This is a genomic window from Allobosea sp. P1_B10 (assembly GCF_056406735.1).
In genome coordinates this window covers 57672-113648 of the sequence record NZ_JBFTZP010000006.1, presented here as the reverse complement: position 1 = coordinate 113648, position 55977 = coordinate 57672, and the positions used below count along the sequence as shown (strand labels likewise).

Below are 55977 nucleotides of genomic sequence, written 5' to 3'. Positions count from 1 at the left end.
GCTGCCGATCTCGGCGAAGTCGCTGAGCCCGGCGGGCAGCAGCGCGTCGCGGATCGCGCTCTGGTCGACCTCGCCGGAGGCGGCGACGAGCAGCGAGAGATGCGATCCATCTGCGGCGCTGGCTGAGACCTCTGCGAGATGCTGGCCGAGCGAAGCGCCAAGCGCCTGCGACCAACGCTCGACGCGGGCGGCATAGAGCACGATCTCGCGCACCGCAGCATCGGCCAACGGCTTCGCCACACAATAGACCGGCGTGCCGGCGGGATGGTTCGGGCGCTCGATGAAGGGCAGGCGCGCGATGATCTTGGGGCTGTCGGGGCCGATCAGGTCGCGCCACCAGATCCCGGCGCTGGCGCCCTGGTCCATGCGGAAGATGCCGAGGTCGCCAGCCGACTCCGCCACAGCCGCGATCACGGCGCGCGCATCCTCATGCGTGACGAAGGGCACCGTGAAGCCGAAGTGGAAGCGGGCGGAATCGCGCATCGCCGCATCGCCGCCGGAAACGTCGGCATGGACCGCGTAATTTGCCTGCACATACGTGAAGGTCGCGATGATGATGCGCCAGATGCCCTCGATCGTATCGAGCGGCAGCAGGCCTTTGTGACGCAGCGCGAGGCGCTTCATCATGTCGGCCTCGCGGCCTGGCCGGAAAGCGGAGCCGGAAGCCTGCGTTTTCTTGACTGAGATCAGGGTCTCGATGATCGAGGAGCGCTCCATCAGGAGCGCGTGCATCTCCGAGTCGATACGATCGATCTCGCTGCGAAGGTCGGCAAGGGTCGTCGGAGCGGCTTCGGTCATGGCCTGATCTTACTGGTTGCGCGCGTGTCTTAGCTCTCAATACGAGGCTTGGCAAAGCCACTCCATTGCATCGATGCGTTGACAGCCAAGCGTATGCGCGCCATCGATCTGGTTCGATCTTCCGAACAAGCCGACCGACACGACAAATCTGACTGCCAAAGCGGACGACTATGGCGAATGAGTTTCAAAACCTGGCGGACCCGCTGAAGGAGGCCAACGAGCCTTCGAGCCCCGTGGCGCGCTTTGGACCAGACGCGCCGCTGCGCATGGACAGTGGCGTCCTGCTCGAAAACTGGCAGATCGGCTACCAGACCTATGGCGCGCTCAATGCAGCCAGGTCGAACGCGATCCTGGTCTGCCATGCCCTGACCGGCGACCAGCATGTCGCGAGCCGCAACCCGATCACCGGCAAGGGCGGCTGGTGGACGGCGATGATCGGGCCCGGCAAGCCGATCGACACCGACCGCTTCTTCGTGATCTGTGCCAATGTTCTGGCCGGCTGTACCGGCACGACAGGGCCCGCCTCGACCAACCCTGAGACCGGCAAGCCCTGGGGCCTGTCGTTCCCGATGGTGACAATCCGCGACATGGTGCGGGCTCAGGCCGCGCTGGTCGATTCACTGGGGATCGAGACACTGTTCTGCGTTGCGGGCGGCTCGATGGGCGGGATGCAGGTGCTGGAATGGGCAGCGAGCTATCCCGACCGTGTCTTCTCCGCCCTGCCGCTTGCGACCGCCGCCAAGCATTCGGCCCAGAACATCGCCTTCCACGAGGTCGGCAGGCAGGCCGTGATGGCCGATCCCGACTGGCGCGGCGGGCGCTATCTCGAAGAGGGCACGCGCCCGGCCAAGGGCCTGTCCGTGGCGCGCATGGGCGCGCACATCACCTATCTCTCGGAGCCCGCCCTGCACCGCAAGTTCGGCCGCAGGCTGCAGGATCGCGAGGCGCCGACCTTCTCCTTCGACGCCGATTTCCAGGTCGAGAGCTATCTGCGCCATCAGGGTATCTCGTTCGTCGAGCGCTTCGACGCCAATTCCTATCTCTATGTCACCCGCGCCATGGATTATTTCGACCTCGCGGCCGACCATGACGGCGTGCTGGCAAAGGCCTTCGCCGGCACCAAGACGCGCTTCTGCGTCGCCTCCTTCACCACGGACTGGCTGTTCCCGACCGCGGATTCGCGCGCCATCGTGCACGCGCTGAATGCGGCCGGCGCCTCGGTCTCCTTCGTCGAGCTCGAGAGCGACAAGGGCCACGACGCCTTCCTGCTCGAGGAGCCGAACCTGTTTGCGACGACGCGCGGCTTCATCGGCGCGGCCGCACGGGCCAGGGGAATTTGACGATGGCCCTGACCGACAACCAGACAAACCGTATCGACCTCAAGCTTGTCGCCGAGATGGTGGCGCCGGGCTCGCGCGTGCTCGATGTCGGCTGCGGCGACGGCGCGCTGCTCTCGATGCTCGCGGACACTCGCAATGTCGATGCGCGCGGGATCGAATTGTCGCGCGAGGGCGTGGCCGGCTGCGTCGCGCGCGGCCTCTCGGTAATCCAGGGCGATGCCGACACCGACCTCGCCGAATACCCGGACGACAGCTTCGACTATGTGATCCTGTCTCAGACGATCCAGGCGACGCGCAATCCGCGCCTCGTGCTGGAGCACATGCTGCGGATCGGCCGGCGCGCCATCGTCTCCTTCCCGAATTTCGGGCATTGGCGGATGCGCAGCCAGGTCTTCTTCATGGGCAGGATGCCGGTGACGGAGGCCCTGCCCTATTCCTGGTGGGACACACCCAACATCCATTTCTGCACGATCCGCGATTTCAAGACGCTGTGCGAAACTGTCGGCGCCGAAAAGGAACTCGCCGTCGCGCTGGATGCTGCCGGCGGACGTGTCGGCGTCAGCGCGCCCTGGTGGTTCTGGAACCTGTTTGGCGCGCAGGCCGTGTTTCTGCTGAAGCGGGGCTGACCGCCAGCGCCGACATGGTCGGGCTTGTAACGGCCGTCTTTTGAGTTCCGGCACACCGGAAGCACGCCGTCATCCCGGACTTCGCGAAGCGGAGATCTGGGATCCATTTCGGAGCGCTTGCCGGCGAGGCTCGGGAACCCGGGTCTCCCTGCGGTCGCCCGGGATGACTGCACGTCGCGCGATTTCGATCGAGTTCCGATGACGCGAACCTCGGGGCACCGCCATGCGGCGTCCCGAGGTTGATGCAAGCCGCCTCAGTTCAGGGGCACGCCGGCGGGGCGCTTTTCCTTCACGGCAGCGATATCGCCGAGCATCAGGCTGCCCGGCCCGACCGTGACCGGCACCACCTCGCCGTCGCTGACCTTGCCGGCGAGCAGGAGTTCGGCCAGCGGGTCCTGCACCGACTTCTGGATCGCGCGCTTGAGCGGGCGCGCGCCATAGGCGGGGTCGTAGCCCTTGTCTGCCAGCCACTGACGGGCATCGTCGGACAGCTGCAGCACGATCTTGCGGTCGGTCAACAGCTTGGCGAGCCGGGCCATCTGGATGTCGACGATGGCGCCCATATCCTCCCGCCTCAGGCGGTGGAACAGGATGATGTCGTCGATCCGGTTCAGGAATTCCGGCCTGAACGCGTGCCTGACGACGCCCATGACCTCGTCGCGCACAGCCTCGCTATCCTCGCCCTCGGGCTGGTTCACCAGATACTCCGAACCGAGGTTCGAGGTCATGATGATCAGCACGTTGCGGAAATCGACGGTGCGGCCCTGGCCATCGGTGAGACGGCCATCGTCGAGCACCTGCAGCAGGACGTTGAACACGTCTGGATGCGCCTTCTCGACCTCGTCGAACAGCACCACCTGGTAGGGCCGGCGTCGCACGGCCTCAGTCAGGGCACCGCCCTCCTCATAGCCGACATAGCCGGGAGGCGCGCCGATCAGCCGCGAGACCGAGTGCTTCTCCATGTATTCGGACATGTCGAGCCGCACCATCGCGGTGTCGTCATCGAACAGGAACGACGCCAGCGCCTTGGTCAGCTCGGTCTTGCCGACGCCGGTCGGGCCCAGGAACATGAAGGAGCCGATCGGCCGGTTGGGATCCTGCAGGCCCGCGCGTGCGCGGCGAACGGCGGTGGAGACCGCCTCGACCGCCTCGCGCTGGCCCACGACCCGGGCCGACAGCACATCCTCCATGCGCAGCAGCTTTTCCTTCTCGCCCTGGAGCATGCGATCGACCGGAACACCGGTCCAGCGACTGACGATCTGCGCGACATGGTCAGCCGTGACGGCCTCCTCGACCATGCCCGAGGTGTCGCCGATCGCCTCGATCTCGGCCAGCGCCTTTTCGAGTTGTGGGATCTCCCCATAGGCAAGCTCGCCGGCGCGCTGGTACTCGCCCTTGCGCTGGGCCTGCGCCAGTTCGTTGCGGGCGTTGTCGAGCCGGGTCTTGATCTCGGCGGCGGCGCCGAGCTTGTCCTTCTCAGCCTTCCAGCGAGCGGTGATGGTGGCCGAGCGCGTCTCGAGTTCGGCAAGCTCCGACTCCAGGCGGCCCAGGCGCTCCTGCGAGCCCTTGTCGCTCTCCTTCTTCAACGCCTCCTGCTCGATGCGCAGCCGCACGATCTCGCGGTCGATGGAATCGAGCTCCTCGGGCTTGGAATCGACCTGCATGCGCAGCCGCGCGGAAGCCTCGTCCATCAGGTCGATGGCCTTGTCGGGCAGGAAGCGGTCGGTGATGTAGCGGTTCGACAGCGTCGCGGCCGACACCAGCGCCGAATCCGTTATGCGGACGCGGTGATGCTGCTCGTACTTCTCCTTCAGGCCGCGCAGGATCGAGATCGTGTCCTCGACCGAGGGCTCATCGACGAAGACCGGCTGGAAGCGACGGGCGAGCGCCGCGTCCTTCTCGACATATTTGCGGTACTCGTCGAGCGTGGTCGCACCGACACAGTGCAGGTCGCCCCGCGCCAGAGCCGGCTTCAGCAGGTTTGACGCATCCATCGCGCCGTCGGATTTGCCTGCGCCGACGAGGGTGTGCATTTCGTCGATGAACAGGATCACGCCGCCCTCGGCCGCCGAGACCTCGTTGAGCACGGCCTTCAGCCGCTCCTCGAACTCGCCGCGATATTTCGCGCCGGCGATGAGCGAACCCATGTCGAGCGCGAGCAGTTCCTTGTCCTTGAGGCTCTCGGGCACGTCGCCATTGACGATCCGCAGCGCCAGCCCCTCGGCGATTGCGGTCTTGCCGACACCGGGCTCGCCGATCAGGACAGGATTGTTCTTGGTCCGGCGCGACAGCACCTGGATGGTGCGGCGGATCTCCTCGTCGCGGCCGATGACCGGGTCGAGCTTGCCCTCGCGCGCCGCTGCCGTGAGGTCGCGGGCGTATTTCTTAAGCGCGTCATAGCTCTGTTCGGCCGACGCGGAATCCGCCGTGCGGCCCTTGCGCAGCCCCTCGATGGCCGTGTTGAGGCCCTGCGGCGTCACGCCGGCCTTGGCAAGCGCCTTGCCGGCCTCGGTGTCCTTCTCGACCGCCAGCGCCAGCAGCAGGCGCTCGACCGTGACGAAGGAATCGCCGGCCTTTTCGGCGGCCTTCTCGGCGGTGTCGAAGACGCGAGCCAGGCCAGGCGTCAGGTTGATGCCGCCTGCGCCACCACCGCTGACCTTGGGCAGCTTGGCAAGGCTGGCATCGGTCAGCTGCAAAGCCAGCTTTGCCTGCCCGCCCGCACGCGTGATCAGGCCGGCGGCCATGCCTTCATTGTCGTCGAGCAGCGCCTTGAGCAGATGCTCAGGCGTAAACTGCTGGTGGCCCTCGCGCAGCGCAATCGTCTGCGCGGCCTGCAGGAAACCCTTGGCCCTGTCGGTGTACTTATCGATGTTCATTCGCAATCACTCCGCCCGCCGGCACGCCCCGAAGCGACGTGGGTCCGGCTGCCTTTCAAAAAGATGGAGCGCCCTGACGAGCCGCCCCTCGCCGCATGAGATAGGTGTGACATCGGCGCAACGGAAGGGGTCCGCAGCGACGATAGTTGACGCCGGCCGCCGGGGCGGCGAGCCTGTCGCCATGGCCGGGACCAAACGCCAACAGGCAATTCGAAAAGCACTGCGCGCGTTGGCGCCCGGCATCCCGCTCGCGGATGCCGAGGCCGTGCTGACGCTCGCCGAACGACGGCACATGAAGGACCTGCCGCCCTCCACAGCGCTCTGGCTGTCGCTGGGGAGCCATGTCCGGCACGTCCATACCGACTACGAGCAGCTGCTTGCCGATGGCTATGATCGCGAGGCCGCGCGGTTCTTCATCGCCGACGACACCGATGCCGTGCTAGCGGGCTGGGGCTGCCAGCGCTCCGTGATCGAGCTGGAGGCGTCCGAGGAAGAGGCGATCAAGGTCAAGGTCACCCGGCGCTGATCGGATCATCCACGTAAATTGACTATCGCGCGCTCGAGATGCCGCTACCTTGCCTTCCACCTGCCTGACCCGGACCAGTTCCATGCGCATCGCCTCGCTTTATCGCTACCCCGTCAAGGGCCTCTCGCCCGAGCGCCTGGCCACAGCAGAACTGGCGGCAGGACACTACTTTCCCGGCGACAGGCTCTTCGCCATCGAGAACGGGCCGTCGGGCTTCGATCCAGCCGAACCCGTTCACCAGCCCAAGATCAAATACTTGATGCTGATGCGCAACGAGGCGCTGGCCCGGCTGAACACGCGCTATGACGATGACAGCGGCGCGCTCGTCATCGGCCTCAAGGGCCAGGAAGTGCTGCGCGCGGACACCGCGACGCCCGAGGGGCGCGGGCAGATCACCGCCTTCTTCGAAGATTTCATGCCCAGCGAGTTGCGCGGAAAGCCGCAGTTGCTGAGCGCACCACCCAGCTATCGGTTCACCGATTCGCGCTCGGGTTTCGTCTCGATCATCAATCTCGCCAGCGTGGCGGATCTCGCGGAGCGGATCGGCGCGCCCGTCGATCCCCTGCGCTTCCGCGGCAACATCATGGTCGAGGGGCTGGAGCCGTGGGCGGAACTCGACCTCGCCGGCCGGGAGCTGACCACGGCATCGGGCGTCCGACTGCGTGGGATCAAGCGCATCGAGCGCTGCGCCGCGACCAATGTCGACCCGGTCACAGCCGCCCGCGACCTGCAGATTCCGAAGGCCTTGATGAAGGCTTACGGACATGTCGACTGCGGGCTCTATTGCGAGATACTCGGCGCAGGCACGCTCTCGGAGGGTCTCCAGATCCGCATCGACGAGACAGCCCAAGGACCGCTCGGCCTCGCCTGAGACCAACGGAAAAGGGCCCCTTGCGGGGCCCCTTGATGATGTGTCTCGCGTGGCGGCCGGAGCCGCATCGGCTTATTCGGTGACGTTGTCGAGGTCGGAACCCGAGCCGAGCGCGTCCATGACCTCGCGCGGCGAACGCCGGCGGCCACGCGGCCGCTTGGGAGCAGCATCTGCCGCCTGAGCATCCGGTGCATCCGTCACGGGCTGCGCCGCGACGGGAGCCGCCACAGGTGCAGGCGCGACTGCGGGCGCCGGTACCGGAATGGGGACAGGCTCCTCGGCGACTGCAATCGGGACCCGGACAGGCGTGGTGAGGAAGGACGGCAATGCCGCCGCAACGTCATCACCGGCTTCATGCTCGGGCTCGCGCTCACGGCGCGGACGACGTTCCGGGCGCGGACCGCGTTCGGGACGATCACCACGCTCGAACCGACGCTCGCCCTGAATCGGAGCCGGAGCCGGGATCGCGTCGGGCTGCTCGCCCATGCCGACAGGAATGTCGGAACGCGGCGCGTCGGGGCGCGGTGTGTAACCGCCTTGGACCGGCTGCCCGCCTTCGGCACGATCGAACCGGCGCTCGCCGCGATCGTTGCGATCGCCGCGATCGAATCGGCGCGGGCCGTTGCGATCGCCGTTCTGGCGGTCATTGTTCTGGCGGTCAGGACGCTCGAAGCGCTGGCCACCCTGCTGGCGGTTGTCGTTGCCTTCGCCGTCCTGGCGAGGGGCACCGTTGCCGTTCATGCCGCCCTGGCGCTGCTCGCCATTGCGCTGATCGGAAGGCTGCGGTGCGCCGGGCTGGAAAGCCTGCACCTCATCGTCGCCCTCCTCCTCGCCTTCCTCGCCATCATCGTTGAAGGCGCGATTGGGCGGGAAGCTGTGGCCGAACTGCTGGGCCATCTGCTCCTGAGCCGCCAGCAAGATCCGATAATAATGCTCGGCGTGCTGGAAATAATTCTCGGCAGCGACAGGATCGCCAGACGACTGCGCATCGCGGGCAAGCTGCAAATACTTCTCGGCAACGTGCTGAGCCGTGCCGCGAACCTTTACGTCCGGACCGTTCGACTCGTAGCTGCGCTGCAACGGATTTGGGGACTTGCGATTGCCATTGTTGTTGCTGCCGCTGTTATTGTTGTTGTTACGGCCGCGCATGCGCCGGTTCTGACCTGGTCTCATTCGCGTATGTCTCGCGCTCTATGCTCAAAGCAACCGTGACGGCATCATGCGCGTACCAATGCACAGCGGGTTGCGACGCTGCATCGGCTGAGTGTGACCTGACGGGGTGATACGCCGTTCTTGGCCTTCACGCGCTCTTTTCCACCAAGGGCTTCCCGCCCTGTGAGCCGATCGGCGCCTCCGCGCCTCCGGATGTCAAATCTGGGTTGTCAGTTCCGTCAATCCACGGACATCGCCCAAGGCAAGCCTTACCATTGAGGGGACTGCTCGAGGCTCGGCGCTGACACACACCAGCTTCGGCTGACTGTGTACATAGCCGTTTTCCTGCACGGCTCCAAGCAAAATCGCATTAAAGCCTGTTGATATCACGCAATCGCGAAGATCAGGGCGCGGATATGATCTCCGAGATCGCGGCGCGAGCCGCGATGAACGAAGCCCGATGCCTCCATGATGGCGACGACGTCGGGCTCCTGCCCGGCCCCGATCTCGAATACAACGGAGCCCCCGGGAGCGAGCCGTGCCGGGAGGCCTGCCGCAAGAAACCGGTAGGCATCGAGCCCGTCGCTACCGCCATCGAGCGCGCGCATCGGGTCGTGCTCGCGTACGCCTACGCTCAACCCGGGGATCTCGCCGGCCGGGATATAGGGCGGATTCGAGACGATCAAATCGAAGCGGCCGACCAAACCGTCGACCCAGTTGCCGGGCTGGAAGCTGCAGCGATCACCGACACCGTTGAGCTCGGCATTTCCGCGCGCGGTCGCGCAGGCTTCCTCCGAGATATCGACGCCGAGGCCGCGCGCCTGCCCGCATTCACTGAGCAGGGATATGAGCAGGCAGCCTGTCCCGGTGCCGAGATCGAGGATCGACATCGGCTCCTGGCGACGCGGGCCGAGTTCGGCAAGCGCGGCCTCGACAATCGTCTCGCTGTCAGGTCGCGGCTCGAGCGTCGCGGGCGAAAGCTTGAAGGTGAGGCTCCAGAATTCTCGCTCGCCCAGGATGCGCCAGATCGGCTCGCCAGCGATATGACGGGATGCGTACGCGTCGAGCAGCACGATCGTGGCCGCATCGAGCGGCGCGAGCGGGTCGAGCGTGGAGGATGCGTCACCCAGCGCGCCTTCGACAAGATAGCGCGCATCCTGCGCTGCCGTGTCGCTGCCGGCATCGCGAAAACGCGCGGCGATATAACGCCGCGCGTCGAGGATGGTGGCAATGCCTATCGGGGTCACGCGCTCTGCCGTGACCTCGATACCTGGCCGAGGCGCAAGCCTCAGATGCCTTCCATGTTCCTGCGCATGCAGATCGCCACCTTCTGGCGGATCGCCGAGCGGCTCTCGCGAGCGCCCCGCATCTGCTGCTCGCAGAGACGGCGAGCCTGTGCCTGCGTCATCGACTTCTGAAGGGGCGCCGCCTCGCCCCGCGTGATCGACCGCAGCGCCCGCTCCTGGGCCTGTGCCTGGCCCGCAACGGAAAAGACCATCATCCCCGTGATCGCCAAGCCCGATATCATCCTGAACATTGTGTCCTCCAGCCGATTCTTGTTTCGGTGAAGTCTCAACGCCTGACTGCGAAAAGAGTTTCACGGGGGTCGTCACGACGAACTCTGCGAAGCGAGCAGCGCGGCCTGGTGTTCGGCGGTCAACGCATCGATAATGTCATCGAGCACCAGGCCCTGCATCATCTCGTCGAGCTTGTAGAGGGTCAGGTTGATGCGGTGATCGGTGACGCGACCTTGCGGGAAGTTGTAGGTTCGTATGCGCTCGGAGCGATCGCCGGAACCGATCTGCGAGCGTCGGTCGGCAGCGCGATCAGCGTCGGCTCGGGTGCGCTCGATGTCGTAGAGTTTCGCGCGCAACAACTCATAGGCGCGCGCCTTGTTCTTGTGCTGGGACCTTTCATCCTGAACGACGACAGCAATCCCGCTCGGGATATGGGTCAGTCGCACCGCTGATTCGGTCTTGTTGACGTGCTGGCCGCCAGCACCGCCCGCGCGCATCGTGTCGATGCGGATGTCGGTGTCGTTCAGGACGACGTCGACATCGCCGGCCAGCGGCAGTGTCGCGACCGTGGCTGCGGAGGTGTGGATGCGCCCACTCGTCTCGGTATCGGGCACGCGCTGGACCCGGTGAACGCCCGATTCGAACTTGAGCCGGGCATAGACGCCCTTGCCTGAGATCTCGGCGATGACCTCCTTGTAGCCGCCCACGGTCCCCTCGCTCTCGGAGAGGATATCCACGCTCCAGCCCTTCTGGGCCGCATGGCGCTGGTACATCCGCAGCAGGTCTCCGGCAAAGAGCGAGGCCTCGTCGCCGCCAGTGCCGGCGCGGATTTCGAGGATGACGCCGCGCTCGTCGGCAGCATCTTTCGGCAACAAGGCGATCAGGATCTCGCGGGCGCGGGCCTCGATCTCGATGCGCGCCGCATCACGCTCCTCGTAAGCGAGGTCGCGGAACTCGGAATCGGTGGCGGGATCGTCGATCAGCCCCTCGGCCTCGCTCAAAGTCGCCAGCGCCTGGCGCCAGGCGGAAATGGCGGAGACGACGGGATCGAGCTCCGACAACTCCTTGGCAAGCTCGACGGTGCGCACGGCATCGGCCGAGCGGTTGATCTCGTCGGTCGCGGCGGCATGGCGCGCGATGATGCCGTCAAGGCGATCCTGGGGAAGCTGAAGCGACATCGTGAACTCGGCTACGGACTATGTGGGGTGGGCAGGCAGCGGCGGCAAACGGCGTCGCTAGACCGGCACTTTCAGCTCATTGGCGAGCGCAGCCAATTGCGGTCGCAGGCTCGTGACGCCCTCGGGAGAGGCCAGCATCCAATCGATCCGCTCGCGCAGCTTGCCGACATCTAGCGCGCGCAGCATCGCCTTGACCGGCCCGATAGCCGAGGAGGCCATCGAGAAGCCGCGATAGCCCAGCCCGATCAGGGCCATGGTCTCCAATGGCTTGCCGCCCATCTCGCCGCAGACGGTGACCGGACAGTCCGCCTCGCCCGCAGCCTCGACGATGCTGCGCAGGGCCCGCAGCGCGCTGACGCCGAGCGGGTCGAAGCGATCGGCTACGCGCTTGTTCTCGCGATCGGCCGCAAACAGGAATTGCATGAGATCATTGGTGCCGATCGAGAGGAAATCGGCCTCGCGGGCGATCTCGGCCAGTTCGAACAGCAGAGACGGCACCTCGACCATGACCCCGAGCTGCATCGTCGCCGGCGGGCTGTGCCCTTGCTTGGCCAGCATCGCCTGCTCCCGGGTGACGATCGTGCGGGCCCGGCGAAATTCGTCGACCGTGGCGATCATCGGCAGCATGATCTTCATGTCGCGGCCGGCGCCCGCTCGCAGCAGGGCGCGCAACTGCGCCCGCAGGAGGCGCGGCTTGTCGAGGCCGATGCGGATCGCACGCCAGCCCAGCGCGGGGTTCTCCTCCTCGACGCGCTCCATATAGGGCAGCACCTTGTCGCCGCCGATATCCAGCGTGCGGAAGGTCACAGGCTTGCCCTGGGCTCCGGCGAGGACGGCGCTGTAGAGCGATTGCTGCTCGCTGGTCGTCGGCATGTGCTGCGCGACCATGAACTGGAGCTCGGTCCGGAAAAGGCCGATGCCGGACGCGGCGGTCGCCTCCAGGTTCGGCATGTCGACGAGCAGCCCGGCATTGATCTGCAGCGAGATCTCGACGCCGTCCTTGGTGACCGACGGCAGCGCCTTGAGCTTGCGGTACTGCTCCTGCTTGCGCGCCCGCAGCCGCGCCTTGTCCTTGTAGGCGTTCTCGACATCGGGCTGCGGCCGGATCTGGATCTCGCCGGCCTGGCCGTCGACGATGACGGCATCGCCAGACTGGATCAGCGCCGTCGCATTGATGACCTCGCCGACGGCGGGAATGCCCAGGGCGCGCGCGACGATGGCGATATGACTGGTCGGACCGCCCTCCTCCAGCACCAGCCCACGCAGATGGGCGCGCTCATAGTCCAGCAGCGCGGCCGGCCCCATCGAACGGGCGATCAGGATGGCGTTTTCGGGCAGCTCCTCGCGGGCGACGCCGTTGGCCTTGCCCATCAGTGTGCGCAGCAGGCGGTTGGCGAGGTCGTCGAGATCGTGCAGGCGCTCGCGAAGATAGGGGTCGGTCTGGCGCAGCATCTTTGCGCGCGTATCGGATTGCACCCGCTCGACGGCCGCCTCGGCCGTCAGGCCCGTCAGCACGACGTCGCGCATGCGCCTGAGCCAGCCCTGGTCATGAGCGAACATGCGGAAGGTCTCGAGCACGTCGCGATGCTCGCCGGTGTGGGCGACATCGCCGCGCTCGACCAGTTCGTCGATCGAGGCGCGCATCTCGCCGATCGCGGCCTCGAGTCGCTTGACCTCGCCGGCTGGATTCTCCGCGATCAGATTGGTGATCGCGACACGCGGCTCATGCAGCACGGCATGGCCGAGCCCGACGCCGTCGGCGAGCGAGACGCCGATGCCGTGGATCGGCCGGTCGAGCCCGATCGAGGCACCGGGCGCGGCGAGCGACTTCAGCCCGCCAGCCGCGATCATCTCCGCCATGATCATGGCGGTGGTCTGCAGCGACTCGATTTCCTCGTCGCTGTAGAGGCGCGTTGCGCGGTTCTGGATGACGAGCACGCCCATCACCGCGCCGCCGCGCAGGATCGGCACGCCGAGGAAGGAGCGATAGATCTCTTCGCCGGTCTCGGGACGATAGGAGAAGGAGGGGTGGTTCTGGGCGTCCGACAGCGCAAGCGGTTCCGCCTCGCGCGCGATCAGGCCGACGAGGCCCTCGCCTGCGCGCATGGTGGTGAGGTGGACCGCTTCCCGGTTCAGGCCCTCGGTCGCGTAGAGTTCTAGCGAGCCGTCCTCGCGCAGGACATAGACCGAGCAGACCTCGGCAACCAGATTGCCCGCGATCAGGACGACAAGCCGATCCAGCCGCTCCTGCGGGCTGATCGAGGCTGCCATCACCTCACGGAGGCGGCGCAGCAGAACGCCTGGTCCTCCGAGAGTACCTCGCATCAATCTGAGCCCTCCGCCCGCCTCCTCAGCCATTACAGCCGATACCTGGGGGACCTCGGACAGCGCCTTGCCGAGTCGCAAGCGCTCCCGAGGTCTTGCCGCTTTCTAGCGATGCGGAGGCGGTTTCGGCAAGGGCTGCGAATGCGACACGCGGAAATCAGGCTCCAGCGCAGTCAATGTGACGTCGGACGAGGCGATGTGCGCTGCGGCCGCGCCTCTCCATTCGGCGGGGCCTTCGCGGCGCGCCCCCTGCCCTTCACGGTCGCGGCATCCTTCGGCGACGAGGCGACATAGTCGCTGGCCTTCACCTCGTCCTGCTGCGTCCGGGTCCGGACCAGTTCCAGCCTGGCACCCCTGGCACGCGGCGTCCGCTTCGGCGCGGGCTCGACAGGTGGGGTCTCGCGCGCACCGGCGCCCGAGCCGATCAGGGCCGCCAGATAGCGTTCGGTCCACCACGCGATATCGGTTTCAGCGATCGCATCGTAAAGAAGCCTGAAGCGGCGGATGCGCTCGGATTTCGGCATGGCGAGCGCGGTCCGGATGGCGTCGGCGACCTCATGGGTATCGTAGGGATTGACGATGAGCGCCTCGCCCATCTGCTGCGCGGCCCCCGCAAAGCGCGACAGCACGAGGACGCCGGGATCGAGCGGATCCTGCGCGGCGATGTACTCCTTCGCCACCAGGTTCATGCCGTCACGCATCGGCGTCACCAAGCCGACCTGCGCGCGCCGGTAGAAGCCTGCGAGCGCGGTGCGCGAATAGGCCTTCTTCACGACCCTGATCGGGGTCCAGTCGAACTCGCCCAGCGCCGCGTTCAGGCGGCCCGCGGTCTCATCGGACTGGCGGTCGAGCTCGGCATATTCGGGCACGTCGCTGCGCGAGGGCGGCGCGATCTGCAGGAGACCGACGCGGCCGCGATGCTCGGGATGACTGCGCAGGAACTGCCCAAACGCTTCGAGCCGCTGAACGATGCCCTTGGAATAATCGAGCCTGTCGACACCGATGACGAGCTTGCGCTCTCCGAGCGACTGCTTAGTCGTCCTGATCGGGCCCGGCGCGGTGCGGACCGAAGCCGCCGCCAGCTTCCTGAAAGCCTCGACGTCGATGCCGATCGGGAATGGCTGGATCAGCGTCTCGCGCCGCCCCATACGGACGCGGCCGCCATCGGCCACTGCGCCGCACAGCGAAACGAGCCCGTTTGTGATGTTTGCGACATCCACGGCTGTCTGCATGCCGATCAGATCATAGGCGCCGACCATGCTGATCAGCGTCGAACTGAAGGGCAGCGCGCCGAACACCTCGGCCGGCGGCCACGGAATGTGATGGAAATAGCCGATGCGGTTCTTGACGCCGCGCCTGCGCAACTCGGCCGCGAGCGGGATCAGGTGATAGTCATGGATCCAGAGCACATCGGTGGGCTCGAGCAGGCCCACGAGCGCCTTCGCAAAACGACGGTTCACGGCGAGATAGCCGGCATAGTCCGTCCGCGAGAACTCGGTCAGACCGAGGCGGTAATGCATGTTTGGCCACAGGGCCCGGTTCGAGAAGCCGAGATAGTAGCTTTGGCGCTCGGCCTCGCTGAGATCGGTGACGGCATAGGTCACCTTGCCGCGCTCGATGCTGCGCACGGCCGAGCTGTCGGATTGCTGGCCGCTCCAGCCGAACCAAAGGCCGCCCTGTGTCTCGAGGGCCTCGCGCAACGCCACCGCCAGTCCGCCCGCCGCCGCCTTCTCATGGCGATCGGGGATCGTGACGCGGTTGGAAACGATGACAAGGCGCATGTTGGGAACTCTCCTGCTCGGCCGATCAATTGAAATTCGACACTGGCCGCAGGAACAGAACGCGCTCGCAGGCGTAATGTTTCAGGGATCGTTGGTCAGCGACGGCGAAGCTGTGTCGGCATGACGTTGAAAGCATGGCAGCCAGCACAGTTTCGAAGCGCAATGCGGCAATTCTGCGAGCAGGCTCCAGGCAGCTCGGAAGCCGATCATTCAACCGCGGATAATTCAACCGAAGGACTTCAGGGCACGCAGGCCGCATTTTCGCCGGTCTCATGGCTCAGACAGACTGTGATGACGAACCTGATCGAAAAACAATTGCCGGGAGATATTCAGGGCCTCGCTGTCCCTGAGCCCGAGATCGCGCTTTTTCTTGATTTCGACGGGACGCTGGTCGAGATCGCGCCTGCGCCCGACGAGGTCCATCTCGACCRCCGCGTCGGGCCGGCGCTCGATGCCCTGCGCTCGAGCCTTGGCGGCGCGCTGGCGCTCGTCTCCGGGCGCCCGATCACCTTCCTCGACACCGTTCTGGCGCCTTACCGCTTCGATACCGCCGGTCTCCATGGTGCCCAGATTCGAACCGACGGCGAAATCCGCTCGCAGTCCGAAGTGCCGGACTCGATGCGCGAGGCCACGCGCGACCTCGTCCGCTTCGCCAACAGCAATGTCGGCGTGATCATTGAGGACAAGCGCATCTCGATTGCGCTGCACTGGCGCCTCGCGCCGCAGCTGAAGGACGAGGCGCTCGAGCTCATGCGCAAGATCGCGACGCGGATGGGCCCCGGGATCCGGCTCCAGGAAGGCAAGGCAGTCGCCGAGTTGGTCCCCGCAGGCGCGAGCAAGGGCAACGCCATCGCCTGGATGATGAGCCAGCCGCTCTATGCCGGGCGCCGGCCCGTCTTCATCGGCGACGACATCACCGACGAGGCCGGTTTCGAGGCGGTCAACGCGCTTGGCGGACTCTCGATCCGCATCGGCGACGGCGAGACCTGTGCGACACGCCGGCTGGCCTCGCCGACACAACTTCGCTCCCTCCTCCTGGCCGCCGCCGAAAGTGGCGTCCTGACTGTTTCCAGCTTTTCTCAGGAATGACGATGATAGTTTCGACGACGACAGTTGGCCCTCTCAGCGCGGGCCAGCACTCGGCATCGCTCGATCTCGGCGTGATCGGCAACTGCTCGATAGCCGCCCTGATCGACCGTCGGGCCCGGATCGTCTGGGGCTGTTTCCCCAGGTTCGACCGTGACCCCGTGTTCTGCGCGCTGATCAACAACCAGCCCGATGACGGCGACGCGATGCCGGAGAAGGGCGTCTTCGCGATCGAACTGATCGGCATGACGCATTGCGAGCAAAGCTATCTCGACAACACGGCGATCCTCTCGTCTGTGCTTTCGGACGATAGCGGCAACGCCATCGAGATCCTGGATTTCGCGCCGCGCTTCGTGCGCTACGAGCGCTTCTTCCGGCCGCCGCAGCTGGTGCGGCGCGTCAGGCGGATTTCCGGGCGCCCGCGCATCCGCGTGGTGGTGAAGCCAGCCCTTGGCCTCGGCGAAGAGCCCGACGAGCTGACGCGGGGCTCAAACCATGTCCGCTTCGTCGGCGCCGACCAGACCATCCGGCTGACCACCGACGCGCCGATCTCCTATGTCGTGGGCGGGGTGCCCTTCGCCGTCGACCGCCCGTTCTCGTTCTTCATCGGCTCTGACGAGGCGCTGCGCGCCGAGATCGAGACGACCTCCCGCGAGTTCCTCGACAAGACAACCGACTACTGGCGCGACTGGGTGCGCTCGCTCTCGATCCCCTTCGACTGGCAGAAAGAAGTCATCCGGGCTGCGATCACGCTGAAGCTCTGCTCCTTCGAGGAGAGCGGCGCGATCGTCGCGGCGCTCACGACCTCGATCCCGGAGGCGCCCGGCACCCAGCGAAACTGGGACTATCGCTTCTGCTGGCTGCGGGACGCCTATTTCGTCGTCCATGCCCTGAACCGCCTGGGCACGACGCGAACGATGGAGGACTATCTCGGCTTCATCACCAATGTCGTCGACAGCTTCACCGAAAGCGGCGCCAAGCACCTGCCGCCACTCTATCCGATCACGCGCGGCGGCGCCCTCGACGAATTCGAGGCGCCCAACCTCTCTGGCTATCGCGGCCATCAGCCCGTGCGCTTCGGCAATGGAGCGGCCACGCAGATCCAGAACGACGGCTACGGCGCCGTCGTGCTTGCGGCGACGCACTCCTTCTTCGATCAGCGCTTGATCCAGCCGGGCAAGGAGGCCCTGTTCGGACAGCTCGAACGCATGGGCGAACTGGCGATCGAGAGCTTCGACAAGCCCGATGCGGGTCCCTGGGAATTGCGCGAAAAGGAAGCCGTGCACTCCTTCTCCAGCGTGATGTGCTGGGCCGCCTGCGACCGGCTCGCCCGGATCGCCGGCACGCTCGGCCGCGCCGACCGCAAGGAGTATTGGCGCTCGGAGGCGAAACGGCTGAAGCAGGCCATCGCCGACCGGATCTGGAACGACGAGAAGGGCCATTTCGTCTCGACATTCGATGGCGAGGACCTGGACGCCACGCTGCTGCTCTTCGCCGAGCTTGGCTTCGTCAAGGCCGAGGACCCTCGCTTCATCGCAACCGTCGAAGCCATCGGGCGCGATCTGACGCGCGGCGACCTCATCCTGCGCTACGCGACACAGGATGATTTCGGCTTCATGCACACCGGATTCCTGATCTGCGCCTTCTGGTATGTCGATGCGCTGCACGCGATCGGGCGGCGCGAGGAGGCGATCGAGCGCTTCAACCGCATCCTGAAACAGCGCAACAGCTTCGGTCTGCTCTCGGAGGACGCAGACCTCACGACGGGCGAGCTCTGGGGCAATTTCCCCCAGACCTACTCCATGGTCGGCCTGATCAATTCGGCGATGCGCCTCAGCCGCGACTGGGAAGAGGCGTTCTAGGGATCGATCGTCATGGTCGGGCCTGACCCGACCATGACGCTGTCAGTGGGCTTCTCCGCCTAAGATGCTCGGGTCTGCGCTTCGCTTCGCCCCAGCATGACGGAGGCTTTCACTCCATCGCAGACGCCGTGCGCATGATCGCCAGCGCGAGCACCTGCGCGGCCGGCACGATGCTGTCGACCTCAAGGAACTCCTCGGGCGTATGCGCCATGCCGCCGATGGGCCCGATGCTGCAGAGCGTCGGGCAGCCCTGGGCCGCGGTGAAGCCGGAATCGGCGCAACCACCGGTGAACTCGGCCTTGACGCTGATGCCGTAGCCGGCTGCAGCGTCGCGATAGGCCTCGAACATCGCAACCGATTCCGGCGAGCTTTCCAGTGGCACGAACTCGCCCTTGATGATGAAGGTGCCGGTGGTGCCGGCGACCTCCGGGGTCTCGATGATCGCGCGGATCTTGCCGACCAGTTCGTCGCGCTGAGTAGCGGTGACATAGCGCAGGTCGATCTCGCACCAGGCATGCGGCGCGATCGTGTTGACGGTCTGGCCGCCGCCGATCAGCCCGACATTGACGGTGATGCCGCGCTCGAGATCCGTCAGGCCCTGCAGCCTTGGGATCTTGTGGCCGAGATCGACGATGGCCGAGGCGCCCTTCTCGTAGTTCGCGCCGGAATGCGCGGCCTTGCCGGTGAACTCGGCGCGGATGAAGACGCCGCCCTTGCGGCCGGAGGTGACCGACTGCTTGCGGTCCCGGGCGAACTCCGTGCCGACGGGCAGGCGGCTCGGCTCGGCGTTGAACACGCAACGGGCTTCGCGCGCAGCCGCCTCGATGATCGGCCGCGATGACGGCGAGGCGATCTCCTCGTCGCTCGTCGTCAGCATCAGCAGGGGGGCCGAGAGGCCCTCGCATTCGGCAAAGGCGGCAGCCACGAACGCCTCGATGACGAGGCCTGCCTTCATGTCGGCGACGCCGGGGCCATAGGCACGGCCACCCTTGATGGTGAAGGGCCGGCGCGTCGGCTCGCCGACCGGGAACACCGTATCGCGATGGCCGAGCAGAAGGACCGGCCGCTGGTCGTTGGCGGTGGGGTTGGGCAGCCGCGCCTTGACCGCGTCGCCATATGTCGCGTCGGGTACGATCTCGACCTCGAGGCCGTTGCGCTCATGGAAACGGGCGAGCACCTGGCCGGCGCGATCGACGCCCGCCTTGTCATAGGAGCCGGAATCGGTGTCGACCATTTCGCGCAGCAGCGCGATCATCGCCTCTTCGCGGGCGGCGAGCCAAGCCGTTACTTTGGTTTCCTCGGGCGTCAACGCAGTCATCTCTTCCAGCCTTCATCGTTCCAAACGGGACGAACCCCAGCTTAAACGTCGGGCGGTGTCGGCGATAGCGCACCGCGTTGATTTCGGGGCCTGCCGCGGCCACAAGAAGAGTGACGGAGCGAGAGGCTATTCACAGATGAAAGCGCTACTTCGAGTGCTCCGCGCGCGGGCCGAAAGATCTCGCAACGTAATATGATCTGGCACGAGAGGGGCTCGGGCGCGCATAGGCGTGAGGTCAAGGCCGAGACGGCGGGGGTGGTAAACCCCGAGTATATCTACTCCAGATTGCGTCAGACGGATTCTCCGATCCAGAACGTCATTCCGGTTGCATCATTGGCCCGGTTTCTGGCAATCGCATAACGTCTTTGCTAACCACACGCAGCGAGACAAGGTTAAAGCGTGGATAACGCGAACAAATACTCTGAGTTTCAACATATTCTTAAATCTACGCCGCTATGGTCTGAGCAGCGACAAACATAGATCGCACACAACAGGCGTCGGCAGGGATATCTTGGCTATGACCGTGTACAATGAAGTTCCCGCGGATGCGTTGGCGGGCAGCATGCGTGACTTCCGCGTTCCCGCAGGCGCTGATCTGGAACGGCGTGTCGGAAACTTCTTCAAGTGGCAGAATTTGCGCCGCCAGAACGGCCTCTGGCCCTTCTCGCGTGCCACCGATTTCGGTCCGCGCACCGAGGTTTCGGCCTCCGACGATCGCGGCATCAACATGCAGGGCGTCAACTTCGCCTCGCAGGACTATCTCAGCATGTCGTCCAACCCCGAGATCAAGCAGACGGCGCTGGACGCCATCGAGCGCTACGGCGTCCATAGCGCCGGATCGGCGGCGCTTGTCGGCAACACCACCCATTCGGTGGCGCTCGAGCGCAAGATCGCCGAATTCCTCGGCATGGAAGACGCCTTGCTCTACCCGACCGGCTGGGGCGCAGGCTACGGCGTGATACGCGGCCTGGTGCGCTCGTCGGACCACATCGTGATGGACACTCTGAGCCACACCTGCCTGCAGGAAGGCGCCAACGCCGCCACCCGCAACATCTATCAGTACCGCCATCTCGACATGGCCCATTGCCGCCGCTGGCTGGAGAAGATCCGCTCCACCGACACCGAGAACGGCATCATGGTGGTGACGGAAGGCCTGTTCTCGATGGACTCCGACGTGCCCGATCTCGCGGCGATGCAGGAACTCTGCAACGAGTTCAACGCCACGCTGATGGTCGACGTCGCCCACGATCTCGGCGCGCTTGGACCGGGCGGACGCGGCACCATCGGCAGCCAGAACATGCTGGGCAAGATCGACATCGTGATGGGCTCGTTCTCGAAGACCTTTGCCTCGAATGGCGGCTTCGTCGCCGTCAAGGAGCGCCCGATCAAGGAATATCTGCGCTTCTACAGCCCCAGCACGACCTTCTCCAACGCGATGTCGCCGGTGAATGCCGCGATCGTGCTCAAGGCCTTCGAGATCATCGACACGGCGGAAGGCGAGACCCTGCGCGGCGAGTTGATGAGCAACGTGCTCGAACTGCGCAGCCAACTCACCGCCGCCGGCCTCGAATACTATGGCGAGCCCTCGGCTATCGTCGCGGTCAAGATGGGCACCGAGGGCCTGGCCCGCCTGGTCAGCCGCCGCCTGCCGGAACTCGGATTGCTCTGCAATCTCGTCGAGTACCCAGCGGTCCGAAAGGGCGCTGCCCGCTTCCGGATGCAGGTCATGGCCAAGCACAGCATGCAGAACATCAGCGACGCGGTCTCGCGCATCAAGGCTGCCCGGCTGGAAGCCGGCATCGAGCTTGCCGCGATGGGCGGCGACGCACCGGCGAGTCGCGCGGTCGCCTGATCCGACACGAAGCCAGAAGCCCGCCGGCGCAGCGACGCGCGGGCGGGCCTCCGCATGCAGACATCGCCCGTTTTGGTGCGATTAAACCAAAATTCAGACAGTCCTGCTCTGATCCGGCTCCATGGCGGGCGGTTTTGCCCCGTCGCACGCAGCCTGGCGCCCCGCCACGTTCGAGTACCGGCCCATGACTGCGATCGCGCTTGCGACACCGACCGAAAGCCAGCCGACCGGCTTCGCCAACTGGGCAACCGCCCTCCTCTGGGTGGTGGCTCCGTCCGGGACCGCAATCTCGCTCTGGCTGAATGACGGCCGCGACATCGCTTTGTTCATGGTTGTGCTCGGAATCTCCGCCATCGCAACGCTGTGCGTCCATTTCCGCAGACGAGCCGTGTCCAGCCAGATCGCAATGGCCCTGGCGACGACCTGCGCCGTCCTGCTCCTGACCCAGACCGCCTTTGCCACAGGCTGGTCGGGCGCCGTCCAGATCGGCATGATCCTGGCGCTCACCGCCACCGCAGGTTGGCGCCGCTGGGAGCCATTGGCGGCAGTGGCCGCGCTGATCATCACAATCGCAGCGACGCTCGGCGCACCGGCAGAGACTGGCATCCCCTCGCTGGCTCAGGCGTTCTACATCGTAGCCGTCATGCTCCAGACCGGCGCGCTGATCCGGCTGACGAGCGCGCAGCCGCGAGCCGCATCGGAGCCGCTGGCGACGGCGGCCGCCCAACTGGCACAGCTCGAAGCCGAGACGCAGGCCTCCGCAGAGGAGTCGGCCCGGCGCGAGGCGCTGCGCCGCGAGAACCTGAAGGAGGTCATGACTTCGTTCGATGGCGAATTTCTCGATATGCTCGACGCGATGGTCAAGAACATCCGCGGCCTCAAGCAGACGGCCGGCGATCTTGCCCAGATCGCGGATTCCACCAATGACGAGGTCATTGCAGTCGCGTCGACCTCCGAGGAATCGTCGCGCAACGTCGCCGATGTCGCGACCGCGACCCAACAGCTGTCATCGGCGATCGGCGCCATCGACGAACAACTGGCGACGACACAGACGCTGGTCGCCACCATGAACGAGAGCGCGCAGGAGACCAACGTGACAGTCGACAGGCTCGACGATTCCGTCCGGCGCATCGACGGCATCGTCAGCCTGATCCGGGGCATCGCCGAACAGACCAATCTGCTGGCGCTCAACGCCACGATCGAGGCCGCACGCGCCGGCGATGCGGGGCGCGGCTTTGCCGTCGTCGCGGCCGAAGTGAAGACCCTTTCGAACCAGACCGCGATCGCGACGCAGGACATCGCCGCGCAGATCGCCGACATCAAGCAGGCGACGACCCATGCGGTGAACAATATCCGCAGCCTCTCGTCCAACATGCAGCAGATGGAAGAACGCACGGTCGGGATTGCGGCCGCGCTCGAGGAACAAGGGCAGATGACCTATGTCATCAGCCGCAGTATCGGCGAGGTCGCGACCGGCACCGCCTATCTCGCCGAGACCACGAACTCGATCCGCGAGACCGCCACGCGCACGCATGAAGTGGCAGGCAGCGTGCTCAACTCCACACAGACCCTGGAAGGCCGGGCGGCCGAGCTCGAGACCGCGGTGCACAAGTTCATGCAGCGCGTCGCGACCGCCTGAGCGGGGCGCCCGAGGGGACTGCCCGACTGCCCGGTCAGCGCCGGGCCTCCGTCGCCATCTTGACCGCGAGGCCCGCGAGCACGGTACCCATCAGCCAGCGCTGGACCAGCGCCCAGAGCGGCCGCTCGCGCAGGAACGATGCGATCGAGCCTGCGGCGAAAGCGATTGTCGCGTTGACCGTGACGCTGATCACGATCTGAACCAGGCCAAGCGCCAGCGACTGCCCCAGCACGTTGCCGGCGGCGGGGTCGATGAACTGCGGCAGCAACGCCAGATAGAGCATTGCGATCTTTGGGTTCAGCAGGTTCGTCAGGAAGCCCATCGCGAAGAGCCTGCGCGGGCTGTCATGGGGCAGCGCACGGACCTGGAACGGCGAGCGTCCGCCCGGCTTCACCGCCTGCCAGGCAAGCCAGAGCATGTAGGCCGCCCCGCCGAAACGCAGCGCGTCATAGGCGTATGGCACCGCAAAGAGCAGCGCCGTGATGCCGAACGCAGCACAGAGCATGTAGAAGACGAAGCCCAGCGCCACCCCGCCAAGCGAGATCAGACCGGCGCCTCGCCCCTGCGAGATCGAGCGCGAGATCAGGTAGATCATGTTGGGGCCGGGCGTCAGCACCATGCCGAAGGCGACAAGCGCGAAGGCGGCGAGACTGGTTGGTTCCGGCATGGCGATCCTCGTACGGCAAGGCCCCGGCACCATGCTGAGATTTGCCTGACGCGGCAATCGCATAGGCAGATGGCCGGCATCGCGGAACCACGCGGCACCCTGCTCGTTGTCCGCGCAGCGACCCGGCGCTGCCCTCCTCGATAGCGAGCCCCAGATGACCCTGTTCAGCCGCATCCTCTATACGGCGATCTCGATCACATTGCTGGCTGCCGCCGTATCCCTCATCGGCGTCGCGGTTTGGCGCACAGCTACCGGCTACTGGACTGGCGAGGCGGCGCTCGAGACCATGCTCGACGGGATAGGGCTGATCATCATCGCGGTCGCAGTCGCCGATGTCGGCAAGTTCCTGTTCGAGGAAGAGGTCGTGGCCGACCGCGAAATGCGCCATCCGGCCGAAGCCAGGGGCTCGCTGACCAAGTTCATGTCGATCATGATCGTGGCGCTCTCGCTGGAGGCACTCGTCCTCATCGCCAAGACCTCGCGCGATACGATGAGCGACATCGTCTATCCCGGCCTGCTCGTGATGCTGGCAGTGCTGGCCATGGTCGGTCTCGGCCTGTTCCAGAAGCTCAGCCAGAACGCGACGGCGGCCGTGCCGGAACGTGCCGAGGCGATCGCGAAGCCAGGAGCCGGCAAGAAAGCCCGGTCCGCATAGCCACCCGGGAAGCCTCGCGGCTGATTCAGTGCAACTCGTCGACCAGGAACAGGTCGGTATCGCCGGGCCTGGCACCGGCTGCGGTCAGCATCGCGTGGATCTGCCCACGGTGGTGGGTCTGATGGTTGAACATATGCGCGATGGCAAGCGAGCGCGGCGCGGACATCTCGCGACCTGCAGCGCCCGAATACCAGATGAGAGTGCCGCGCAGCCAAGCGCTCTCGACGGTCTCGGACCAGGCCAGGATCGCGTCGTCGCGCTCCTGGCGGGCGCTCTTGAACGCGTCCCAATCAGCAACATAGATCGTCGAATCGCGACCGCCGATCGGCGGCTTCGGTGTGCCGGTCAGGCGATGCAGCCAGACCTCGTCGGCCCAGAGCAAGTGGTTGAATGTCGCGTGGATCGACTTGAAGAAGGCGCCGCGATCGCGGCGCCGCGCTTCGTCATCGAGTTCGCCGGCAGCCGCGATCAGGCTGCGGTTCTGCCAGGCGTTGTAGCGCGCCATCATCTGGACGAAAGCGGGATCGACCATGGCGCGTCTCCTCAGATGATGTTGTCCTCAAGCAGCGGCCGGTTTGCCACGACACGCTCATGCCCGAGATCGGAGAGGTCGAGGCTGCGATAGCCGCCATGAAGGATGTGCTCGGCGATGCCGCGCCCGACAGCCGGAGACTGTTGCAGACCGTGGCCTGAGAAACCATTCGCAAGATACAGGTTCGGCAGACCGACTGCCGGCCCGATGATGGCGTTATGATCGAGCCCGCACATATCGTAGGGGCCGGCCCAGGCCCGGCCCGGCTTGATCTGTTCGAAGGCCGGAATGCGATGCGCCAGCGGCATCCACACAGCCTCGTCGAAGAACGGCCAGTCGACGTCCTCGACACCGGGATCGCCCTCGACCCACTCGACGTCCTGCTCAGGCGTCAGCGGCGAGCAACTTCCGATGAACAACTGCCCCTCGGGACCACGTGCGCCTTCGGGCCTGCACCAGGCGCCGGAGGTGTCGATCAGAAGGGGGCAGTTGTCGACCTCGCCCTTGCACATGAAGGAGAAGACGTAGCGCTTCATCGACTTGACCGGAATGGAGATGCCGGCTGTCTCGGCGAGGCGCGCGCCATGCGTGCCCGAAGCGTTGACGGCGGCGCCGCAGGCGATGCGGCTCCCGTCCGTCAGTTCGACCCCGGTGATGCGGCCGCCTTCGGTGAGATAGCGAGCGACCTCGCCCTGCCGGTATTCGACACCGAGCGACCGGGCCTTCTTGCGAAATGCTTGCAACAATGCCCAGCCATCGAACCAGCCCTCGCCACTGACGCCGTAGGTCCCGCAAGCGAGATCCGAAGTATTTAGCCAGCTGAATTTGCTGCGCAACATATCTGCAGCATAAAGCGCGATATCGGCACCCTCGCTGGCCTGCAGACGCTGGCTCGCGGCCAGCCCCGGGGCGCCCTCGTCGCCGGCGAGATAGAGATAGCCGCCTTCGTGCAGGTCGATCGCGGGGACCTCTCCGTCGACCGAGAGATGGCTCCCGATGTCGCGCAGGAAGTCGATTCCGTGGAGCGAGATACGGATGTTCACGGCGCTCGAGAACTGCTGGCGGATCGAGGCCGCCGAGAGCGCCGAGGCCGAGTAGCGGTAGGTCGGATCCTTCTCGATCACCACCACCTTGCCCTTGAAGCCGGGATCGGATGCGAGATGATACGCCACGGACGAACCGATGGCGGCGCCACCGCAGATCACGACATCGGCGCTTTCGGAAGGAGTCGGCATGGCAGTCCCGCGGAGCAAGGGCCGCGCCGAGCGCGGCAAGGTTTGTGAACTCAGCGCATGAATGACGCGCCGAACGGCCCTTGTCGAGGGGGTCAGGCAGGGACCCCGCATTCACCCAGCAGCCAATCGCGGAAGGCGATCACCGAGGGCAACTGTGCCTTGGTCTCGGGATAGACGAGATAATAGCCCTCAGGCCCGGTCACGGGCCTGTCGACCGGAATGACGAGCGCGCCGGAACGCAACTCCTCCTCGACGAGAAAGCGCGGCACGATGGCGAGGCCCAGCCCGGCCACCGCAGCCTGCGAGACCATGGCGAACTGTTCGAAGCGCGGCCCCATCAGGGCGCGCTCCGGCGCCAGGCCCTGCTGCTCCAGCCAGTTGGCCCAGGCGCGCGGCCGGGTCGACTGCTGCAGGAGCGGCACGCGCAGCAGGTCGGATGGCCCGGTCAGGGCGGCGCGCGCAACCAGCGCCGGGGCAGCGACGGGCACGACCTCCTCCCCCATCAGCCGGTGCAGGCGCGCGCCGGGCCAGACGGGATCGCCGAAATGCACAGCCGCATCTATCTGCTCGCGCGAGAAATCGAAGGGCACGAGCTTTGTCGTGAAATTGATGGTGATGCCCGGATGCGCCTCGATGAAGCGCGGCAGGCGCGGAATCAGCCAGCGCGTGCCGAATGTCGGCAGGATGGCAAGGTTCAGCAGGCCGGCCGCTCCGCGAAAGGCCATGGCCGACACCGTGGCAGCCGCCAGCCGCGACAGGCCATCGCGGATCTCGGCGGCATAGGCGCTGCCGGCGGGCGTGAGGCCGACGCGCTTCTTGACGCGCTCGAACAGGGCGACCCCTAGCGTCTTCTCGAGCAGCGCGACCTGCCGGCTGACCGCGCCCTGCGTCAGGTTCAGCTCCTCGGCGGCGCGCGTGAAACTGCCATGGCGGGCGGCGGCCTCGAAGGCGGCGAGCGCCGACAGCGAGGGTACGGAGAGACGGCCGGGAACAAGCTCGAGGTTCATGATCAATTCTCATCAAGTCGTGAGAACATATCGGTTGCCGCGACGGGGTGGAAGAGGGCATTCTGTGGCCAATCCGGGCCGGTATCTGATACCCGTCCGAGCCCTTATCCCGAGGCGCTGGGTTCAAAGCCAGGCGTCTCGGCATAAGGGCTATTGTCCGTGACCAGAAAGCTAGGCCCCATCATGAGCTCGACTCTGCCGAAAGACTGCCTTGCCCTACTGACCCGCCTGGGCGTGTCGGAAAGCGCCTTCGCCGCCAAGGGCATGGTCGCGCGCTCGCCGATCACTGGCGAGACCGTCGTCACCCTGCGCGAGACCACTCCCGCCGAGGCCGAGGCCGCCATCGGCCGGGCCCAGGCCGCCTTCCTGGCCTGGCGCAAGGTTCCCGCACCGCGCCGCGGCGAGTTCGTGCGCCTGCTCGGTGAAGAACTGCGCAAGGCCAAGGACGACCTCGGCCTGCTGGTGACGCTGGAGGCCGGCAAGGTCACCTCCGAGGGCCTCGGCGAGGTCCAGGAAATGATCGACATCTGCGATTTCGCAGTCGGCCTCTCGCGCCAGCTCTACGGCCTGACCATCGCCACCGAGCGTTCCAACCACCGCATGATGGAAACCTGGCATCCGCTGGGCGTCTGCGGCGTGATCTCGGCCTTCAACTTCCCCGTCGCCGTCTGGTCGTGGAATGCGGCGCTCGGCTTCGTCTGCGGCGACAGCGTCGTCTGGAAGCCTTCCGAGAAGACCCCGCTGACCGGCCTTGCCGTGCAGGCCATCGTCGAAAAGACGATGAATCGCTTCGGCCCCGAGGCTCCCGAGGGCCTGTCCGAGGTGCTGATCGGCGGTCGCGAGATCGGCGACATCCTGGTCCAGGACCATCGCGTTCCCGTGGTCTCGGCCACCGGCTCGACCCGGATGGGCAAGGAAGTCGGCCAGAAGCTGGCGGCACGCTTCGCCCGCGCCATCCTCGAGCTCGGCGGCAACAACGCCGCCATCGTCGCCCCCTCGGCCGATCTCGACATCGCGCTGCGCGGCATCGCCTTCGCGGCGATCGGCACCGYCGGCCAGCGCTGCACCACGCTGCGCCGCCTGATCGTCCACGAGAGCGTCTATGACGCGCTGATCCCGAAGCTGATCAAGGTCTATGGCTCCGTGAAGATCGGCGATCCCCGCGAAGCCGGCGTGCTCGTCGGCCCGCTGGTCGATGAGGACGCCTACAAGGCCATGCAGGCCGCGCTGACCGAGGCCAAGGCCGCCGGCGGCAAGGTTCATGGTGGCGAACAGGTCACGGTCGGCACCGGTGGCTTCTATGTCCGCCCCGCGCTGGTCGAGATGCCCGAGCAGACCGGGCCCGTGACCCGCGAGACCTTCGCGCCGATCCTCTATGTCATGAAGTACAAGACGCTGGATGAGGCGATCGCGATCCAGAACGCGGTCGGCGCCGGCCTGTCCTCCTCGATCTTCACGCTCAACATGCGCGACGCCGAGACCTTCGTGTCGGCAGAGGGCTCCGATTGCGGCATCGCCAACGTCAATATCGGCCCGTCCGGCGCCGAGATCGGCGGCGCGTTCGGCGGCGAGAAGGAGACCGGCGGCGGTCGCGAGGCCGGCTCGGATGCGTGGAAGGCCTATATGCGCCGCGCCACCAACACCGTGAACTACGGCACGACCTTGCCGCTGGCGCAGGGCGTCAGCTTCGACGTCGATGCGTGAGAGATAGGACCGTCATTCTCGGGCGAGCCAATCGCAGACCCGAGAATCTCATGATCAGACCCTGGTTTCGGCGGTGGTCGGGTCAAGCCCGACCATGACGGCAGAGATCATAAGGAGACAACCATGACTGAAGCTGCACGCAGCCACGCCGGCCACAGCAACAAGCTGGCCCAGTTCACCTGGGACGATGCCTTCCTGCTCGACGACCAGCTCACCGAAGACGAGCGCCTGATCCGCGACAGCGCCCGCGCCTATGCGCAGGAGAAGCTCGCCCCGCGCGTCTCCGAGGCCTATCTCGACGAGAAGACCGACCGCTCGATCTTCAACGAGATGGGTGAACTCGGCCTGCTCGGCGTCACGGTGCCGGAAGAATATGGTTGCGCCGGCGCCAACTACGTCTCCTACGGGCTCGTTGCCCGTGAGGTCGAGCGCATTGATTCCGGCTATCGCTCGATGATGTCGGTCCAGTCCTCGCTGGTGATGTACCCAATCTACGCCTATGGCAGCGAAGAGCAGCGCAAGAAGTACCTGCCCAAGCTCGGCTCGGGCGAATGGGTCGGCTGCTTTGGCCTGACCGAGCCTGACGCCGGCTCCGATCCCGGCGGCATGAAGACCCGCGCCGAGAAAGTGTCCGACGGCTACAAGCTCACGGGCTCGAAGATGTGGATCTCGAACTCGCCGATCGCCGATGTCTTTGTGATCTGGGCCAAGTCCGCCGCGCATGACAACCAGATCCGTGGCTTCATCCTCGAAAAGGGCATGAAGGGCCTGTCCGCCCCCAAGATCGGCGGCAAGCTCTCCCTGCGCGCCTCGATCACCGGCGAAGTCGTGATGGACGGCGTCATCGTCCCGGAAGAGAACCTGCTGCCCAACGTCTCGGGCCTGAAGGGTCCGTTCGGCTGCCTCAACCGCGCCCGCTACGGCATCTCCTGGGGCGTGCTCGGTGCTGCGGAAGACTGCTTCCACCGTGCCCGGCAGTACGGGCTCGACCGCAAGCAGTTCAACAAGCCGCTCGCCCAGACGCAGCTCTACCAGAAGAAGCTCGCCGACATGGTCACCGAGATCTCGCTCGGCCTGCAGGGCTCGCTTCGCGTCGGCCGCCTGCTCGACGAGGGCCGGATGGCTCCCGAGATGATCTCGCTCGTCAAGCGCAACAATTGCGGCAAGGCGCTCGACATCGCCCGCCAGGCCCGCGACATGCATGGCGGCAACGGCATCTCGATCGAGTTCCACGTCATGCGCCACGCCGCGAACCTCGAGACCGTGAACACCTATGAAGGTACGCATGACGTCCACGCCCTGATCCTGGGCCGGGCGATCACCGGCCTGCAGGCGTTCTTCTGAGCCCTTTGGACACGTCATGGCCGGGCTTGCCCCGGCCATCTCTTCCAGAACCAGCTTCCCCAAGAGATGGTCGGCTCAAGGCCGATCATGACGGTCCGGATCAAGCCTGATGACCCAACCTGCTCCCCTCGCCGGCCTGCGCGTCCTCGAACTTGCGCGCATTCTCGCCGGTCCCTGGATCGGACAGCTTCTGGCCGATCTCGGCGCCGACGTCGTCAAGGTCGAGGCGCCGGAAGGCGACGACACCCGCAAATGGGGCCCTCCCTTCGTCGAGGGAGAAGATGGCGAGCATCTTTCGGCCGCCTATTTCCACGCGGCCAATCGCGGCAAGCGTTCGATCACGGCCGATTTCCGCACCCCCGAGGGGCAGGCGCTGGTGCGCAAGCTTGCGGGCCATGCCGATGTCGTGGTCGAGAACTTCAAGGTCGGCGGGCTCGAGAAATACGGGCTGGACGCCGCGTCGCTGCGCGCGATCTATCCGCGCCTGGTCTATTGCTCGGTCACCGGTTTCGGCCAGACGGGACCTTATGCACCGCGCGCCGGCTACGACTTCCTGGTGCAGGGCATGGGCGGGCCGATGTCGATCACCGGTGAGCCTGAAGGCGCGCCGATGAAGGCCGGCTACGCCGTCGCCGACATCTATACCGGGCTCTACGCCTCGGTCGGCATCCTCTCGGCGCTGCGTCGGCGCGATGCCACCGGCGAAGGCGCCACGCTCGACATGGCGTTGCTGGACTCGCAGGTCGCGGTGCTCGGCAACCAGGCGATGAACTATCTCGTTTCCGGCAAGGCACCGCCGCGGCTGGGCAACGCTCATCCCAACATCGTGCCCTATGACGTGTTCCCGGTCGCCGATGGGCACATCATCATCGCGACAGGCAATGACGGGCAGTGGCGCAAGCTCTGCGACGTCCTGGGCGATGCAGCGCTCGCGAGCCACCCTGACTATGTCGACAACCGCTCGCGCGTCGCCAATCGCGTGGCGCTGACCGCGCTGCTGCACACGCTGACCCAGCGCTACGCCAAGGCCGATCTGCTCGCGGCGCTGGAGGCCGTCGGCGTTCCCGCCGGGCCGATCAATGGCGTCGACGAGGTCTTTGCCGATCCCCAGATCATCGCGCGCGGCGTCAAGGTCGATCTCGCCAGCCCGGCGGCGAAGGCCGGCGCGATCCCGACCGTGGCCTCGCCGATCGTGATGGACGGGATCAGGCAGGTCTCCCCGCGTCCGAGCCCGCGCCTCGGCGAGCATGAAAACGAGATCATGAGCGATCCCGCCTGGGGCGGAACCGCTCGATAGCATTCGCCGCCAGGGTGCGCGCAGCCCACACGCCAGCGCCGCGCCAGACGGAACCGGGATCACGTCGTCGCACCAGATTTCGCGATGACGACAAGCACAAGAGGAAGCAAGACCATGGCACCACGTACCGGCGGACAGATCCTCGTCGACCAACTCCTGATCCATGGCGCGACCGACGCCTTCTGCGTGCCGGGCGAGAGCTATCTCGCTGTGCTCGACGCGCTGCATGATGCTTCCATGAAAGTCACGATCTGCCGCGCCGAAGGCGGCGCCGGCATGATGGCGGAAGCCGCCGGCAAGCTGACCGGCAAGCCCGGCATCTGCTTCGTGACGCGCGGCCCCGGCGCCACCAACGCCTCGCCGGCGATCCACATCGCCGACCAGGACTCGACCCCGATGATCCTGTTCGTCGGCCAGATCGAGCGCGGCATGCGCGAGCGCGAGGCCTTCCAGGAACTCGACTACCGCGCCGTGTTCGGCTCGATGACGAAATGGGCGACCGAGATCGACGATGCCGCGCGCATCCCCGAGATCATCAGCCGCGCCTTCCATGTCGCCACCGCCGGCCGCCCCGGCCCGGTCGTGATAGCGCTGCCCGAGGACGTGCTGACCGACCTCGCCGATGTCGCCGACGCGCAGCCCTACCAGGTCACCGAGACGCACCCGTCCCTGCTCCAGACCATCGACCTGCAGAAGCGCCTCTGGGCGGCGAAGTCGCCTGTCGCGATCCTGGGCGGCTCGCGCTGGGACCCGCAAGCGATCGCGCGCTTCGAGCGCTTCGCAGAGCGTTTCGACCTGCCTGTCGCGGTCTCCTTCCGCCGGCAGATGGTGTTCTCCGCCGACCACCCCAACTTTGCCGGCGATCTCGGCATCGGCCCCAATCCGCAGTTGCTGAAGCGCATCCAGGATAGCGACCTCGTGCTGCTCGTCGGCGGCCGTCTCTCGGAAATGCCGAGCCAGTCCTACACGCTGTTTGGCATTCCCGAGCCCGGCCGCCAGCTTGTCCATGTCCATCCCGACGCCGAGGAACTCGGCCGGGTCTATCGTCCGGCGCTGGCGATCAACGCCTCGCCGACGGCGTTCTGCGCCGCGCTCGAGACCGTGCACCCGCCGCAGGAGATCGCCTGGGCCGGGGCCAGCGCCGTGGCGCATGAGTCCTATCTCGGCTGGTCCGGCCAGCCCGCACCGGTCGCCGGCACCTTCCACCCCGGCGAGGCCGTGACCTGGCTGCGGCACTATCTCCCCGACGACGCGATCATGTGCAACGGTGCTGGCAACTACGCCACCTGGCTGCACCGTTTCCACCGCTTCACGAAGTTTGCGACGCAGCTTGCCCCCACCTGCGGGTCGATGGGCTATGGCGTGCCGGCCGCGATCGGCGCCAAGCGGCTGTTCCCCGAGCGCACCGTCGTCGCCTTCGCAGGCGATGGCTGCTTCCTGATGAACGGGCAGGACTTCGCCACGGCCGTGCAGTACGACCTCGGCGTCATCATTGTGGTGATCGACAACGGCATGTACGGCACGATCCGGATGCACCAGGAGAAGCATTATCCCGGTCGCGTTTCGGCAACGACGCTGAAGAACCCCGATTTCGCGGCCTATGCTCGCGCCTTCGGCGGCCATGGCGAGCGCGTCGAGACCACCGCCGAGTTCGGCCCGGCCTTCGAGCGCGCGGTCGCATCCGGCAAGCCCGCGATCCTGCACTGCATCCTCGACCCCGAGGCCATCACGCCGGCAAAGTCGCTCTCGACGATCCGCGCCGAGGCCTTTGCCGCCCAGGGCTGACGTCGCTCAATCCTGCGCCGCACCGCCCAGGCGGAACCACATGCGGCGCAGGAGACCGTCACGCCACAGCAGCACATGCACGAGCACGGCGCCGAAATGCATGGCGCCGAGCACGAGCAAGGCATCGCCCGTCCAGCCGTGCAGGCTGAGCATCAGATCATAGGTCGGCTTGTCGGGGCCGAAGGGATGGGGAACGCTGAACCAGCCGAAATAAAGCGTCGGGATCTGGAGCGGCGCCGACGAGACCATCAGGAACCCGGTCAGCGGCAGCGCCAGCGCGCAAAGATAAAGCCCGGCATGGACCGCGTCGGAGGCCAGGCCCAGCGCACGTCCTGAATTGACAGACGGGGGCGCCTTCACGGTGAGGCGCAGCAGCAGCCGCAGGGCCACGAATCCAGCGATTGTCAGTCCGACCGATTTGTGTAGCTGGTAGAACTCGAAGCGCTGGACGAGATCGCGCGTCTCCTCCCGCATCGGTCCCGCGATCAGGAACTGGAACGCGATCAGCAGCAGGGTCAGCCAGTGCAGCGCGACGATTGCGGGGTGCCAGCGCTCCGGCGGACCGACCCTGGTCATCGCAAGAGCTGCCCCTTGATCACGAGGTCTACCCGGTCATCGACGACGTTGACGTCGCGCCCGATCTCGAAGGCGGGCCGCAGGAAGGAGCCGCTGGCGTGGAACGCAATCCTTTCGCCACGTATGGCTCCGTCGATATCGCCGTCCACCGTCGCCGTGACCGTAAATGGCTGGGAGATCGCACGGATCGCGAGCTGGCCCGTGATTTCGAGCGTCCGTTCGCCGGTGCGCGTGACGCGCCCCGAGGTGAAGCTGGCAGTCGGAAAGCGGGCGGTGTCGAGCATGCTCGCGCCCTTGACGAAACCATCCATCAACGCCGACCCCGCCTGGAGGGAGCCGGTCTCGATCACGACCCTGATGCGGCTTCTCTCCGGCCTGTCGAGGTCGAGCGCCAGGGTGCCGTCATAGCGCTCGAAATGACCGGTCGCCACGACCGCTCCGAAACGATGGGCGACGAAGCTGATATCAGTGGCGGCCCGGTCAAGGCGCCACGTGCTCTGCGCAGACGCTGGCGCAGCGGAGAGCAGCATGATCGAGATGGCGGCGGCGCGGAGCATGCCTCATCTACCGCGCCGTTTCTGTCGAGTCCGTGGCGGTGCCAGCCCTACACGGAAAGGTGATTTCAGTGCGTTCAGGCTGGCTTCTTCGCGATCACGCCGTCGAATGTGGAGCGGATGGCGCGAGCAAGAGCAATCGCAGCCCAGCCCTGCATGATCAGTTCGATCGCCAGGAAGGTGCCGAGCACCCACAGGCTCGATGCCGGCCATTGTACCAGGATCATCACGCCAAGCAGCAGCGAGAGCGCACCCGAGACCAGGATCCAGATCCAGTGCGGGAGTTCCCGATTCTGGAAGGCCACGAAGATGCGCAGGAGTCCGGTCGCGACGAGGGCGCATCCTGCCAGCAGGGTCAGCGACGCCGTCGCTGCCAGCGGATTGGCGAAGGTGACGAGGCCGACGCCGACATATAGCAGTCCGATCAGGATATGCAGGGCGCGGCTTTTCCAGCCCTGGTGACGGAACGCGTCGACCAGCACGACGATACCCCCGACGAGGATCATCGCGCCGAACCAGATCGCGCTCGCCACGCTCAGCAAGGCGACGGCGCCCAGGCCGATCACACCGAGGATGACCAAAATGATGCCGGCAGCCAGCAGCCAGCCAGAGCTTCGCCGCAGCGGGACCAGATGCGTGCCGAGCGAAGCCGGGCGCGGGGTGGCAGCGGCGGATGAAGGAGCTTCGGACATTGTCATGTCTCCGGTTGACAGCAGGAGCCAGCTTTCTGGCCTGACGACGAGCAGTTTTCGCCAGCCCAACGGTGACGTCAACGCGCGACACGGTTATCGCAGTCATCGATTGATATAGTGCGGTCTCAATAGGTCGCACGACCACCGGACAGGTCGAAGACGGCGCCGGTCGAGAAACTGCACCGGTCGCTCGCCAGCCAGGCCACGAGTTCGGCCAGTTCATCGACCGTTCCGAGGCGCTTCAGCGGGCTCTTGCCGACCATGGTCGCGACCGTTTCGGGGCTCATCTGCAGGAGCAGCTCGGTCTCGATCGCCGCAGGCGCTATGGCATTGACCAGCACGCCTGTGCCCGCGAGTTCCTTGCCATGCGCCTTGGTCAGCGCGATGACGCCGGCCTTGGCGGCGCTGTAGGCGCCCAGGGTCGGCGTCCCCTCCTTTCCGGCGAGCGACGCGATGTTGACGATGCGGCCACGGCCGCGCCCGACCATCACCGACGCCACCGCCCGCGAGCACAGGAACGTGCCGGTCAGGTTCACGGCCTGGATCGTCTGCCATTGCGCCAGCGGCGTCTCGGCGATGGTCGTCGACGGGCCGGTCAGCCCGGCATTGTTGACCAGCACGGCTATCGCGCCGTGAGCCCGCTCCGTCTGCGCAAGGGCATCCGCCACGGAGCCTTCATCCGAGACGTCGCAGGCCAGCGCCGCATGGGCGCAAGCGGCGATGTCGACATCCCAGACAACAGGGGTGAACTCGTCCTGCGCCAGGCGATCGGCCACAGCGCGGCCAATTCCCTTTGCGCCGCCCGTGACAACGGCAACCCGCGCCTGCGCCATGGCTCAGGCGAGCTTGGCGGAGACGAGCTTGCGCAGGCCGCGCAGGTCCTTCACGAAGCCGCGAATGCCCTCCGACAGCTTCTCGGTGCCCATCGCATCCTCGTTCATGGCGAAGCGGAAGGCCTTTTCGTCGAGGGTTAGTTTTTCCGGAGCCTCGCCGGGCGCCTCGGGCTTCAGCTTGCGCGGGAGATCGCCGCTGGCAGCAGCCAGCTCGTCGAGCAGTCCGGGGCCGATCGTCAGCCGGTCGCAGCCCGCCAGCGCCTCGATCTCTCCGGTGTTGCGGAAGGACGCACCCATGACCACCGTGGCGATGCCGTAGGTCTTGTAATAGGAATAGATCGAGCGGACCGAGACGACGCCGGGATCGGTCTCGGCGGTGTAGGGGCCGCCGCCGGCCTTGACGTGCCAGTCGAGGATGCGGCCGACGAAGGGCGAGATCAGGAAGGCCTTGGCATCGGCGCAGGCGACCGCCTGTGGCAGCGAAAACAACAGGGTCAGGTTGCAGTCGACGCCGTCCTGCTGAAGCACCCTCGCGGCCTGGATGCCCTCCCAGGTCGAGGCGATCTTGATCAGGATGCGGTCGCGCTCGATGCCGCGCTCCTTGTAGGCGGCAATGATGGCGCGCGCCTTGGCGATCGTCGCCGCGGTATCGAAGGACAGGTCGGCGTCGACCTCGGTCGAGACCCGGCCCGGCACGATCTTCGTCAACTCGGCACCGAAGGTCACGGCAAGCCGGTCGCAGACAGCGTGCACGGCGGCGGCGCCGCCGGCTTTCTTGCCCCAGTTGATCGCCTCGTCGACGAGATGGGCATAAGGGGCGCTCTCGACCGCCTTGAGGATGAGCGTCGGGTTGGTGGTGCAGTCGACAGGCTTGAGCCGGCGCACCGCCTCGATATCGCCGGTGTCGGCGACGACCGTGGTCATCTTGCGGAGCTGGTCGAGCTTGGAAGCGGTCATGATGATCCTTGCCGTCTTGTCGTCTTGTGTTGGACTATCTTGCGCCAATGTGGCGTGTGTCTGACATCATTGCGAGCGCAGCCAAGCAATCCAGCCATGCATGTCCCGGCGGAATCGGCGCGCCGGTGCGCGGCCGGCAATGACGGTCAGAGAATGGGCGATGCGACCGCGGCAGGCAACGCCGAAACAGCGTTAGCCCGAGCGGCCGATATTTCAGGGCAAACGACTACTGGCCAATGCGGGGCTCGCCCATCAGCAGAGCGCGCGCAGCCTTGGTTTCGCGCACGACGAAGTCGACGATGGCGCGGACGCGCGCGACATCCTTCAGATCGGCATGGACGAGCAGCCAGAACGAACGCGTGATCGAGACCGTATCCGGGAGCACCGGGACGAGGCCGGGCTCGCCCTCCGCCATGAAGTGATGGATCACGCCGATACCGCCGCCCGCGATAACCGCGTTTTTCTGCGCCAGCACGCTGGAGCTCTGGATCTGCGGGCGCAGTCCCTTGGCGACCTCGTCGAGATAATCGAGTTCCGGCGAGAAGATGAGATCGTCGATATAGCCGACGATGCGATGCGAGAAGAGATCTTCGGGCTTGGTCACCTCGGGCATGGAATCGAGATAGGCCTGGCTGGCATAGAGGCCAAGCCGGTAATCGGAGAGCTTGCGCGCGACGACCTTGCCTTCCTTGGGTGGGGCGAGCGTGATCGCGACATCGGCTTCGCGCTTCGACAGCGAGAGCAGGCGCGGCATGGCGATGAGCTGCAGCTCAAGGCCCGGATAGGCCTTCGACAACGCGGTCAGGCGCGGCGCCAGGAAATTCGTCCCGAACCCATCGGGCGCGCCGATCCTCACCGTGCCCGACAAGGCCATGTCGGCCCCCCCGATATCGCTCTGGATCGCCAGCGCTTCGGTCTCCATGCTCTCGGCCTTCGCCAGCAGACGCTCGCCATGGGCCGTCAGCGTGTAGCCCTGCGGACGGCGCTCGAACAATTTCGCCTTGAGCGAGTCCTCCAGCGAGGTGATGCGGCGAGACACCGTCGCGTGGTCGGCGCCGAGCCGTCGCGCCGCCGCGGTCAGCCGCCCCGAACGCGCGACAGCAAGAAAGAAGCGCAGGTCGTCCCAGTCGAACCGCTCCAAATCGCTCTCCCCGGTATATGCGTTTTCGCACGACCTTCTACCAAGGATGGCTATAGTCGTGCGCAAACGTCGATGATAGTGCTGACGCCAGTTTTGGTTCTCACCACTTCGTAGGAGGGCGCGATGCGTCAGGTTGGGCATTTCATCGGCGGCAAGCATGTCGCGGGAACATCGGGGCGCACTGCCGACATCTTCCAGCCCATGGACGGCACCGTGATCGGCAAGGTCGCGCTGGCCTCCCCCGCCGAAATGCGTGCAGCGGTCGAGAACGCCGCCGCCGCGCAGCCGAAATGGGCTGCCACGAACCCGCAGCGCCGCGCCCGCGTGCTGATGAAGTTCCTGGACCTGATCGCGCAGAACAATGACGAGCTCGCCGACCTGCTCGCCCGCGAGCACGGCAAGACTGTCGCCGACGCCAAGGGCGACATCCAGCGCGGCGTCGAGGTCGTCGAGTTCTCGCTCGGCATCCCGAACCTGATGAAGGGCGAATACACCGACGGCGCCGGCCCCGGCATCGACATCTACTCGATGCGCCAGCCGCTCGGCGTCTGCGCCGGCATCACGCCGTTCAACTTCCCGGCGATGATCCCGCTCTGGAAGCTCGGCCCCGCGATTGCTTGCGGCAACGCCTTCATCCTGAAGCCCTCCGAGCGCGATCCCGGCGTGCCGATGCGCCTGGCTGAGCTGTTCATCGAGGCGGGCGGCCCTCCCGGCATCCTCAACGTGGTCAACGGCGACAAGGAAGCCGTCGACGCGATCCTGGACGATCCCGACATCAAGGCGATCGGCTTCGTCGGCTCGACGCCGATCGCCGAGTACATCTACTCGCGCGGCTGCGCCAACGGTAAGCGCGTGCAGTGCTTCGGGGGCGCCAAGAACCACATGGTGATCATGCCCGACGCCGACCTCGACCAGGCGGTCGACGCCCTGATCGGCGCCGGCTACGGCTCGGCCGGCGAGCGCTGCATGGCGATCTCGGTGGCGGTACCCGTCGGCAAGGCTACTGCCGACGAACTCGTCAAGCGCCTGATCCCGCGCGTCGAGGCGCTCAAGATCGGCCCCTCGACCGACAGCTCGGCCGATTACGGCCCGGTCGTGACCGCAGCGGCACTCGAGAAGATCAAGGGCTATGTCGAGACGGGCATCCAGGAGGGTGCAACGCTCGCCGTCGATGGCCGCGGCTTCAAGATGCAGGGCTACGAGAACGGCTTCTACATGGGCGGCTGCCTGTTCGACAACGTCACCAAGGACATGCGGATCTACAAGGAAGAGATCTTCGGGCCGGTGCTCTCGATCGTTCGCGCCGAAACTTATGAGGAGGGTCTCGCCCTCTGCAACGACCACGAATACGGCAACGGCGTCGCGATCTATACCCGCGACGGCGATGCGGCCCGCGACTTCGCCTCGCGCGTCCAGGTCGGCATGGTCGGCGTCAACATCCCGATCCCTGTGCCGCTGGCCTATTACACCTTCGGCGGCTGGAAGCGCTCCTCCTTCGGCGACCTCAACCAGCACGGCCCGGACTCGATCCGGTTCTACACCAAGACCAAGACGGTGACCTCGCGCTGGCCGAGCGGCGTCAAGGATGGTGCCAGCTTCGTCATCCCGACGATGGCCTGATAAGCTTCCAAGGCTGCTGCCCTCACCCGGGCGGCAGCCTTTTTCACATCAGGGACGATGCATGACCCAGTTCGCCCTCAACGAAGACCAACTCGCCATCCAGGAGATGGCATCCTCCTTCGCGACGGAGACGCTTGCGCCCCATGCCATGCGCTGGGACGAGGAGAAGCATTTCCCGGTCGATGAAATGCGTGCTGCCGCTGCGCTGGGCATGGGCGGGATCTACATCAACGAGGATGTCGGCGGCTCCGGCCTGTCGCGGCTCGATGCCGCGCTGATCTTCGAGGCGCTCTCGACGGGCTGCCCGACGGTCGCAGCGTTCATATCGATCCACAACATGTGCGCCTGGATGATCGATCGCTTTGGCGACGAGGCGCAGCGCCAGGCTCTGCTGCCAAAACTCTGCACGATGGAGCACCTGGCGAGCTATTGCCTGACCGAGCCCGGAGCGGGCTCGGACGCCGCCGCGCTCAAGACCAAAGCGGTTCGCGACGGCGACCATTACGTGCTCGACGGCCAGAAGCAGTTCATCTCCGGCGCCGGCGTCTCCGACCTCTATGTGGTGATGGCGCGCACCGGCGAGGCCGGCCCCTCCGGCATCTCCACCATCGTCGTCGAGAAGGGCACGCCGGGCCTGTCCTTCGGCGCGAACGAGAAGAAGATGGGCTGGAACGCCCAGCCGACACGCGCCGTGATCTTCGAGAACTGTCGCGTGCCCGTCGCCAACCGTTTGGGGCCGGAGGGGATCGGCTTCAAGATCGCGATGGCGGGTCTCGATGGCGGGCGGCTCAACATCGGCGCCTGCTCGATCGGCGGCGCGCAATCGGCCCTCGACAAAGCCATCGCCTATGCGCAGGAGCGCAAGGCATTTGGCGCACGCATCGCCGATTTCCAGGCGCTCCAGTTCAAGCTCGCCGACATGGCGACGGAACTGGAAGCGGCCCGCACCTTCCTCTGGCGCGCCGCGGCTGCCCTCGACGCCAAGACGCCCGATGCGACAAAACTCTGCGCCATGGCCAAGCGGATCGCGACGGATATCGGCTTCGAGGTCGCCAACCAGGCCCTGCAGGTCCATGGCGGCTATGGCTATCTCGCCGACTACGGCATCGAGAAGATCGTCCGCGACCTGCGGGTACATCAGATCCTGGAGGGGACCAACGAGGTCATGCGGATGATCGTCGCACGCGGCCTTGTCGGCCGGGCGAAGGGGAATTGAGCCTATGCCGCGAGCGGCCTCACGCGCTTCTCGATCTCGCCACCAGCCGCCCGGCGCGCCACCCGCAGGTCGTAGTCGGTCTGCAGCGCCATCCACATCTCGGGCGTCGTCGCGAAGAATTGGGCCAGGCGCAGGGCCGTGTCGGCCGTGATGGCGCGATCGCCCTTGACGATGCCGGAAATGCGGCTGACCGGCGCGTCGATATCCCGGGCCAGCCGGTTCTGGCTGATGCCGAGCGGTTTCATGAATTCTTCGAGCAGGATTTCACCCGGTGGGATCGGCTCGAGGTCCAGAGCCCGGCCTTCAATGGTAGTCGACGATTTCGACATCATGCGCCTCCCCCTCCTTCCAGACGAAGCAGATGCGCCACTGGTCATTGACGCGGATCGAATGCTGCCCCTCGCGGTCGCCGCGCAAGGCTTCGAGTCGATTGCCCGGTGGCACCCTGAGGTCATCGAGACGCCCGGCAGCATTGAGCAGCAGCAGCTTTCGCCGGATCACCCGCTCGATCGCGGCGAAACGCCGGACGGGCCTGCCGTAAAACAGGTGCTCGGCGTCCTTGTGCGCGAAGGATCTGATCACGGCTAAAATTATTCCGCGTTGAGTATTCCGTCAAGAAGAATGGGAGAAACGATCATGAGCATCATCGCCTTCATCGGCCTCGGCAATATGGGCGGCCCGATGGCCGGCAATCTCGTCAAAGCCGGGCATGTCGTGCGCGCCTTCGACCTCTCGCAGGCATCGAAGGACGCGGCCGCCGAACTCGGAGCCAAGATCGCCGGATCGGCCAAGGAGGCGGTCGCCGATGCCGATATCGTCGTGACCATGCTTCCGGCCGGCAAGCATGTGCTCGCGGTCTGGACCGATATCCTGCCGAGCGTGAAGCCGGGCGCCCTGCTGATCGATTCCTCGACGATCGACGTCGACAGCGCCCGCAAGGCGCATGAACTGGCGCAGGCGCGTGGCTGCCTTTCGCTCGACGCGCCGGTGTCGGGGGGCGTCGGCGGAGCAAAGGGCGCGACGCTGACCTTCATGGTGGGCGGTTCCGACGAGGCCTTCGCGCTGGGCGAGCCCGTCCTCAAGACCATGGGCCGGCGCATCGTGCATTGCGGCGCGGCGGGCAACGGCCAGGCGGCAAAGATCTGCAACAACATGATCCTGGGCATCTCGATGATCGGCGTGGCCGAGGCCTTCGTGCTGGGCGAAAAGCTCGGGCTGTCGCATCAGGCGCTCTACGATGTCGCCTCGACCTCGTCGGGCCAGTGCTGGTCGCTGACCACCTATTGCCCGGTGCCCGGCCCCGTCCCGACCTCGCCGGCCAACAACGAGTACAAGCCCGGCTTCGCGTCGGCTCTGATGCTGAAGGACCTGAAACTGTCGCAGGAGGCGGCGCAGGTCGCCGGTGCCTCGACGCCGCTCGGCGCGGCGGCTGCACAGCTCTTCGGGCTCCACAATGCCTGGGGCGAAGGCGGCGCGGACTTCTCCGGCATCATCAACATGCTGCGCGGGCGCGACACGGGCGCGTGAAGCGCGCTTGCACGGTGCCGGGCTGACCCGCTAGGACGAAGGGCATGAACGACGCCATGCCACGCCCTCGCGAACGCTCGGCTCTCACCGGCTTCGCCGTAAACCTTCTCGATCGCCGCGAGGACCTGCGCAACAAGCCCGATGCGGTCGAGGCCCTGCGCCACCGCTCGGATACGCGCCTGGCCGTCGTGGCGGGCGAGACCCCGATCCTGAAGCGGCTCGACGGCGAGGCCTTGTCGGCCTGGTTCAGCCCCGGCGAGACCGAGTTGCTCGGCCCCGCGCTGGAGGAGGCCTTCCTGGGCCTCGCTCCCGATGGCACGCCACGCTTCGCGCGGCTGATCGACAAGGCGCTGGTCGAGCCGCTGCGGGAGCGACCCGAGCTCATGGTGACGGATTTGCGTTCGGTGGCGCTCAAGCGCCTCGTGCCGAACGACGAACTGGGACCGCTGGGCGAGAGCAAGGCGCTGCTGGACTGGCACGCTCGCCATCGCTTCTGCGCGCAATGCGGCGGGCCGACGGAACTCGGCGCCTCCGGCTGGAAGCGCGAATGCAGCGCCTGCGGCGCACAGCACTTCCCCCGCACCGATCCGGTGGTGATCATGCTGGTGGCGCGCGGCGACAAGTGCCTGCTCGCGCGTCAGGCGCGCTTTGCACCGGGCATGTACTCCTGCATCGCGGGCTTCATCGAGCCCGGCGAAACCTTTGAGGACGCGGTGCGCCGCGAGAGCTGGGAAGAGGCCGGCTTGCGCGTCGGTGCCGTCCGTTACATCGCCTCGCAGCCATGGCCGTTCCCGTCATCCCTGATGATCGGGGCGATCGCCGAGGCACTCAACGAGGACATCGTGCTCGACATGACCGAGCTCGAGGCAGGCCGCTGGTTTTCTCGCGCAGAGGCCTTGCAGATGATCGAGGGCACGCATCCCGACGGCCTGGCCTGTCCCCAGCACATCGCGATCGCCAACACACTGCTGAAGGCCTGGGCGCTGGACGGCGAGAAGGCCTGAGCGCGCTTCGTCCAAGCTGACATCGTCATCATGGACAAGCCGCGAAGCGGCGCAGTTCCGGGATCCATCATCGGGCCCGACGACGCTTTACGATGGTACCCGGGACGAAACTGACGCTTCGCCCAGGATGACGGCGCGCTGAAATCAGCCCCCCGAATACCGACGCATTCGCCGGAACGCCGCGCGCCCTACTCGCCCGCGTCGGGAAAGCTCGAGCGAAATTCGTGGGCGGGATAGACGCCGAGGATTTTCACCTCCTTGGAGAAGTATTCCAGCTCCTGCAGCGCGCGCTTGAGGTTCGGATCGTCCGGGTGCCCCTCGACATCGGCGTAGAACACCGTCGCCGAGAACAGCCCATCGACCATGTAGCTCTCGAGCTTGGTCATGTTGACGCCGTTGGTCGCGAAACCGCCCATGGCCTTGTAGAGCGCGGCGGGGATATTGCGCACGCGGAAAACCAGCGTGGTGACCGTCTTCTCCATGCTCTGGCGGGCGAATTCCGGGTATTTCGACAGCACGACAAAGCGCGTCGTGTTGTGCTTCTCGTCCTCGATGTCCTCCATCAGAATCTCGAGGCCATAGACCTCGGCCGCAATATGGGGCGAGATCGCGGCGCGGGTGATGTCGCCGGCTTCTGCCACCTGACGTGCGGAGCCCGCGGTATCGGCGGCGACCTCCGCCTTGAGCCCGAGCTTGCGGATGATCTTCCGGCACTGGCCGAGCGCATGGATATGGCTCTGCACGGTCTTCAGCGTCGCGAGCGTCGCACCCTTGACCGCCATCAGGTGGAAGCGGATCGGGAGGAAATGCTCGCCCACGATGTGCAGCCCCGAGCGCGGCAGCAACTGGTGGATGTCGGCCACGCGTCCCGCGATCGAGTTGTCGATCGGGATCATGCCATAGCGCGCCGTGCCGTCGCTGACGGCGGCAAGCGCATCCTCGAAGGTCGCGCAGGGCAGCAATTCGCAATCGGGGAACGCCTGCAAGGCGGCCTGCGAGGAGAAGGCTCCGGGTTCGCCCTGATAGGAAACGATGATCGACATTGTGGGCTCTAGGCTCCGGCGCGGGATTTCAGGATCGCGCGAGCGCGCTCCAGGTCATGGGGGGTGTCGACGCCGAGCGGCACGTCGTCGACAACGATGATGTCGATGCGCATGCCGTCCTCGACCGCGCGAAGCTGCTCCAGCCGCTCGCGCTTCTCCAGCGGCGATGGCGGCAGGCTAACGAAGCGATCAAGCGCGCTGCGGCGATAGGCGTAGAGGCCGATATGGTGATAGAGCGGCCCCTCCCCGCTCGGCGCGGTCGCCCGCGTAAAATAGAGCGCCCGCATGTGCCCGGGCGCGATCTCGCTACCGATCGCCTTGACGACGCTCGGCTCGGTCTTCTCTTCCTCTCGGGTGATCACCGCCGCCAGCGTGACGATGTCGACGGCCGCATTGGAGAGCGGACCGACCGAGGCCGCGATGACGCGGGGATCGATCGTCGGCAGGTCGCCCTGGACATTGACGATGACCTCATGACGGCCCTCGGGATCGACGAGATCGGCCGCCTCCTTGATCCGGTCGGAGCCGGAAGGGTGGTCGTCCCGCGTCAGGACGGCACGGCCGCCTGCGGCCTCGACGGCCGCGAGGATCTCGGGGGAATCGGTGGCGACCACGACCGGACCGATGCCGGACTCCATCGCGCGGCGCCAGACATGCACGATCATGGGCTCGCCATGAATGTCCGCGAGCGGTTTTCCGGGAAGCCGCGTCGCCATCATGCGGGCAGGAATCAGGATCAGGGCGTCCGGCATGGTCAGGAAGGCTCGAGGGAAAGCGGGGGGAAGCGTCAAAAAGTCTCAAAGCGGTGCGTGCTTATACGAGTTGCATTGCAGCGCGCAAAGCGGTTAAGCAACGGCCTAAGGCTGGAGCCTTTCAAGACTCCGGTCGAAGCGCTGTGTTGCCTCCCGCGCGTTGCGCGTCGTTGGGGCCGAGGGTTCGGATACGATGGACATCGAAACCAACAAGATTGCAGGCGCGGTGCTTTCCACACTGCTGGTGGCTCTGGGCTTGAATATGATTGCCGGCATTGTCTTCGCGCCGAAGAAGCCGGTTGTGCCCGGCTATGAGCTGGCGAGCGAAGAGCCTGCGGCTGCCGGCGGCGGCGCCGCTGCGGCCGCTGTCGAAGAGCCGATCGCCGTGCGCCTCGCCAAGGCCGATCCGGCCAAGGGCGAGAAGGCCGTGGCCGCCTGCAAGGCCTGCCACACCTTCGAGAAGGGCGGCGCCAACAAGGTCGGCCCGCATCTCTACGACGTCTATGGCCGCAACGAAGGTTCGGCCGCAGGCTTCGGCTACTCGGCCGCCATGAAGGGCCGCACCGACAAGACCTGGGACGCCGACGGCCTCGATCACTTCATCAAGAACCCGAAGGCCTATGTCCCGGGCACGATCATGGCCTTCGCCGGAATCAGCAAGCCTGAAACCCGCGCCGATGTCGTCGCCTATCTCAACACCCTCTCGGACGCGCCCAAGCCGCTGCCGAAGCCCTGATCGCTTGCGTCGATCCGACGCGCGCAGAATTGCATGGAGCCGGGCCTTCGCGCCCGGCTTTTGCTTGCGAGCGCCACGCTCTTGCCCTCACCATGAGGCAGATCTCGCTGATGATTGGCGAAAGCTGTCCGGGCACGACATCATGCGGCAGCGAATCAGTGGAGAACGAGAGCCCATGGCAATGCGCATCACCCGCCGCAGGCTGCTCGAAGCAGGTGGCGTCGCCGCCGCTGCCGCGAGCCTGCCGTCACTGGGCGGTGGGGCCATGGCGCGGGACGCAGAACTTCACGGGCTCTCGACGTTCGGCGAGCTTGCACTGCCGCCCGACTTCCCGCATTTCGCCTACGTTAATCCGAAGGCGCCCAAGGGCGGCACGCTGACGATCCAGATCAAACGCGCCGGCGGCAACCAGAGCTTCGACACCTTCAACACCCTGAACACCTTCGTGCTGCAGGGCGACGGCGCAGCGGGCATGGATGCCTGCTTCGACAGCCTGATGGCCGGGTCGGGCGATGAGCCCGGCTCGCTTTACGGCCTGCTGGCCAGGAGCGTCGCGATCTCGGACGACAAGCTGACCTATCGCTTCCGTCTGCGACCGGAGGCGAAATTCCATGATGGTTCGCGCGTGACCGCCGGCGACGTCGCCTTCACGATGAACCTGCTGAAGAGCAAGGGGCACCCTTCGTACCGGCTCATGCTGAACGAGCTGACTTCCGCGAAAGCAGAGGGCGACGACATCGTCATCGTCCAGTTCTCGCCCAAGCGCAGCCGCGACCTGCATCTCGTCGTAGCCGGACTCCCGGTGTTCTCGGAAAAATACTGGTCAACCCGCGATTTCGGGGCCTCGACACTGGAGCCGCCGTTGGGCTCGGGCGCCTACAAGGTCGGCCGACTCGAGCAGGGCCGTTTCATCGAGTTCGAGCGTGTCGCCGACTACTGGGGCAAGGACCTGCCCGTGAATATCGGCACCAACAATTTCGACCGGGTGCGTTGGGAGTATTTCCGGGACCGCCAGGTCGCGTTCGAGGCCTTCAAGAGCGGCATCATCACCTTCCAGGAAGAGTTCACCGCGCGGATCTGGGCCACGGGCTACGATTTCCCGGCCCTGCATGAGGGCAAGGTCAAGAAGGAGGCCCTGCCCAAGACCGACCCGACAGGCACGCAAGGCTGGGTCTTCAACCTGCGCCGCGACAAGTTCGCCGATCCGCGCATCCGTGAGGCACTGGGCCTGTGCTTCGACTTCGAGTGGACCAACAAGAACATCATGTTCGGCGCCTATTCCCGCCTGACATCCTACTTCGAGAACTCGGACTCCAAGGCCGTGGGCAAGCCCTCGGCGGAGGAGTTGGCCCTGCTCGAGCCCCTACGCGGCAAGGTGCCCGACGAGGTCTTTGGCGAGCCCTGGATGCCACCGGTCAGCGATGGCTCCGGCAGCGACCGCGCCCTGCTGCGGCGCGCCGACGAGATGTTCCGCGAAGCCGGCTGCAAGCGTGACGGCAATGTGCTGAAGCTGCCCAACGGCCAGCCCTTCGAGATCGAGTTCCTGGATTCGCAGCCGGCGCTGCAGCCCCATACCCAGCCTTTCCAGGCCAACCTAAAGCGGCTCGGCATCAACGCGACCTCGCGCATCGTCGATGGCGCGCAATACCAGCGTCGGCTCGACGAGTTCGACTTCGACGTGATCAGCCGGGCGATGGGGGGCAGCGCGATTCCCAGCGACACCATGCGGGTCGTCTACGGGTCGGAGGCGGCCAAGACGCGCGGATCACGCAATGTCGGCGGCATCGCCAACCCTGCCATCGATGCGATGATCGAGCGGATCGGCCAGGCCGACAGCTATGCCGAGGTCGTGGTCGCCGCCAAGGCGCTCGACCGGCTGCTGCGCGCGGGCCGCTACTGGATCCCGATGTGGTGGAACCCCAACGAATTGATCGCTTACTGGGACATGTACGACAGGCCTCAGACCAAGCCGAAATTCGGCTCCGGCGCGCCCTCGACCTGGTGGTTCGACGCCGAAAAGGCGAAGCGGATCGGAAAAGCGTGATGATGCTCGCTCCAGCAGCTGCGAGGCTTCGCCTGGCTCGCCGTCCCTGCGAACACAGCGAAGCGATCCAGGGAGGCGTAGAGCGTTTCCGCCCCTGGGTAGCTTCGTCGGCTCCGCCTCCTCGCAATGACGATCGACGCATCAAGGGTCGGGCGCACGCATGCTGAGCTATATCGCCCGGCGCATTGCGCTGATGGTTCCGACCCTGTTCGGCATCCTCCTGATTTCCTTCGTGATCGTGCAGTTCGCGCCCGGCGGGCCGGTCGAGCGCGTGATCGCGCAGTTGCAGAACCCGAATGCCGGCAGTGCGTCCGACCGCGTTGGCGGCGGCCAGGGAGGCGATGCCGGCGCGCAGATGGGCGGCGATTCCAACTCGTCCTATCGCGGCGCTCAGGGCCTCGACCCCGCCTTCATCAAGGAGCTCGAAAAGCAGTTCGGCTTCGACAAGCCGGCCCATGAGCGCTTCCTGAAGATGCTCGGCGACTACATCCGCTTCGATTTCGGCCGCAGCTATTTCCGCGATGCGCCCGTGCTCCAACTGATCAAGGAGAAGCTCCCGGTCTCGATCTCGCTGGGCCTGTGGATGACGCTGCTTTCCTATGCGATCTCGATCCCGCTCGGCATCCGCAAGGCCGTCAGGGACGGCTCGCGCTTCGACACCTGGACATCAGCCGTGGTCATCGTCGGATACGCAATCCCCGGGTTCCTGTTCGCAATCCTGCTGATCGTGCTGTTCGCCGGTGGCTCGTTCTGGCAACTGTTCCCGCTGCGGGGCCTGCATTCCGAGAACTGGCAAGAGCTTGGCCTGTTCGGCAAGGCTGTCGATTACCTCTGGCACATCGCACTGCCTGTCACGGCTATGGCGCTCGGCGCGTTCGCGACCTCGACGCTGCTGACCAAGAACTCCTTCCTCGACGAGATCCGCAAGCAATATGTCCTGACCGCCCGGATGAAGGGGCTGTCGGAGCGGCGCGTGCTCTATGGCCATGTCTTCCGCAACGCCATGCTGATCGTGATCGCCGGATTTCCCGGCGCCTTCGTCAGCGCGCTGTTTGCCGGCTCGCTGCTGATCGAGACGATCTTCTCGCTCGACGGGCTCGGCCTGTTGTCCTTCGAGGCGATCGTCAATCGCGACTACCCCGTCGTTTTCGCCAATCTCTACATCTTCTCGCTGATCGGCCTCGTCGTGCATCTCATCACCGACCTGACCTATACCTGGGTCGACCCCCGCATCGATTTCGAGACGCGGGAGGCTTGAGCGCATGAGCGATACGCTGCTCGCCCCTCCCCCGCCTGCCTTGCGCAGCGATGCGCCGCTGGCCCCCGTCGAGACCAGCAAGGGCTGGTTGAAACTCTCGCCGATCAACCGGCGCCGGCTCAACAACTTCAAGGCCAACAAGCGCGGCTGGTGGTCGCTCTGGCTGTTCTTGACGCTGTTCGTGCTCTCGCTCTTCGCCGAGTTCATCGCCAATGATCGCCCGCTGATCGTGCGCTACAAGGGCGAGTGGCTGTTCCCGATCGCGGTGAACTACCCTGAGGAGAAGTTCGGCGGCTTCCTGGCAACGACCGACTATCGCGACCCCGTCATCGCCAAGGAGATCGACGCGAACGGCTGGGCCATCTGGCCACTGATCCGCTACTCCTACCGCACGCATAACCTCGATCTGCCTGTCCCCGCCCCCGCCCCACCGACCTGGATGCTCAAGGACGCGCAGTGCAAGGGGATTGCGGAACGCACCGGCGGCTCGACCTGCCGCGACCTCGAATGGAACTGGCTCGGCACCGACGACCAGGGGCGCGACGTGGTGGCCCGGCTGATCTACGGCTTCCGCATCTCGATCCTGTTCGGACTGATCCTGTCCTCGATCTCCTCGGTAATAGGCATCGCTGCCGGCGCCATCCAGGGCTATTTCGGCGGCTGGACCGACCTGATCTTCCAGCGCTTCATCGAGATCTGGACCTCCATACCCGCGCTCTACCTCCTGATCATCGTGGCAGCGATCATCACGCCGAGCTTCTTCGTGCTGCTCGGCATATTGCTGCTGTTCTCCTGGGTGGCGCTTGTGGGCGTCGTCCGGGCGGAATTCCTGCGCGCGCGCAATTTCGAGTACGTTCGCGCAGCCCGCGCGCTCGGGCTCTCCAACCGCGCCATCATGGTCAAGCACCTCTTGCCCAATGCGATGGTGGCGACGCTCACCTTCCTGCCCTTCATCTTGAACGGCTCGATCACGACGCTGACCTCGCTCGACTTCCTGGGCTTTGGCCTGCCGCCGGGATCGCCGTCGCTGGGCGAATTGCTGGCGCAGGGCAAGTCGAATCTGCAGGCGCCCTGGCTCGGGCTCTCCGGCTTCGTGGTGATCGCGCTGATGCTCTCGCTGCTGATCTTCATCGGCGAAGCCGTGCGGGACGCTTTTGACCCGAGGAAGACGTTCGCTTGACCTCCTCCCCCCTCCTTTCCGTCCAGGATCTGTCCGTCGCCTTCCGCCAGGGCGGGCGCGAGTCTCTGGCCGTCGACCGTGTGTCCTTCGAAATCGCCAAAGGCGAGACGCTGGCGATCGTCGGCGAATCCGGCTCGGGCAAGTCCGTCACGGCGCTCTCGATCCTGAAGCTCCTGAACTATCCGGCCGCGTATCACCCCTCGGGCGCGGTGCTGTTCAACGGCCAGGACCTGATCGCTGCCGATGAGGACGCGATGCGCAGGGTGCGCGGCAACGACATCACCATGGTGTTCCAGGAGCCCATGACCTCGCTCAACCCGCTGCATACGATCCAGCGGCAGATCGGCGAGATCCTGGAACTGCACAAGGGCCTGCGCGGCGATGCAGCGCGCGCCCGCACGCTGGAACTGCTCGCGCTGGTGGGCATCCGCGATGCGGAAAGCCGGCTCGATGCCTATCCGCACCAGCTTTCGGGCGGGCAGCGCCAGCGCGTGATGATCGCGATGGCGCTCGCAAACGAGCCGGAACTGCTGATCGCCGACGAGCCGACCACGGCGCTCGACGTCACCGTGCAGGCGCAGATTCTGGCACTGCTGAAGGAGCTTCAGGGCCGCCTCGGCATGGCGATGCTGTTCATCACCCATGACCTCGGCATCGTCCGGCGCATCGCCGATCGGGTCTGCGTGATGTTGAAGGGTAAAATCGTCGAGCAGGGGCCGGTCGCGGAGATTTTCGACAATCCGCAGCACGACTATACCAGGCGCCTGCTCGCGGCCGAGCCCAAGGGACGGCCGGAGCCGATCGCGGCGGATGCCGCGACGCTGCTCGAAGCCGGACCGATGAAGATCTGGTTCCCGATCAAGTCGGGCTTCCTGCGCCGCACCACCGGCCATGTGAAGGCGGTCGACGGCATCACCATCCAGGTCCGGGAAGGCGAAACACTCGGCGTCGTCGGCGAATCCGGCTCCGGCAAGACCACGCTGGGGCTCGCGATCCTGCGGCTGATCTCGTCCGAGGGACCGATCGTCTTCCTCGGCGACAGGCTCGATGGGCTGACGAGTTCGCAGGTCCGCCCCAAGCGCGGGGATTTGCAGGTAGTCTTCCAGGATCCGTACGGTTCGCTGTCGCCGCGCATGTCGGTCGCCGACATCGTCGCGGAAGGGCTGACGGTGCAGCAGAGCGATCTGACTTACGTGCAACGGCGGGAAATCGTGGCCCGCGCTCTCAGCGATGTCGGGCTCGATCCCTCCGCCATGGACCGCTATCCCCACGAGTTCTCCGGCGGCCAGCGCCAGCGCATCGCGATCGCGCGCGCCATGGCGCTCAATCCGAGATTCGTGGTGCTGGACGAGCCGACCTCTGCACTCGACATGTCGGTGCAGGCCCAGATCGTGGACCTGCTGCGCGACCTCCAGGCCCGCCGCAAGCTCGGCTATCTCTTCATCAGCCACGACCTGAAGGTGGTGCGTGCGCTGTCGCACCGGGTCGTGGTGATGCAGAACGGCAAGGTGGTCGAGGAAGGGCCGGCCGAGGAGATCTTCGCCAGGCCGCGCGAGCCCTATACCCAGGCCCTGCTCGCCGCCGCGCTCAATCTCGAGCCGGTCGGCACGGCTGCCGTCAAGGACTGACGCGATGGCGCGCGCCATCCTGATCGTGCTCGACTCCGTCGGTTGCGGTGGCGCGCAGGACGCTCATCTCTATGGCGACGCCGGCGCCGATACGCTCGGAAACATCGCGCAAGCCTGTGCCGAGGGACGAGGCGATCGAGATGGGCTGCGCTCCGGCCCGCTGCATATTCCCAATCTGGTGCGGCTCGGCCTTGCCCATGCCTGCGAGGCTTCGACAGGGCAGCCGATTGCGGGCGTACGCAAGCCAGCGGTCCCGACTGGCCAGTACGGCTATGGCGTCGAGATCAGCCAGGGCAAGGACACCCCGTCCGGCCATTGGGAGATCGCCGGCTGCCCGGTGCCGTTCAAATGGGGCTACTTCACAGAGCTCGAGAATTCGTTCCCGCCGGACCTCGTCGCCGCGATCATGCGCGCCGGCGAGGTGCCGGGAATCCTCGGCAACAAGCACGCCTCGGGCACCGCAATCATTGAAGAGCTCGGCGTCGAGCATATCCGGACGTCCCAGCCGATCTGCTACACCTCAGTCGACTCGGTCTTGCAGATTGCCGCGCATGAGGAGCATTTCGGGCTGGAGCGGCTATACGAGCTGTGCCGCAGGCTGCGTCCGATCGTCGATCCCCTGCGCATCGGCCGCGTCATCGCCCGGCCCTTCCTGGGCACGCCCGAGAGCGGTTTCACCCGCACCGGAAACCGCAAGGATTTCGCCATCCCTCCACCCGGCGAGACCCTGCTCGACCGGGCGACGGCGCACGGCCGGGCGGTCGTCACCGTCGGCAAGATCGGCGACATCTTCGCCCATCGCGCGACGGGCACCGAGATCAAGCCGTTCGGCAATGACGCCATGTTCGACGCGGCGCTGCAGGCGTTTGCCCAGTTGCCGGATGGCGGCTTCTGCTTCGTCAATCTCGTCGATTTCGACACCGAGTTCGGGCATCGGCGGGATGTGTCGGGTTATGCGGCGGCGCTCGAGGCCTTTGACGCGATGCTGCCTCGCCTCGAGGCCCTCCTGAAGCCCGGCGACCTCGGCGTGATCACCGCCGACCACGGCAATGACCCGACCTGGCCCGGCACCGACCACACGCGCGAGCATGTCCCGATCCTGGCTTTCGGCCCGGATGTCGAGCCACGCAGCATCGGGCGGCGCGAAAGCTTTTCGGACATCGCAGCCTCGATAGCGGCCTGGCTCGGTCTCGGCGCGATAGGTCCCGGCAACCCCTGGTAGCGGGCTCCGCGACCAGAACACCTCGTTACGATGACGATAAGGCACCCAGCGACCGCGGGGCGTTTTCGCGCGCGGACGTCGAGGATGCAGTCGAGCAGATTTACCGGATCGCAACAATTTCAGGTTGTATCATAAGGCATAGGCCATTCTGCCTATATGGATGTACTCGCCATGATACGCACACTCCAGCGTTTCCGAGACTGCCAGGCTGGCGCGAATGCTGTCGAATTCGCATTTATCGGGCCGATCCTGCTCTTGATGCTCTTCGCGATCATAGCCTTCGGCTATGTCTTTGGTGTCTATCATGGTGTCCAGCAGATCGCGGCTGAAGCAGCCCGCGCCTCGGTCGCCGGAATCACGGACTCCGAGCGCGAGTCGATAGCGCGCGAATTCGTCGCCGCCAGCCTGGGTTCATACGCCCTGCTCGACCCCGCCAAGCTGCGGGTCACCACAGCGCAGAGCGGCCCGCCGCGCCAGACCTTCGAAGTCGCGATCCATTACGACATGACGGACACGGTGTTTGCGAACTTCGCGTCGCTGGTCGCGCTGCCTCCACCCCAGATCGAGCGCCGGGCCGTTGTCCAACGCGGCGGGTACTGACCGGCACCCAGTTGCATTTCACCCAGGAGGCCTCTTTGCTCGGCAATGTCTTGGCGCTGCTACGGAACAAGCGCGGCGGCGTCACTATCATCTTCGCGATTTCGCTCGTCGCCCTGTTTGGCTTTGGCGCGTTGGCCATCGATTTCGGCAGCTTCTTCTACGAGAAGCGGCGGCAACAGACAGCCAATGACCTCGCCGCGCTGGCCGCCGCCAGCGACCTGCCTCGCGCGATGGCGGCCGCGCAAGCCGCAGCCACGAGCAACGGCTTCACGGGAACGAACGTCCGGGCCGTGACTCACGGGATTTACAAGGACGACCCTGCCACGCCTCCCGATCGCAGGTTCACGCCCGGCTCGGCCGCGAGCGCCAACGCGGTCCGGGTCGAGATGCGCAGCGTGACCTCGATGATCCTGGGACGCGTGCTGATGGCCGCCCCCGAGATCGGCGGTCTCATCAAGCCGGCCTCGGCTTCGCAGTCCACCCTCGAAAACGGCGAAGTGCCGATCGGCAGCACCGCGATCGCGGCACAGGATGCACAGGCCGCATTCGCCATCGGCTCGCGCCTGGTCAAGCTCGAAGGGGGCGTGCTGAACGCCCTGCTCGGCGGGCTGCTCGGCGGCGGCATCTCCCTCTCCGTGATGGACTACGAGGCGCTGGCGAAAGCACGCATCGACCTCTTCGCATTCTCCAAGATCCTGGCGACGCGGCTCAATCTCAGTGCCGTGACCTTCGATGACGTGCTTAAGGCGAATGTCCGTCTTGGCGATCTTCTTGCAGCCGCTGTCGATGCCGGGCTCGGTAACCCGACCAGCACCGCGACCGCCAGAAACGCCCTCGTTCACCTTGCCATCCCGCGCAGCAACGCGTCGCAGCGCGTGGATCTCGGCAAGCTGATCTCCTTCGGGCCTGCCGGAAGCACGCCGCTTTCGAGCCCCCAACCGCTCGCTGCATCGCTGTCCGCGCTGGATCTCGTCTCGGCCATCGCGCAGATCTCCAACGGCGCCCGCCAGATCGATGTCGGGCTGGGCGTGAACCTTCCCGGCATCGCTGCGGTCACGCTCAAGCTCGGCATCGGCGAGCGGCCGGTCGGCACCAGCATGGTCAGCGTCGGGCGGGCCGGTGCCAGCGTTCATACGGCTCAGACAAGGCTGCTCCTGACCATCGACCTTGTCGGTTCGGGCCAGGCCTCTCTGGTGAGATTGCCGCTCTACCTCGAACTCGCAGCCGCCACGGCCAAATTGTCGAGCGTGCAGTGCAGCCCGGGCGACGTCTCGACATCGCGTGTCACGCTGGGCGTGACGCCAGCGGTGGTCGACGCCTGGATCGGGCAGGTTTCGATGGCCGAGTTCAACAACTTCACCTCGGCCCCCAACCCTCCGGCCGTGGCTTTGCTCAACGTCGCAGGGCTGGCCAAAGTCACCGTCCGGGCTCACGTGACGATGACGAACCTCGCCGAGACGCCGGTCAGCTTCAACTATGCGGAGATCCTGCGAGGCGACAAGCGCACGACCTCGACGCAGAACTTCATCGCGACGTTACTCGGCCGCCTGTTCGGCGACCTGAATCTCAAGGTCGAGTTGCTCGGGCTGGGCCTTGATCTCGGGGGGATCGGCAACCTCGTCAACGGCATCGTCGGGGGCGCGGCCACGCCGATCGACCAGTTGCTCAACGCGGTCCTGGGGACGCTCGGCATCGGACTGGGCCAGGCCGACAGCTGGGTCAGCGGTGTGCGCTGCGGCGGGGCGGTGCTGGTGCGCTGAGCGGCGAACGCGGGCGCGTCTAGCTCCTCAGCCGCGCCTTGATCCGCTGCATCAGCCCGTCGCGCACGGCGCGATAGGCCTCGAGCTTCTGCTCGCGCGAGCCCTGCACGGCCGTGGGATCGACCGTCGGCCAGTACTCGACCTCGGCAGCCACAGTGCGGGTGAGGTCGAGCGCCTTGTGGTGCGCTTCCGGCGAGAGCGAGACGATGAGATCGAAGTTCAGGCCCTCCCACTCCTCCAACTCCTCGATCGATTTCGGCTTGTGCTTGTGGGCATCGATCCCGATCTCGTCGAGCACGGTCAAAGCGAAGGAATCGACCTCGCCGCGCCGCGCGCCCGCCGACTGGACATAGATCGACTTGCCGAAGAAGTGCTTGGCCATCGCCTCGGCCATCGGCGAGCGAACGGCATTCTGCGCGCACATGAACAGCACGCTCTGGACCTTGTGCGGCGCCGCCAGCTCCAAGCTTCAGCCCTTCCAGTGCAGGGCGTAGATCAGGGTGAAGATGCGCCGCGCCGTGTCGAAATCAACCTCGACCTTGTTGGCGAGGCGGTCCGCCAGAATGCCGGCGGCCTCGTCATGGAGCCCGCGACGGCCCATGTCGATCGACTCGATATGCGCCGGGGTGGCGGTGCGGATGGCGGCGTAATAGCTCTCGCA

At 65.9% G+C, this 55977-nt stretch carries 50 protein-coding genes and 1 pseudogene (2 of these 51 running past the window's edge); 25 read left to right on the top strand and 26 right to left on the bottom strand.

The genetic code is table 11. The features are described from left to right. Nucleotides 1-798: the 5' portion of a chorismate mutase gene (locus AC1D2L_RS14985; RefSeq protein WP_476846679.1), read on the bottom strand. Its footprint begins 39 nt before the window's first position; 798 of the gene's 837 nt are visible here — the first part of the coding sequence; its start codon is at nucleotides 796-798; its stop codon lies beyond the left edge, outside the window. A gap of 170 nt (nucleotides 799-968) precedes the next feature. On the opposite strand from AC1D2L_RS14985, the gene metX reads away from it, so the two are divergent. Further along, nucleotides 969-2138, top strand: a complete 1170-nt coding sequence (metX, locus tag AC1D2L_RS14980; RefSeq protein WP_476846678.1) for a homoserine O-acetyltransferase MetX — start codon at nucleotides 969-971, stop codon at nucleotides 2136-2138. Between the two features lie 2 nt (nucleotides 2139-2140). After that, nucleotides 2141-2764, top strand: a complete 624-nt coding sequence (gene metW / locus AC1D2L_RS14975) for a methionine biosynthesis protein MetW (protein ID WP_476846677.1) — start codon at nucleotides 2141-2143, stop codon at nucleotides 2762-2764. Between the two features lie 254 nt (nucleotides 2765-3018). Here the strand turns inward: metW and clpB are convergent, their stop codons facing one another. Further along, nucleotides 3019-5640, bottom strand: a complete 2622-nt coding sequence (clpB, locus tag AC1D2L_RS14970; RefSeq protein WP_476846676.1) for an ATP-dependent chaperone ClpB — start codon at nucleotides 5638-5640, stop codon at nucleotides 3019-3021. Nucleotides 5641-5821: 181 nt separating this feature from the next. Here clpB and AC1D2L_RS14965 point away from each other — a divergent pair, with 181 nt between their 5' ends. Together AC1D2L_RS14965 and AC1D2L_RS14960 are read left to right on the top strand one after the other, a co-directional pair. Then, a complete protein-coding gene (locus AC1D2L_RS14965; protein ID WP_476846675.1) occupies nucleotides 5822-6166 on the top strand; it encodes a DUF2293 domain-containing protein in 345 nt (114 codons plus the stop codon). A gap of 82 nt (nucleotides 6167-6248) precedes the next feature. Then, nucleotides 6249-7037: an MOSC domain-containing protein gene (locus tag AC1D2L_RS14960; protein ID WP_476846674.1), complete on the top strand. Its 789-nt coding sequence runs from the start codon at nucleotides 6249-6251 to the stop codon at nucleotides 7035-7037. 72 nt (nucleotides 7038-7109) lie between these two features. Here AC1D2L_RS14960 and AC1D2L_RS14955 read toward each other — a convergent pair whose 3' ends face one another. From AC1D2L_RS14955 to AC1D2L_RS14925, 7 genes and pseudogenes are all read right to left on the bottom strand, one after another. Beyond that, nucleotides 7110-7523, bottom strand: a complete 414-nt coding sequence (locus AC1D2L_RS14955) for a hypothetical protein (protein ID WP_476846788.1) — start codon at nucleotides 7521-7523, stop codon at nucleotides 7110-7112. A gap of 471 nt (nucleotides 7524-7994) precedes the next feature. Further along, a pseudogene (locus tag AC1D2L_RS14950) lies at nucleotides 7995-8186 on the bottom strand (DUF4167 domain-containing protein); the annotation flags it as partial. A gap of 389 nt (nucleotides 8187-8575) precedes the next feature. Next, nucleotides 8576-9436, bottom strand: coding sequence for a peptide chain release factor N(5)-glutamine methyltransferase (gene prmC / locus AC1D2L_RS14945; RefSeq protein WP_476846673.1), 861 nt, complete (start codon nucleotides 9434-9436; stop codon nucleotides 8576-8578). Between the two features lie 41 nt (nucleotides 9437-9477). Continuing rightward, nucleotides 9478-9726: a hypothetical protein gene (locus tag AC1D2L_RS14940; RefSeq protein WP_476846672.1), complete on the bottom strand. Its 249-nt coding sequence runs from the start codon at nucleotides 9724-9726 to the stop codon at nucleotides 9478-9480. A gap of 72 nt (nucleotides 9727-9798) precedes the next feature. After that, complete coding sequence (prfA, locus tag AC1D2L_RS14935) at nucleotides 9799-10884, bottom strand: peptide chain release factor 1 (RefSeq protein WP_476846671.1); 1086 nt, start codon at nucleotides 10882-10884, stop codon at nucleotides 9799-9801. A gap of 57 nt (nucleotides 10885-10941) precedes the next feature. Continuing rightward, the gene (ptsP, locus tag AC1D2L_RS14930; RefSeq protein ID WP_476846670.1) at nucleotides 10942-13209 is read right to left on the bottom strand and encodes a phosphoenolpyruvate--protein phosphotransferase; all 2268 of its coding nucleotides are present in this window, start codon (nucleotides 13207-13209) and stop codon (nucleotides 10942-10944) included. Nucleotides 13210-13382: 173 nt separating this feature from the next. Then, entirely contained in the window at nucleotides 13383-14990 is a 1608-nt protein-coding gene (locus AC1D2L_RS14925; RefSeq protein ID WP_476846669.1) for an alpha,alpha-trehalose-phosphate synthase (UDP-forming), read from the bottom strand. Nucleotides 14991-15281: 291 nt separating this feature from the next. Here AC1D2L_RS14925 and otsB point away from each other — a divergent pair, with 291 nt between their 5' ends. Then, nucleotides 15282-16079 (top strand): trehalose-phosphatase, encoded by a 798-nt coding sequence (gene otsB, locus AC1D2L_RS14920; RefSeq protein WP_476846668.1) that lies wholly within the window; start codon nucleotides 15282-15284, stop codon nucleotides 16077-16079. Between the two features lie 2 nt (nucleotides 16080-16081). After that, nucleotides 16082-17938, top strand: coding sequence for a glycoside hydrolase family 15 protein (locus tag AC1D2L_RS14915; protein WP_476846667.1), 1857 nt, complete (start codon nucleotides 16082-16084; stop codon nucleotides 17936-17938). Between the two features lie 109 nt (nucleotides 17939-18047). Here AC1D2L_RS14915 and AC1D2L_RS14910 read toward each other — a convergent pair whose 3' ends face one another. Beyond that, nucleotides 18048-19256 (bottom strand): M20 family metallopeptidase, encoded by a 1209-nt coding sequence (locus AC1D2L_RS14910; RefSeq protein ID WP_476846666.1) that lies wholly within the window; start codon nucleotides 19254-19256, stop codon nucleotides 18048-18050. A gap of 517 nt (nucleotides 19257-19773) precedes the next feature. Here AC1D2L_RS14910 and AC1D2L_RS14905 point away from each other — a divergent pair. Together AC1D2L_RS14905 and AC1D2L_RS14900 are read left to right on the top strand one after the other, a co-directional pair. Then, complete coding sequence (locus AC1D2L_RS14905; protein WP_476846665.1) at nucleotides 19774-21108, top strand: aminotransferase class I/II-fold pyridoxal phosphate-dependent enzyme; 1335 nt, start codon at nucleotides 19774-19776, stop codon at nucleotides 21106-21108. A gap of 184 nt (nucleotides 21109-21292) precedes the next feature. Further along, entirely contained in the window at nucleotides 21293-22747 is a 1455-nt protein-coding gene (locus tag AC1D2L_RS14900; RefSeq protein ID WP_476846664.1) for a methyl-accepting chemotaxis protein, read from the top strand. Between the two features lie 34 nt (nucleotides 22748-22781). On the opposite strand, the gene AC1D2L_RS14895 is transcribed toward AC1D2L_RS14900, so the two are convergent. Beyond that, complete coding sequence (locus AC1D2L_RS14895) at nucleotides 22782-23414, bottom strand: LysE family translocator (protein ID WP_476846663.1); 633 nt, start codon at nucleotides 23412-23414, stop codon at nucleotides 22782-22784. A gap of 154 nt (nucleotides 23415-23568) precedes the next feature. Between AC1D2L_RS14895 and AC1D2L_RS14890 the strand changes: the two genes are divergently transcribed. Further along, the gene (locus tag AC1D2L_RS14890; protein ID WP_476846662.1) at nucleotides 23569-24069 is read left to right on the top strand and encodes a hypothetical protein; all 501 of its coding nucleotides are present in this window, start codon (nucleotides 23569-23571) and stop codon (nucleotides 24067-24069) included. Nucleotides 24070-24094: 25 nt separating this feature from the next. Here AC1D2L_RS14890 and AC1D2L_RS14885 read toward each other — a convergent pair whose 3' ends face one another. From AC1D2L_RS14885 to AC1D2L_RS14875, 3 genes are all read right to left on the bottom strand, one after another. Further along, on the bottom strand, nucleotides 24095-24601 hold the full coding sequence (locus AC1D2L_RS14885; protein WP_476846661.1) for a DinB family protein: 507 nt from the start codon (nucleotides 24599-24601) through the stop codon (nucleotides 24095-24097). Between the two features lie 11 nt (nucleotides 24602-24612). Next, complete coding sequence (locus AC1D2L_RS14880) at nucleotides 24613-25836, bottom strand: NAD(P)/FAD-dependent oxidoreductase (RefSeq protein WP_476846660.1); 1224 nt, start codon at nucleotides 25834-25836, stop codon at nucleotides 24613-24615. Nucleotides 25837-25928: 92 nt separating this feature from the next. Next, a complete protein-coding gene (locus AC1D2L_RS14875; protein WP_476846659.1) occupies nucleotides 25929-26843 on the bottom strand; it encodes a LysR family transcriptional regulator in 915 nt (304 codons plus the stop codon). A gap of 183 nt (nucleotides 26844-27026) precedes the next feature. Here AC1D2L_RS14875 and amaB point away from each other — a divergent pair, with 183 nt between their 5' ends. The 4 genes from amaB (at nucleotide 27027) to AC1D2L_RS14855 (ending at nucleotide 32973) form a co-directional block, all read left to right on the top strand. Beyond that, nucleotides 27027-28547, top strand: a complete 1521-nt coding sequence (amaB, locus tag AC1D2L_RS14870) for an L-piperidine-6-carboxylate dehydrogenase (RefSeq protein WP_476846658.1) — start codon at nucleotides 27027-27029, stop codon at nucleotides 28545-28547. 123 nt (nucleotides 28548-28670) lie between these two features. After that, nucleotides 28671-29891 (top strand): acyl-CoA dehydrogenase, encoded by a 1221-nt coding sequence (locus tag AC1D2L_RS14865; protein WP_476846657.1) that lies wholly within the window; start codon nucleotides 28671-28673, stop codon nucleotides 29889-29891. A 109-nt stretch (nucleotides 29892-30000) separates the two neighbouring features. Continuing rightward, complete coding sequence (locus tag AC1D2L_RS14860; RefSeq protein ID WP_476846656.1) at nucleotides 30001-31188, top strand: CaiB/BaiF CoA transferase family protein; 1188 nt, start codon at nucleotides 30001-30003, stop codon at nucleotides 31186-31188. A gap of 114 nt (nucleotides 31189-31302) precedes the next feature. Further along, nucleotides 31303-32973: a thiamine pyrophosphate-binding protein gene (locus tag AC1D2L_RS14855; protein WP_476846655.1), complete on the top strand. Its 1671-nt coding sequence runs from the start codon at nucleotides 31303-31305 to the stop codon at nucleotides 32971-32973. A 6-nt stretch (nucleotides 32974-32979) separates the two neighbouring features. Here AC1D2L_RS14855 and AC1D2L_RS14850 read toward each other — a convergent pair whose 3' ends face one another. From AC1D2L_RS14850 to AC1D2L_RS14825, 6 genes are all read right to left on the bottom strand, one after another. Continuing rightward, nucleotides 32980-33549 carry a cytochrome b gene (locus AC1D2L_RS14850; RefSeq protein WP_476846654.1) on the bottom strand — a complete coding sequence of 190 codons (570 nt, stop codon included), beginning with the start codon at nucleotides 33547-33549 and terminating at the stop codon, nucleotides 32980-32982. Next, nucleotides 33546-34106, bottom strand: a complete 561-nt coding sequence (locus AC1D2L_RS14845; RefSeq protein ID WP_476846653.1) for a YceI family protein — start codon at nucleotides 34104-34106, stop codon at nucleotides 33546-33548. The genes AC1D2L_RS14850 and AC1D2L_RS14845 overlap by 4 nt, the downstream gene beginning before the upstream one ends. A gap of 74 nt (nucleotides 34107-34180) precedes the next feature. Further along, nucleotides 34181-34795, bottom strand: coding sequence for an HdeD family acid-resistance protein (locus AC1D2L_RS14840; protein ID WP_476846652.1), 615 nt, complete (start codon nucleotides 34793-34795; stop codon nucleotides 34181-34183). 125 nt (nucleotides 34796-34920) lie between these two features. After that, complete coding sequence (locus AC1D2L_RS14835) at nucleotides 34921-35628, bottom strand: SDR family NAD(P)-dependent oxidoreductase (RefSeq protein ID WP_476846651.1); 708 nt, start codon at nucleotides 35626-35628, stop codon at nucleotides 34921-34923. A gap of 3 nt (nucleotides 35629-35631) precedes the next feature. Beyond that, the gene (gene tal / locus AC1D2L_RS14830) at nucleotides 35632-36585 is read right to left on the bottom strand and encodes a transaldolase (RefSeq protein ID WP_476846650.1); all 954 of its coding nucleotides are present in this window, start codon (nucleotides 36583-36585) and stop codon (nucleotides 35632-35634) included. A gap of 226 nt (nucleotides 36586-36811) precedes the next feature. Further along, nucleotides 36812-37726, bottom strand: a complete 915-nt coding sequence (locus tag AC1D2L_RS14825; RefSeq protein ID WP_476846649.1) for a LysR family transcriptional regulator — start codon at nucleotides 37724-37726, stop codon at nucleotides 36812-36814. Between the two features lie 123 nt (nucleotides 37727-37849). Between AC1D2L_RS14825 and AC1D2L_RS14820 the strand changes: the two genes are divergently transcribed. Further along, on the top strand, nucleotides 37850-39346 hold the full coding sequence (locus AC1D2L_RS14820) for a CoA-acylating methylmalonate-semialdehyde dehydrogenase (RefSeq protein ID WP_476846648.1): 1497 nt from the start codon (nucleotides 37850-37852) through the stop codon (nucleotides 39344-39346). Between the two features lie 61 nt (nucleotides 39347-39407). Then, a complete protein-coding gene (locus AC1D2L_RS14815) occupies nucleotides 39408-40562 on the top strand; it encodes an isobutyryl-CoA dehydrogenase (RefSeq protein WP_476846647.1) in 1155 nt (384 codons plus the stop codon). A 2-nt stretch (nucleotides 40563-40564) separates the two neighbouring features. On the opposite strand, the gene AC1D2L_RS14810 is transcribed toward AC1D2L_RS14815, so the two are convergent. Continuing rightward, nucleotides 40565-40891 (bottom strand): HigA family addiction module antitoxin, encoded by a 327-nt coding sequence (locus AC1D2L_RS14810; protein ID WP_476846781.1) that lies wholly within the window; start codon nucleotides 40889-40891, stop codon nucleotides 40565-40567. Beyond that, nucleotides 40866-41144: a type II toxin-antitoxin system RelE/ParE family toxin gene (locus AC1D2L_RS14805; protein ID WP_476846646.1), complete on the bottom strand. Its 279-nt coding sequence runs from the start codon at nucleotides 41142-41144 to the stop codon at nucleotides 40866-40868. The genes AC1D2L_RS14810 and AC1D2L_RS14805 overlap by 26 nt, the downstream gene beginning before the upstream one ends. 54 nt (nucleotides 41145-41198) lie before the next feature. Between AC1D2L_RS14805 and mmsB the strand changes: the two genes are divergently transcribed. Together mmsB and nudC are read left to right on the top strand one after the other, a co-directional pair. Beyond that, a complete protein-coding gene (mmsB, locus tag AC1D2L_RS14800) occupies nucleotides 41199-42089 on the top strand; it encodes a 3-hydroxyisobutyrate dehydrogenase (RefSeq protein ID WP_476846645.1) in 891 nt (296 codons plus the stop codon). 44 nt (nucleotides 42090-42133) lie between these two features. After that, nucleotides 42134-43093 (top strand): NAD(+) diphosphatase, encoded by a 960-nt coding sequence (gene nudC, locus AC1D2L_RS14795; RefSeq protein WP_476846644.1) that lies wholly within the window; start codon nucleotides 42134-42136, stop codon nucleotides 43091-43093. 188 nt (nucleotides 43094-43281) lie between these two features. Here nudC and AC1D2L_RS14790 read toward each other — a convergent pair whose 3' ends face one another. Both AC1D2L_RS14790 and AC1D2L_RS14785 read right to left on the bottom strand, forming a co-directional pair. After that, nucleotides 43282-44136 (bottom strand): prephenate dehydratase, encoded by an 855-nt coding sequence (locus AC1D2L_RS14790; protein ID WP_476846643.1) that lies wholly within the window; start codon nucleotides 44134-44136, stop codon nucleotides 43282-43284. A gap of 8 nt (nucleotides 44137-44144) precedes the next feature. Next, a complete protein-coding gene (locus AC1D2L_RS14785; RefSeq protein WP_476846642.1) occupies nucleotides 44145-44888 on the bottom strand; it encodes a 3-deoxy-manno-octulosonate cytidylyltransferase in 744 nt (247 codons plus the stop codon). 193 nt (nucleotides 44889-45081) lie between these two features. On the opposite strand from AC1D2L_RS14785, the gene AC1D2L_RS14780 reads away from it, so the two are divergent. The 8 genes from AC1D2L_RS14780 (at nucleotide 45082) to AC1D2L_RS14745 (ending at nucleotide 55316) form a co-directional block, all read left to right on the top strand. Next, nucleotides 45082-45624 (top strand): c-type cytochrome, encoded by a 543-nt coding sequence (locus AC1D2L_RS14780; RefSeq protein ID WP_476846641.1) that lies wholly within the window; start codon nucleotides 45082-45084, stop codon nucleotides 45622-45624. A 175-nt stretch (nucleotides 45625-45799) separates the two neighbouring features. Continuing rightward, nucleotides 45800-47668, top strand: coding sequence for an extracellular solute-binding protein (locus tag AC1D2L_RS14775; RefSeq protein WP_476846640.1), 1869 nt, complete (start codon nucleotides 45800-45802; stop codon nucleotides 47666-47668). 160 nt (nucleotides 47669-47828) lie between these two features. Next, nucleotides 47829-48926, top strand: a complete 1098-nt coding sequence (locus AC1D2L_RS14770; RefSeq protein WP_476846639.1) for a microcin C ABC transporter permease YejB — start codon at nucleotides 47829-47831, stop codon at nucleotides 48924-48926. Nucleotides 48927-48930: 4 nt separating this feature from the next. Further along, complete coding sequence (locus tag AC1D2L_RS14765) at nucleotides 48931-50106, top strand: ABC transporter permease (RefSeq protein WP_476846638.1); 1176 nt, start codon at nucleotides 48931-48933, stop codon at nucleotides 50104-50106. After that, complete coding sequence (locus AC1D2L_RS14760; RefSeq protein WP_476846637.1) at nucleotides 50103-51734, top strand: ABC transporter ATP-binding protein; 1632 nt, start codon at nucleotides 50103-50105, stop codon at nucleotides 51732-51734. The genes AC1D2L_RS14765 and AC1D2L_RS14760 overlap by 4 nt, the downstream gene beginning before the upstream one ends. A 4-nt stretch (nucleotides 51735-51738) precedes the next feature. After that, complete coding sequence (locus AC1D2L_RS14755) at nucleotides 51739-52956, top strand: phosphopentomutase (protein ID WP_476846636.1); 1218 nt, start codon at nucleotides 51739-51741, stop codon at nucleotides 52954-52956. Between the two features lie 171 nt (nucleotides 52957-53127). Further along, entirely contained in the window at nucleotides 53128-53556 is a 429-nt protein-coding gene (locus tag AC1D2L_RS14750; RefSeq protein WP_476846635.1) for a TadE/TadG family type IV pilus assembly protein, read from the top strand. A gap of 35 nt (nucleotides 53557-53591) precedes the next feature. Next, nucleotides 53592-55316 carry a pilus assembly protein TadG-related protein gene (locus tag AC1D2L_RS14745; protein WP_476846634.1) on the top strand — a complete coding sequence of 575 codons (1725 nt, stop codon included), beginning with the start codon at nucleotides 53592-53594 and terminating at the stop codon, nucleotides 55314-55316. 19 nt (nucleotides 55317-55335) lie between these two features. Here the strand turns inward: AC1D2L_RS14745 and AC1D2L_RS14740 are convergent, their stop codons facing one another. Together AC1D2L_RS14740 and AC1D2L_RS14735 are read right to left on the bottom strand one after the other, a co-directional pair. After that, a complete protein-coding gene (locus AC1D2L_RS14740; RefSeq protein WP_476846780.1) occupies nucleotides 55336-55740 on the bottom strand; it encodes an arsenate reductase/protein-tyrosine-phosphatase family protein in 405 nt (134 codons plus the stop codon). A gap of 45 nt (nucleotides 55741-55785) precedes the next feature. Then, nucleotides 55786-55977 carry the 3' portion of a UPF0262 family protein gene (locus AC1D2L_RS14735; protein WP_476846633.1) on the bottom strand. It continues 300 nt past the right edge of the window, so only the last 192 of its 492 coding nucleotides appear in the window; the start codon falls outside the window, past its right edge; it ends in the stop codon at nucleotides 55786-55788.

Excerpts from the sequence above, each read along its gene's own strand:
- AC1D2L_RS14965 (WP_476846675.1), top strand. The coding sequence starts at position 5,822 with ATGGCCGGGACCAAACGCCAACAGGCAATTCGAAAAGCACTGCGCGCG.
- ptsP (WP_476846670.1), bottom strand. The coding sequence starts at position 13,209 with ATGCGAGGTACTCTCGGAGGACCAGGCGTTCTGCTGCGCCGCCTCCGT.
- AC1D2L_RS14855 (WP_476846655.1), top strand. The coding sequence starts at position 31,303 with ATGGCACCACGTACCGGCGGACAGATCCTCGTCGACCAACTCCTGATC.
- metX (WP_476846678.1), top strand. The coding sequence starts at position 969 with ATGGCGAATGAGTTTCAAAACCTGGCGGACCCGCTGAAGGAGGCCAAC.
- AC1D2L_RS14940 (WP_476846672.1), bottom strand. The coding sequence starts at position 9,726 with ATGTTCAGGATGATATCGGGCTTGGCGATCACGGGGATGATGGTCTTT.
- AC1D2L_RS14880 (WP_476846660.1), bottom strand. The coding sequence starts at position 25,836 with ATGCCGACTCCTTCCGAAAGCGCCGATGTCGTGATCTGCGGTGGCGCC.
- AC1D2L_RS14890 (WP_476846662.1), top strand. The coding sequence starts at position 23,569 with ATGACCCTGTTCAGCCGCATCCTCTATACGGCGATCTCGATCACATTG.
- AC1D2L_RS14860 (WP_476846656.1), top strand. The coding sequence starts at position 30,001 with ATGACCCAACCTGCTCCCCTCGCCGGCCTGCGCGTCCTCGAACTTGCG.
- AC1D2L_RS14810 (WP_476846781.1), bottom strand. The coding sequence starts at position 40,891 with ATGTCGAAATCGTCGACTACCATTGAAGGCCGGGCTCTGGACCTCGAG.
- prfA (WP_476846671.1), bottom strand. The coding sequence starts at position 10,884 with ATGTCGCTTCAGCTTCCCCAGGATCGCCTTGACGGCATCATCGCGCGC.
- AC1D2L_RS14910 (WP_476846666.1), bottom strand. The coding sequence starts at position 19,256 with ATGACTGCGTTGACGCCCGAGGAAACCAAAGTAACGGCTTGGCTCGCC.
- AC1D2L_RS14770 (WP_476846639.1), top strand. The coding sequence starts at position 47,829 with ATGCTGAGCTATATCGCCCGGCGCATTGCGCTGATGGTTCCGACCCTG.
- AC1D2L_RS14740 (WP_476846780.1), bottom strand. The coding sequence starts at position 55,740 with ATGTGCGCGCAGAATGCCGTTCGCTCGCCGATGGCCGAGGCGATGGCC.
- AC1D2L_RS14815 (WP_476846647.1), top strand. The coding sequence starts at position 39,408 with ATGACCCAGTTCGCCCTCAACGAAGACCAACTCGCCATCCAGGAGATG.
- AC1D2L_RS14820 (WP_476846648.1), top strand. The coding sequence starts at position 37,850 with ATGCGTCAGGTTGGGCATTTCATCGGCGGCAAGCATGTCGCGGGAACA.
- AC1D2L_RS14875 (WP_476846659.1), bottom strand. The coding sequence starts at position 26,843 with ATGAACCTCGAGCTTGTTCCCGGCCGTCTCTCCGTACCCTCGCTGTCG.
- AC1D2L_RS14900 (WP_476846664.1), top strand. The coding sequence starts at position 21,293 with ATGACTGCGATCGCGCTTGCGACACCGACCGAAAGCCAGCCGACCGGC.
- AC1D2L_RS14750 (WP_476846635.1), top strand. The coding sequence starts at position 53,128 with ATGATACGCACACTCCAGCGTTTCCGAGACTGCCAGGCTGGCGCGAAT.
- AC1D2L_RS14850 (WP_476846654.1), bottom strand. The coding sequence starts at position 33,549 with ATGACCAGGGTCGGTCCGCCGGAGCGCTGGCACCCCGCAATCGTCGCG.
- AC1D2L_RS14835 (WP_476846651.1), bottom strand. The coding sequence starts at position 35,628 with ATGGCGCAGGCGCGGGTTGCCGTTGTCACGGGCGGCGCAAAGGGAATT.
- AC1D2L_RS14915 (WP_476846667.1), top strand. The coding sequence starts at position 16,082 with ATGATAGTTTCGACGACGACAGTTGGCCCTCTCAGCGCGGGCCAGCAC.
- clpB (WP_476846676.1), bottom strand. The coding sequence starts at position 5,640 with ATGAACATCGATAAGTACACCGACAGGGCCAAGGGTTTCCTGCAGGCC.
- AC1D2L_RS14790 (WP_476846643.1), bottom strand. The coding sequence starts at position 44,136 with ATGTCGATCATCGTTTCCTATCAGGGCGAACCCGGAGCCTTCTCCTCG.
- AC1D2L_RS14775 (WP_476846640.1), top strand. The coding sequence starts at position 45,800 with ATGGCAATGCGCATCACCCGCCGCAGGCTGCTCGAAGCAGGTGGCGTC.
- nudC (WP_476846644.1), top strand. The coding sequence starts at position 42,134 with ATGAACGACGCCATGCCACGCCCTCGCGAACGCTCGGCTCTCACCGGC.
- tal (WP_476846650.1), bottom strand. The coding sequence starts at position 36,585 with ATGACCGCTTCCAAGCTCGACCAGCTCCGCAAGATGACCACGGTCGTC.
- AC1D2L_RS14885 (WP_476846661.1), bottom strand. The coding sequence starts at position 24,601 with ATGGTCGATCCCGCTTTCGTCCAGATGATGGCGCGCTACAACGCCTGG.
- AC1D2L_RS14755 (WP_476846636.1), top strand. The coding sequence starts at position 51,739 with ATGGCGCGCGCCATCCTGATCGTGCTCGACTCCGTCGGTTGCGGTGGC.
- AC1D2L_RS14960 (WP_476846674.1), top strand. The coding sequence starts at position 6,249 with ATGCGCATCGCCTCGCTTTATCGCTACCCCGTCAAGGGCCTCTCGCCC.
- AC1D2L_RS14840 (WP_476846652.1), bottom strand. The coding sequence starts at position 34,795 with ATGTCCGAAGCTCCTTCATCCGCCGCTGCCACCCCGCGCCCGGCTTCG.
- AC1D2L_RS14780 (WP_476846641.1), top strand. The coding sequence starts at position 45,082 with ATGGACATCGAAACCAACAAGATTGCAGGCGCGGTGCTTTCCACACTG.
- AC1D2L_RS14925 (WP_476846669.1), bottom strand. The coding sequence starts at position 14,990 with ATGCGCCTTGTCATCGTTTCCAACCGCGTCACGATCCCCGATCGCCAT.
- AC1D2L_RS14765 (WP_476846638.1), top strand. The coding sequence starts at position 48,931 with ATGAGCGATACGCTGCTCGCCCCTCCCCCGCCTGCCTTGCGCAGCGAT.
- metW (WP_476846677.1), top strand. The coding sequence starts at position 2,141 with ATGGCCCTGACCGACAACCAGACAAACCGTATCGACCTCAAGCTTGTC.
- AC1D2L_RS14785 (WP_476846642.1), bottom strand. The coding sequence starts at position 44,888 with ATGCCGGACGCCCTGATCCTGATTCCTGCCCGCATGATGGCGACGCGG.
- AC1D2L_RS14895 (WP_476846663.1), bottom strand. The coding sequence starts at position 23,414 with ATGCCGGAACCAACCAGTCTCGCCGCCTTCGCGCTTGTCGCCTTCGGC.
- mmsB (WP_476846645.1), top strand. The coding sequence starts at position 41,199 with ATGAGCATCATCGCCTTCATCGGCCTCGGCAATATGGGCGGCCCGATG.
- AC1D2L_RS14845 (WP_476846653.1), bottom strand. The coding sequence starts at position 34,106 with ATGCTCCGCGCCGCCGCCATCTCGATCATGCTGCTCTCCGCTGCGCCA.
- AC1D2L_RS14905 (WP_476846665.1), top strand. The coding sequence starts at position 19,774 with ATGACCGTGTACAATGAAGTTCCCGCGGATGCGTTGGCGGGCAGCATG.
- AC1D2L_RS14955 (WP_476846788.1), bottom strand. The coding sequence starts at position 7,523 with ATGGGCGAGCAGCCCGACGCGATCCCGGCTCCGGCTCCGATTCAGGGC.
- AC1D2L_RS14865 (WP_476846657.1), top strand. The coding sequence starts at position 28,671 with ATGACTGAAGCTGCACGCAGCCACGCCGGCCACAGCAACAAGCTGGCC.